The following is a 56960-nucleotide window of genomic DNA, read 5'->3' on the forward strand; positions in this document are numbered from 1 at the left end:
GCGACATCACGGCCCGGCGATCCGGCGGCGGGCGTCCCGGCGTACGAAAACCGCCAGCATAGCGCTCGAGCACCGCATCTAGCCCCTTGGCGGTGAACAGTTGCCGGGCGGGAATCGGCGTTGCAGGTACTTGATGAGGCAATAACAGGCGCTCGCCAAAATCGGCGAGCGGACCCTGAAATAGCGAGGTGAGGGTCGGTAGCATGGCATGGTCTGGTTGCCGAAGAGCCCTCGCATGCTAAATGGCATCGATTCTCATTACAACAGAAGATGCCGACTTCCTGCACTGCTTAGCCTACCAAGCCAGGCGGAACCGTCATCGCAATCTAGCGGATGAACTGGTCGATGAAACCACCACCGAGTCCATTTTCTTCGTAGTGCGCGCGGCATTTGGCGATACGCGTGAACACATCGTCGTAACCGACGTTTTTGCCGTCGGGGTCGACATAGATCATCGCGCCATTGACCTGGAACAGCGTAATCATCTCATCGACGTGCGGATCGACGATCAAGGTATGGGTTTCGCCTGGTGCTTCATAGACATAACCACCCTCGTTTGCGACCCAATCATGCTCGAGATAGCGCCACTCGCCTTTCAGGACGAAGCCATGCACGGCCTGGGGATGGCGATGGCGCGACAGTACGCCGGATTTGCGTACGCGTAGTAGATTTACCCAGTAACCGGTCGAGGCCGACAGGCACAATGGACGAAACCAGACGTTTTCTTCCACCGGCACCCAGACCCGTTCATCATCGGGAATAGCGTCGGGGATGACCAGCTCCATCGCCGCCTCGGCAGGCTGTGGATGACGATAGGGCTGCCACTTGTCGTTTGCCGGAGCCGCCGGCGTTTGCTGTGAATGGCTCATAATAGGCTCCTCTGTTTGTCTATGTTGAGGTTTATACGCTGGAATAACCGCCATCGACGGGCAGGATCGCCCCGGTGACGAAGCGGGCTTGTTCCGATAAGAGAAACAGCACGACATCGCCGATCTCGTCGGGTTCGCCCCAACGCCCCATCGGGGTGCGTGCGAGAATCATCCCGGAGCGCTCGTCGCTCTCTATCAGAGGACGCGTGAGTTCAGTGGCAATCCAACCCGGCGCCACGGCATTGACGCGAATGCCTTCCATCGCCCAGGCCGCCGCCAGGCTCCTGGTCAATTGCGCCACGCCACCCTTGGAGGCGGCATAGCCGGGCGCCGAAGCCGAACCGAAGTAGGAAAGCATCGAGGCGGTGTTGACGATACTTCCACCGCCGTCGGCCAGCTTGGCCTTAGCCGCCTGACAGATGCGCAGGGTGCCGGTGAGGTTCACCTCGAGTGTTCGAGCAAACTTGTCAGGTTCGAATTCACTCCCGCCACGCTGGATAATACCGGCACAGTTGACGACGGCATCGAGCCGTTCGAACGAGGCGATTAAGGCGTCCACCTGTTGCTGCGAGGTCACGTCCAGTTGCTGGGCGGTGATTCCCTCGGATGCTGCGAAATCGCCAACCTCTTCTTCGCTCACGCCGGTAGCGACGACGCGATAGCCGCCCCGCGCGAGCGATCTCGCGACGCCCGCGCCGATGCCACGGGTGCCACCAGTGACCAGTGCATATTTCATTGCGCTATGTCTCTCCGTTCTCTATATCGTCCGCACGTGTGCATAAGGCCATGCTCGAATCGTTTCACCGGGCGCTTTGTCGTTCACTGGTCATTGGCCAGAGCATCGCGCACCGCCAGCGAGAACGGGCCGAGCGCCGGGCCGCTGCCAGCCACCGTGGTGCGGCGAAACGCACGCCGGTACCTGGCCATGTCGTAGCGTGTCGCACGATGAAGAAGTACGCGGTTGTCCCACATCACCAGATCGTTCTCGCGCCAACGATGGCTGTAGGTAAACTCGGGCCGGGAGGCATACTCGTCGAGCCATTTGAGCAGCGCCTGGCCCTCCTCCAACGCCATGCCACTGACCTCGTTACCGGCATTGACGGTAAAAAACAGCGAGCGCCGATAGTCGCGATCAGGATGAACGCGAACCAGTGGGTGCGAGACCGGCGGCACGGCATTGCGTTCGAAGGCAGTAATCGGCGGCAAGGCAGGAAACAGCCGGCGACCGAATTCGTAGTGATGCACCATATGCAGCGGCTCGAAGCGCCGCTTATCCGCATCGGACAGAGCGTCGTATGCGGCCAGCATGTTCGAGAACTCGGTCTCGCCGCCTTTCGCCTCGTCAGGCAGCACTTCGGTGCTGTACATCAATGAGGCGAACGACGGGATGTAGCGGTAGGAGCTATCCGTATGCCAGCGGGCATTGACCTTCTGGAACAGTACTTTGGGGTCGTCTTCGGGAAGGTGCTCACCCTCGACGGAGGTGTTAGCGACGTTGTAGAACGTCTTCGCCGACTTGGTCTTGTCTTCCTCGGGGAAAATCTCCAATTCGCCCCAATGCCGAGTGAAAGCCAGGTGGGCTTCTTCATCCAATACCTGATCGCGAAAGCAGATGACATGATATTGATGAAAAGCCCGTTCCAACGCCGTGAACGTGGCATCGGAAAGCGGCTGAGTGAGATCGAGACCGATGATTTCGGCACCGAGCGCCTCGGTCAGCGGATTGATGGTGAATGGCTGAGCGGCCTGTGGGTCTTGAGTTGCCATGACGACTCTCCTTAAGAGAACTCTCTAAGAACGCTATGATGGTTTAAGGGCCACGTTCGGGTAGCCCGGTGTTGTTGGAATAAAGCTTTGTCCATATCGTGGTCTTTTCGTCATAATATGGATAGCGGTCACGCTAGCCATCTCACCTGATAAGCAAGTTGACATGGTTCCATCCGTTATTCGCTCCCCGGTATGAGTTGTCCGCTCGTTACCAGCTTGGCCCACCCATCTGTTCGGGTAACCACAACACCAATTCGGGGAACAAAACGACCAGAAGCAAGGTGATCAGTTGCAAGCCGATGAACGGCAGCACGCCGCGATACATGTGTCTCAATGTGATTTCAGGCGGGGCTATCGCGCGTAGATAGAAAATCGACGGCGCCATCGGCGGCGTGAGATAGCTAGTCTGCAGCACTATCAAGAAGGCTACCGAGAACCAGATAGGATCCACTCCATAGCTGGTGACGATTGGCATTGCCAATGGAATCAGGATCAGTACCACCGAGATCAAGTCGAGCAGAAAACCGGCGATAAAGGCCAGAATAAAGATCGCCGTCACCGCGCCGGCGCCTTCGAGCCCCAGGAACGAGAGCAGCGACTGCACGCCGACCATGCCGCCGGAAGCGAAGAATACGCCAGCGAACATGTTGCCACCCAGTACGATCAGCAGAATCATCGCGGTAATCGAGGCCGTGCGCTGCAAGGAATTCCATAGAATCCGCAGCGAAAATCGGCGATAAGCCAGCGAGAGCACGATCGTACCCACGGCGCCACAGGCGGCCGCCTCGGTTGGCGTTGCGATACCCAGCAGGATCGTTCCCAGCACGGTGAAGATCAGCGCCATGGTGGGCACCAGGGCGACAAAGGTTATGCGCAGTTTCTCGGCGAGACTCAGCCCGGAGCTTTCTTCTTCACGCGGAGCGATACTGGGTCTGAACATGGCGATTCCGACCACATAGATCATGAACAGACCGGCCATGATAAGCCCCGGAAACAGTAGCCCGGCAAATAGATCGCCGACCGAAACGTTAGCCACCGGGCCCAGTATGATTACAGTGATCGAGGGGGGAATCACCGTACCGAGCGAGCCACTGGCGCAGATCGTCCCGGAGATCAGACTCTTGTCATAGGCATGTTTCATCATGATCGGCACCGCGAGCATACCGATCACGGTTTCCGTTGCCCCCACCACACCACTCGCGGCGGCAAAAATAGTGCCTAACAGCACGGCGCTGAGCGCCAACCCGCCAGGTACGCGGCGTGTCCACACATGCACGGCATCGAAAAGGCGCTCGGCGATGCCGGAACGTTCGAGCATCGCGCCGATGAAGATGAATAGTGGCACGGCGGCAAGCACCGAGTTGGTCGCTACGTCATCAAGCTTGGACAGCAACTGGAAGATGATACCGTCGCCGAACTGGAAGAAGCCGGCAACCAGGGCTACCGAGATCATTGAAAAGGCAATCGGGAAACCGGCGAGGATGAATACCATTAACGCCGGGAACATGGCGAAGCCAAGATAAGTGCTCATAGGCCAACTCCCGGTTCTTTTTCTTCTGTTTCACTCGTCTTTCCCGTGAACAGGGTCACCGTCGATTTGACGAGCTCGGCGAGAACCTGGATTCCAAGGGTCAGGAAGCCGACGAACCAAGCGGTATAAACGGGCCACACCACCGGGTTCCAAGCCGACTTCCCGGTGACTTCGCCATTTTGAAAGGCAAGAGTCGCGCTGGCGTATAGCTCGACGGTCATCCACCATACGGCGGTCCCGAACAGGCAGTAGCCGAGCACGTCGACCACGGCCTTGCCGCGTGGCGAAAACCTGCCATAGAGAAGATCGACGCTGACATGCTGGCGGATCTTCAGCGCATAGCCCATGGCTAGCACGAAGATCGAGCCCATCAACATGTAACTGATTTCGTAAGCCCAGAAGGTGGGGTTGTCCAGCACATAACGGCTGAAAACCTCGTATACCAGCGCCGCAATCAAAGGTATCGTCAGCAATGCGGCGAGCATGTCGGTGAACGCTGTTATGCGTCCCGCAACTCTTATGATCATCATGGTTATCTTCCCGCACAGTGGGTGCGTGATCATGAACATGTTCGTTCAGCAATAGTGGAGCCGCGCCGGTCGCCTATCGGACCGGCACGTCTTTGCGCTTACTCCGCCAGACTGCCAATCGGCAGACGGTATTCGTCCCACGACTTGAGCTTGTTCTTGAAGTCGCGCTGCGATTGCAGAACCTTCTCGAACCACGGATTCTGGGCCGCCTGTTCGTCGGCCCACTGGCGAGTCACTTCCTGGGCCTTGTCGATGAATGCCGGGTCCAGCTCGACGATCTCGTTGGGCCCTTCCTGCAGTTCGCGGAAGGCATCCAGGTCAGCGGCGGAACTGTTCAGCCAGCTTTCGAAGACGTTGAGCTTGCCGGCCAACTGAAGCATTTCTTGATCGCGTTCGGAGAGCTGGTTCCAGGCCTCCATATTCACCTGGCACTCGAGCAGTCCGCCCGGATTCTGGATGCCGGGCACGATGACGTACTGGGCGATATCCTGCAGGCCGGTAGGCAGGTTGATTTCCGGCGTGCCCAGCTCGGCGGCCTGGATCACGCCGCGTTCCAGCGAACTGTAGACCTCGCCACCCGGCATCACCACGGTAGAGGCACCGAGGCGTGAGGCGATCTCGGCCCAGGCACCGGCGGTGCGCAGCTTCAGGCCCTGGAAATCCTCGAGGTTCTCAACCTTCTTGGTGGAGTGCAGGAAGATGTCGGTGCCCAGCACGGCACAAGGATAAGAGATTACGCCGAACTCCTCCTTACGCCACTCCTGCCATAGCTCAAGACCGCCGCCCTCGTAGAGCCACAGCATATAACCCTCGGGGGTCAGACCACCGGCGTAGCCGGCGAAGAGCACGCCGGTCTTATCCAGGCCCCAGTCATAGCCCATCCAGTTGTTGCTGATTTCCGCGACGCCCTTCTGTACACCCTCGGTCACCTTGAGCGGGCTGTAGAGCGTGCCGCCAGGGTAGACGGTAATGTCGACCCGACCTTCGGTGAGTTCGCCGACCAGCTCGGCATAGCCCTCGACATCGCGCTCCAGCCAGGGACCACCGCTCCATGGCGTAGCCATCTTCCACTGAACTTCAGCAGCGCCGGCACTGGCCGAACCAGCCATGAGGCCTGCAGCGAGACCAGCGACGACGAACGTTTTCTTGAGTTCATTACGCATTCTGTTTTCCTCTACTCTTCGCTGACATTTGGCTTTGTTGTTGAGAAGATCGGCGGTATAAGCAATCGCTTTGCTGCCGTTGCGATCGATTCCTCGCGAGAATCGTTGGCGGATGTTTTGTCCATATTGTGGCTATAAATCCATTATATGGTCAAATTAGCATCCGCCTCGTAAGCTGTCAATACGACTCCCAACGTTCAATCGACGAACCGCTGATGCATGGTCTCGAGCTGAAGCATCGCCTCGACGAGATCGTCTTCGCTCAAGGCGCGTTCGAAATTGCGGGTATGTGGCGCCTTATGGGTGAGGGTCGCGATGCTGCGCAGGTCATCGGTGCTCGGCTCGGACAAGCCCAGTTCGGCGAGGCTGGCTGGTAGCCCGACCGCCGCAAGGAAGGCGAATTGCTCGGCCATGAAAGCCGCCGAACGGTTCTCCAGAATGAACTGGACCATCAGTGCATAGGCTACCTGATAGCCGTGCAGCGCCCCGACCGTGGCCGGCAAAGCGCTCAGCCCGCGCGTCATGGCATGCGCAATCGACAGACCGCTGCCCTCGAAACCCAATCCGGCAAGCAAAATGCAAGCTTCGATGACCTTCTCGAAGGCCTCGTCGGGTTTGCCGCTGCCGGCCACGGACAAGGCATCGATAGCATGCTCACGCAGCACCTGTTCGCAGACATTGGCCAAGCTGACCGCAGCGATGGTGGCACGCCCATCGAACATGTTCGGCCCATCGGCACCAATGCACTGTGCCGCCTCGTAGCGCTTGACCAGGGCGTCACCGATTCCCGATACCAGCAATTGGCGCGGCGCACCGGCGAGTATCTGGGTATCGACGATCACCGCATCGGGATTGCGCGGCACCCGCTCGGCACGCAGTAGCTTGTGATGATCGTCGTAGTAGATGAATATCCGACTGGTGGGGCCATCGTTCGATGCCGCCGTGGGCAGCGTCACCAAGCGCGCGCCCAGTGCACGACTGACCGCCTTACCGGCATCGACGCCCTTGCCGCCCCCCGCTGCAATAACCACATCGGCCTTATGCTCACTGGCCAGCCGCTCGATATTATCGGGTGTGACCTCTCCGGTCAGCGGTGCCGAGGCGAACGATACATCCACCTTGGCCAGCAACTCGGCGAGCCGTGGCGCGAGCATCCGTTCGACGATGGGGTCTGCGATCAGCAAAGCTCGCGCGCCCAATTTCGCTACGATGTCGCCGACACGCCCGATGGCGCCGGGCCCCTGCACATACAGGCTGGGCGCGCCGAGTATTCTCAGAGTTTCAAACACAGCTCTCTCCACTTCTCGCTGCCTGCGCCTTGGCCAGTTCCACGGAATTGGCGGTATCCGAAACGGTGGCCCGCTTCAGATTGCGCTTCCAGCGCAAGTCGTCGAATTCCCTGCCACGGTGCATGGTGCAGCGGTTATCCCACATCACTAGATCGTGCTGGCGCCAGCGGTGGGTGTAGACGAACTGCCGCTGTGTGGCGTGCTCGATCAATTCCTCCAATAACGCCTGACCCTCGGCATCGGGCATATCGAGAATGCGCGCCGCATGCGCGGCCAGATACAACGACTTGCGGCCGCTCTCGGGAATCGTACGCACCAGTACCTGAAGCGCCGGTGGCAAGGCTTGGCGCTCCGCCTCGGGAAACTCGGTGTAGCCGATCCTGGCTCGTGAATGGAATATCGAATGTTCGACCTTGCAGCTTTCGAGACGCCGCCGAGTCGACTCTGGCAAGGCATCGTAGGCGGCACGTTCATCGGCGAACTCGGTGTGGCCGCCGATCGGGGCGATTTCACGGGCATACAGCAACGAGGCGCGCGCCGGTACATGATGGAAAGAACTGTCGGTGTGCCATAACTGATTGCCGAGGTGGAACATCCGCGCACGGCTACCACTACTCCAGACCTCATTCTTCTGGTCGAGGTTGGAGACATCGGCGAGCTCGGAGTGCCCGGGCTTTTCTCCCGCATCGCCTTTACGATACGAAGCGATCGTCGGGTTTTCGCCTTCCAACGGCCCAAACTCACGGGCAAAAGCGACATGCTGATCGGCACTCAGATGCTGATCGGGAAAAACCAGCACCGCATACTTCCAGAACGCTTCCTTGATCGCTGACGCATCCTCGGTCGTCAAAGGCTGCGACAGGTCCACGTCGCCCACTTCGGCAGCGAAGTTTTCGGTTATCGGATAAATACTTATAGCCATCGATCTCTCCCTCGGTACAGCCGCTTTTATGATTGAATTTGAAAGGCTTGGCGCAGGCCATAACAATATGAGTCGCTTTTGTGGGATAGATTTAGTGCGCGCTTTTATGTTTGACCATATTATGGATTAAATGCCACAATGTGGCATGCACAGAATAAAGCATCACATCCGGCATGAGTCAACTCATGATTATTCGACTTTAGGCATAATTGAATGGTTCGGCGGGCAGCATCTCGAGGCCGTAGCAGGCTTTTTCGACCAAGGTGCCGATTGTAGTAAACGCTGGCTTTCGCGATGGTTACTTGGGCGGGTTGCTCATTATCGTACAACCCCGGTAAGGGGCGTTTATAATCGCTGGGTCTCACAAGCGAAGGACGGCTAACGTAGGAGAGGAAATGACAGAAGCAACCACGCGAGCCAAGCCTCCGGTTCAGGGCACCGCATCGTTTTCCAAATTCATGAATGTATTGCAGGCGATCGCCGACTCGTCCGATGTCGATATCGCGCAGTTGTGCAAAATAGTGCCCTACCCGCGCCCGACGATCTATCGCCTGGTATCCGCGCTGATCGCCGAAGGGCTGGTCGTGGAGAACAAGGATCGCGGCACGTTCAAGCTGGGTACACGGCTAATCAGCCTTGCCGTGCGAGCCAGGGAAGAACACGATTTGCGCAACACCGCGCATCGTCACATCGCCGAGCTACGTGACATGACGGGCGAAACCGTACACCTCGCCGTTCCCAGCGGGCTGGAAATGGTCTATGTCGACAAGCTCGAAAGCCCGCAGACCGTGCGCATGGTTTCGCGCATCGGCACACGAGTCAGGCTGCACTCGACCTCGGTTGGCAAAGCTTACCTGGCAACTCTCGACCCCGCGATCCGCGACGATATCCTCGGCCGGATTCAATTGACCCGGCAGACAGAGTATTCGATCACCGATCTTGATCGTCTGAAAACCGAGTTGGAAGAAACCCGACAGCGAGGTTATTCGATCGATTGGGAGGAGAACGAGCTGGATATCCGCTGCTTCGGCGCGGCGATTCTCGATCGTGATGGCCAACCGGTGGGCTGCGTCAGTGTCAGCGTTCCCAAGTATCGCTATGTCGCGATCGATACCGGGCTATTCCAGAAGGCAATTTGCGCGACCGTCAAAACTATCTCCGAAAACCTGTAATCGCGTCGCCTCAGGCGCCGACCCTGGCCGGCAACTGCCGATAGTGCTGCCGCCACATCAGCACCGATCCCGCCACCGCGCCGGGCAGCAGGATAAGATTGGCCAGCGGCAGCCAGGTGGCCAGCAGTACCCAGCCTCCGAAGGTCAGCGTCGGCCACCAGCGCGCGCGCAGCCGGCGGCGCATGTCGGCAAAGGCGACCCGGTTGTTGTCCATCGGGTAGTCGAGATAGGTAATCGCCATCATCCAGGCGGAAAACGCCGCCCACAGGAAGGGCATGAACAGGTTGACCCCGGGCACGAAACCCAGCACGAACAACAACGCCATGCGCGGCAGGATATAGCCCAGCTTGACCAGTTCGCGGCCCAGCGCATCGACGGCACTGCGCGTGAAGCCGCGGTCGTCGGCGGGCGGGCTTCCCGTCACGCGCAACTCGACCTTCTCGGCGAGAAAACCGTAGAACGGCGCGGCGATCAGGCTCGACACCAGCGTGAAGGTGAAGAACACCACCACCACCAGACTGATCACCAGCAGCGGCCAGATCAGCCACTCCAGCCAGTTGAGCCAGCCGGGCACCTTGAGCATCCAGTAATCGATCCAGCCACCGAAGTTATCCAGCAGGTAGGCGATGGTACCGGCATACAGCGCCAGGTTGACCAGCACCGGCAGCACGACATAACGCCGCAGGCCCTTCGACAATACCAGCCGGGTTCCCTGCGTCAGAGCGCCGAAGGCGTTGAGCATAAAGACGTTTTCCCCGCGAAATCAGCGGCTAGCTTTTACCCTGAATGGCCTCGTCGTCAAGCTGGTCGGGGTCGGTATGGCGAATATCCAGCCCCTTGACCAGATAGATCACGTACTCGGCGAGATTGTCGGCATGATCGCCGATGCGCTCCAGCGCGCGCAGAATCCACATCACGCTGAGAATCGAGCTGATCGAGCGCGGGTCCTCCATCATGAAGGTCATCAGCGAGCGCATCGCGGTGGTGTACTCGCTGTCCACCGATTCGTCCTCGCGCACCACGCTCAGCGCCAGTTGCGTATCGAAGCGGGCGAAGGCGGTCAGCGCATCGCGCACCATCTTGCGCACGTGCTCGCTGATATGGCGTACCTCGACGAAGCCACGCGGGCTGCGCCCCGCCTCGACCAGTGACAGTGCGTTACGCGCGATCTTACTGGCCTCGTCGCCGATGCGCTCGAGATCCGAGGTGGCGCGGATCACCGCCAGCACCAGGCGCAGGTCGGAGGCCGCCGGCTGACGCCGCGCCAGCACCCGCGTGCACTCCTCGTCGATCTTGATCTGCATGTCGTTGACGACCTTGTCATTGTCACGCACGCGCTCGGCCAGCCGACTGTCGCCCTCGAGCAGCGCCTCGATGGCGTCCTGAACCTGCTTCTCGACCAGCCCGCCCATCGCCATCAAATGGGTCTTGAGCTCCTCGAGTTCGTGATTGAACTGCTTGGAAATATGCTGGCTGTGGGTATCGCTGGTGATTTCCATGAGACTCTCCTGGGCCGCGAGGGTTTTCGAAAAAGCCCTAGCTCATGCGACCGGTGATGTAGTTTTCGGTGCGCTGCAAGCGCGGGTTCGTGAACAACGTATCGGTGGCCGCGTACTCGACCAGTTCGCCGGCCTGCAGGAAGGCGGTGTAATCCGAAACCCGCGCCGCCTGCTGCATGTTGTGGGTGACCAGCACCAGGGTCAGCCGCGATTTGAGGGTGCGAATCAGCTCCTCGATCTTGAGCGTCGAGATCGGGTCCAGCGCCGAGGCCGGCTCGTCGAGCAGCAATACCTCGGGCTGCACCGCCAGGGTCCGGGCGATCACCAGGCGCTGCTGCTGGCCGCCCGAAAGCGCCCAGGCCGAACTGTGCAGGTGGTCCTTGACCTCATTCCACAGCGCCGCCGAATCGAGCGCCCATTCGACGATCTCGTCGAGTTGTCGCTTGCGCTTGACGCCCTGCAAGCGCAAACCAAAGGCGACGTTGTCATAAACCGACATCGGGAATGGATTGGGCGTCTGGAAGACCATGCCCACCCGTCGGCGCAGGTCGGCCACATCGACCTCGGGGGCGTGGATATCCTGGCCTTCGAGGGCAATATGTCCCTGGCGGCTGACCTCGTCGTTGAGGTCGTGCAGCCGGTTGAGCGCGCGCAGCAAGGTCGACTTGCCGCATCCCGAAGGGCCGATGAACGCGGTGACCCGCTGGCGCGGAATACGCAGCGTCAGCTCGCGCAGCGCCGGCTTGCCGTCATAGGCCAACGACAGCCCCGAGAGGTCGAAGCAACTGGCCTCGGCGGCAAAATCGGCCAACGCCGGCGGCGTGGCGGGTGGCGCATGACGATTGGACAAGGTAGCGGACAACGGCGACGGACCTCCTAGCGATACGGGCCACGATGGCGTGCGCGCAGATGATGACGCAAGAATATTGCAGTTAGGTTAAGCACCGCGATGACCAGTACCAGCAGCAACGCGATGGCATAAACCAGCGGCATGGCGCGCTCGACATCGCCGCCCAGAAAGCCCACGTTGTAAAGGTGGTAACCCAGGTGCATGAACTTGCTGTCAAGATGCAGGAAGGGGAATTCGCCGTCCACCGGAACCTGCGGCGCCAGCTTGGCCGCGCCGACCAGCATCAGCGGCGCCACCTCGCCGGCGGCGCGCGCCACCGCCAGGATCACCCCGGTGAGCATCGCCGGCATGGCCATCGGCAACACCACATGGCGCAACGTTTCATAGCGGGTCGCGCCCAATGCCAACGCGCCTTCGCGCTGATGAACGGGGATTCGCGCCAGGCCCTCTTCGGTAGCGACGATCACCACCGGCAGGGTCAGCAGCGCCAGCGTCAACGACGCCCATAGCAGCCCACCGGTGCCGAAGGTCGGCGACGGCAGGGCCTCGCTGAACAACCACTGGTCGAGACTGCCGCCGATGCCATAGACGAGTACCCCCAGGCCGAACACGCCGTAGACGATCGATGGCACCCCCGCCAGATTGCGCACCGCGATACGCACCAGACTGATCAACGGCCCCTGGCGAGCCACTTCATTGAGATAGACCGCCGCCAGCACACCGAACGGCGTGACGATCAGCGACATCAGCAGCACCATCAGCACGGTGCCGAAGATCGCCGGCCATACGCCGCCGGCGCCATTCGCCGCGCGCGGCCCTTCGCTGAGAAAGGCCCATAACCGCTGGCCCCAGCTCGCGAGCTTGGCGAAGGGCGACATGGCATTGGGTCGCCAGGCCGCGAGTACCTCGCCAAGCGGCTGCGCGAGGCGCCGCCCGTCAACGCTTTCAAGCACCAGGCTGTCGCGTGCCAGCGCCCGTTGCACATCGGCGATTCGCGCCCGCGCCGCCTTCAATTGCGCAGTCAGTTCGGCATGCTGCGATTGCGAATCGGCTTCGCCGCCAGCGGCCAGCCGCCGCGCCAGTGGCGCGACCCGGTTCTCACGCAACCATTCCCGGCGCTCACGCAACGCCTCGACGCGTGCCAGGCGCGCTTGCAGCGCCTGCCATAGCGCGTCATCGCCCGCATCGCGAGTCAACTGCGTGGCACCGTCTTCACGCAACGCCACCAGGCGACCGATGAACTCGCCCCAGCGCTGGCGCTCGAGCACGATCAATCCGGCGGGGGTCTCGCGCTTTGTGATGCGCTCGGCATCGACCCAGCGCCAATACTGGCCGTCGAGATCGCGATTGCCGGTCAAGTAGAGCACCTGCGTGCGCGCGCCGCCGCCCGCCTTGGCTTGTGTTTCGGCCCTGGTTTCGACATGACGAACCCGCTGGCCGGCGAAGCGGCTACCGTCACTCAGCGTGACCAGTTCCACGTCGGCCGGCCAGAAATGCGCCAGGCCACGCGCACCGAGCAGCGCCACAAGCGCCGCGACCATCAGCAGCGACACGGCCACGCTGCCCGCCGCCAGCCACGGCCAACCGCCCTCGCCGCGCCGCCAGCGCTTCATGCGCCCGCCTCCAGGCGCCGATAACGCCGCTTGAGGCGCATGCGCACCAGCTCGGCCAGGGTATTGATGCAGAAGGTGAACACGAACAGCAACAGCGCGCTCAACAACAGCAGCCGGTAGTGGGTGCCGCCGAGGGCCGCCTCGGGCAGCTCGATGGCGATATTGGCCGCGATCGAGCGCAATCCTTCGAAGGGGCTCCATGACATCACGGCGGTATTGCCAGTGGCCATCAGCACGATCATGGTTTCACCTATCGCGCGCCCGGCGCCGATCATCACCGCCGAAAAAATGCCCGGGCTGGCGGCCGGCAGCAACACCCGCCACAGCGCTTGCCAACGGGTCGCGCCCAGCGCCTGGGCACCCTCGCCAAGACTTCCCGGTAACCCGGACAGCGCATCCTCGGCCAACGAATAAATCGTCGGTATGACCGCGAAACCCATCGCCAGGCCGACGATCATCGCGTTGCGGGCGGCGTAATCGAGGCCCAGGCGAGCCTGCAGCCAGGCACGCAGGTCGCCAGCGAACAGCCCGGTTTCAAGCGTCGGCGAGAGCGTTAGCGCCAGCCACACCAGCAGCGCCAGCCACGGCACCAGCCACACCCCGGCCCAGCCCAGTGGCAACCGCTCGCGCAGGCGATGCGGCGAGCGCGACCACAGCGCTCCGCCCAGCAGCAGGCCCAGCGGCAGCACCACGGCCAGTGCCAGCGCGCCAGCAAGATGGCGTTCGATATAGGGCGCCAGCACCAGCCCGGCGATAAAGCCGATCACCACACCGGGTAGCGCCTCCATCAACTCGATGGTCGGCTTGATCCGCGCGCGCAGCCGCGTCGACATATAACTGGCGCTGTGAATCGCTGCGCCCAATGCCAGCGGCACGGCGAATACCAACGCCCAGGCCGCCGCCTTGAGCGTACCCCAGGCCAGCGGCGCCAGGCCGAAGCGCGGCTCGCTCTCGACGCCACTGACATCGCCCTGCCAGCGCTGTTGCGGTTCGTCGTGACCCTCGTAGAGTATTGGCGTCCATAACGTTTGCCAGCTCACCTCGGCGTGCTCGGCATCGATGGCGAACTGCGTTAGACCCGCCTCGCCGAGCCACCACAGCCGTTCGCCATCCGGCGTGAAAGACAATGCCAGTGGCTCCCCATCGGGGGCCTGCCCTTGCCAGCGGCGCCCCGCCACGGCCTGATACAGCGCCATGCCACCGGCGGCGTCGAGCACCAGCGCCAGGCGCCGATCGGGCAACGGCGCGATTCGCGTGATGGCTGCTTGGCTTGGCGTGGAGTAGGGCTCGGCGCCGATCAGCGGTGCTCGATCGCCGCGCGCATTGAGCCAGCGACGCACGCCACCGCCGCTGTCGCCAACCAATAGCGTTTCGCCACCCACCAGATAGGCCAGCGCGGTGATGCGCTGGCTATCGAGCGCCCTCACCCCGCCCAGGTGACGCGGTGTCTCGCCATTCAGCGCCCACACCTCAAGCCGCTGACCGTCGCCGACGACCAGGCGGCCAGCGTTATTGAGCGCCAGCTGCGAAGCCGATACCGGCAGCGTGAAACGCTGCGGTGGATCGCCCAGGTTGCCGTCATCGGTGGCGCGCGCTCCCCGCAGGACCGCGACCCGTCCATTGCGATCATGCCCCGCCAGCCACCAGTGTCGATCATCGCTGCCGAACGTCAGTCCGGCGACCGGCGTACCTGCGAACAGGCTGTGACGCCGGGCATGCGACCATTGCGGCTCGCCGCTCGCAGCGCGTGGCACCAGTAGTACCTCGCTGCCATCGAGACCCAGCGCCAGCAGCGGCGCCGAGGCGTCGGCGGCTACCGCGCTGATCGATTGCCCGCCCAGTAGCGCCGCCGGCAGGCGATCGAGCTGGTCGGCCATGCCTGTCTCGCCCGTCTCACCGACATGGCCTTGCCAGAGGCGCCCGTCATCGGCCAGTAATGTCAGGCCACCCCGGGCATCGGCCCGCAACCAGGCGACGCTTTCCGCCAACGGCGGAGCCGGTCGTGCGGGCGATTCGGCCGTCACCCGCGATGGGGCCAACAATGGCAGTACCTCGAGCGTCAGAAAAACGCCGATCGCCAGCACCGCCGCAATCACGCCGATCCCCCCGGCGCTGATCAGCAGCGTGGCGAGGCGGTCGCGCGAGTGACGCAGGCGTCGGCGCAAGCGGGTGGCGGACGGGGAAAAATCGATCATGGATCAACGGAATCGGGGTGCGGGCCAAGTGTGTCGGCGTCGAGTTTCAGGGTGGCCCTTGCCGCTTGCAATGCCGCCTCGGGCAGCGGGATGAAGCCCGCTTCGCGCACCCGCGCCTGCCCCGCCGGCGACAGCACCAGATCGAAGAAGGCCCGCTCCAGCGGTGGCAGCTCGCCATCCGGCGGCAGGTTGATATACAGGTACAACGAGCGGGTCAGCGGGTAGGCGCCGCGGATCGCGGTGACGGCATTCGCTTCGCGGCGTTGTCCTTGCGCGTCGATCAACGCCAGCGGCTTGACCGCAGCGGTCACGTAGCCCATGCCGGCGTAGCCGATACCATCGACACTCTCGGCCACCGCCGCGACCACCGCCGCGGAGCCGGGATAGCGGTTGACGTCGCGGCGAAAATCGCCGTGGCACAATACCTCACGCTTGAACACGCCAAAGGTGCCCGAGGCGCTATTGCGGCTGTGCCGGTCGATGGGCCGATCCTGCCAGACGCCATCGAGACCCACCTCGCCCCAGCGGTCGATCGCCTCGTCGGCGCCACAGCGCCGGGTGTCGGAGAAGATCGCATCGAGCTGGCTCAGGCTCAGCGCCTCGAGCGGATTGTTGCGATGCACGAAGACCACCAGCGCGTCGATGGCCACCGGCACGCGAGTCGGTGGATAGCCATGGCGCGCCACGAACGCCGCCAGCTCGGCATCGGTCATGCGCCGTGACATGGCGCCGATACGGCTGGTGCCTTGCGTCAGCGCCGGCGGTGCGGTCGCCGAGCCGCTGGCCTGCAATTGCAGCCGCACCCCGGGGTAGCGGCGCTCGAACTGCTCGCCCCAGCGCATCATCAGCCCGGCCAGTGTGTCCGATCCGGTGACGTCGAGGCTACCGACCACCACGGGGTCGTGCGCCGCTCGCGACGCGGATAACCACACCAGCACCAGGCTCGCCACGACCAGCGAGCACAGCATGCGGCTGACGCGCATTGCCTTCCCCCGTCAGTTTGTATTCGCCGGTTTATGCTCGACGGTTTAGCATCGGTAGTGGCCGACAGGCCACGCTGACGTTTAAGATGGCCGCCACTGTCACCCGAACCGACCCGATAACAACAAACCTTGAAAGTGAACCGATCATGACCGACCTTGACGACGTTCCCGCCCCGCAGGGCGATCTGACGCTAAAAGTGCTGTCTTCCCGCCAGCAAACCAATGCCTATGGCGATATCGCCGGTGGCTGGCTGGTCAACCAGATGGACCAGGCCGCCGAACTGTGTGCCGGGCGCCTGGCCCATGGCCGTACCGCCACGGTCGCCATCGAGGCCATGGATTTTCTATGCCCGGTGCGGGTCGGCTCGGTGGTCAATATTTTCACCGTGGCCCGCGAGATCGGTCACAGCTCGATCAAGATCGATGTCGAGGTGTGGATTCATCCCCCTCACGAGCGCAACCCCGATGAGCTCTACAAGGTCACCGAGGCGCGCTTCGTGATGGTCGCGCTGGATGACAATGGACGCATCCGCGCCGTGCCATCCGAGTAAGTGTGTCCGAAAACTGCCTGCGCTCGGCATTACTGCGTTGGAAACTGGCTCAGAGTACTCATTTACGCGTGTAAACTCCGTATCTTCGCCAGTTTCCGCCTTGTACTACCATCGCTCGCCGCGTTTTCGCACGACACTTATGCCGTCAATTAGCTCACCAGTTCGCGGGTCTTCAGATAGGCGAAATCGCCGACATCGGTATAGCGCTTCACCAGCTTCTGGAAATCGCGGTAGGACGTGTAGATCTTCGCCGAATCGGGGTCGCTGTCGGCCTCTTCCTTGAGTACCTCGTCGGATGCCTTGGCGAGCGCCTTGAGCACGTCATCGGGCAGCGAACGTAACTGCACGCCATGATCCTCGACCAGCGTTTTCAGCGCCTGGGCGTTGCGATAGGTGAACTCGCCGATCATCGCCAGATTGGCCGAACGCGCCGCCTCCTCGACCACCGCCTTGAGATCGTCGGGCAGTTCCTTCCAGGCATCCAGGTTGACGGTACCTTCGAGCACCGCGCTGGGTTCGTTCCATGCCGAGGTGTAGTAGTACTTGGCCACCTGATGCAGGCCGAAGGCCAGATCGTTATACGGGCCGACCCAATCGGCGGCGTCCAGCACGCCGGTCTGCATCGAGGTGAAGATTTCCGCACCGGGCAGGTTGAGCGCGGTGGCGCCGATACGGTCCATCACCTCGCCGGCCAGACCCGGCAAGCGGATCTTCAGGCCCTGCATGTCCTCGAGCGAGTTGATTTCCTTCTTGAACCAGCCGGCCATCTGGGTGCCGGTATTACCTACCGCGAAGGGCTTCAGGTTGTGCTTGGCGTAGAGTTCGTCCCACAACTTCATGCCATCGCCCTGGTACAACCAAGCGTTGGTTTCGGTAGTGTTCATGCCGAACGGCACGGCGGTGAAGAACTGCGCCGCCGGCGCCTTGCCGCGCCAATAATAGGACGCCGAGTGGCCCATTTGCGCGGTACCCGAGGATACCGCGCCGAATACCTCCAGCGCCGGCACCATCTCGCCGGCACCCAGCACTTCGATCTCCATGCGACCGCCGGAGAGCTCATTGATGCGCTTGGCAAGGTCGTTGGCACCAGTGCCCAGCCCGGGGAAATTGGTCGGCCAGGAAGTGACCATCTTCCAGCGAATGGTCTCCTGGGCGCGCGCCGTGGAGATGAAGGGCGCGGCGACGGCACCGGCGGCACCCGCGCCGAGCGCGGTGAGAAACTTGCGGCGTTGCATGCGGCGTGACTCCTGTTGGCTGTTGTTATGCTCGTCCATCAGTATGCGCGATTGCCGAATCGACCGGCAAGACGCTAGGCGTTGGGGAAATCGATGTAACGCCGGCTAACGTCCGGGCTCGCGTTACAGCGGCGTCAGCTTGGCGAAGCCCAGCACCAGCCACTTGTCGCCCTCGTCCTCGAAGCTGACCTGCACGCGGGCGCGTTCGCCCTCGCCCTCGGCGTTGAGAATCACCCCCTCGCCGAACAGCGGATGGCTGACCCGCTGACCCAGCGCGAGTGACGGCGCATCATTGCCGGGCGACACCGAGGTTTGCATCGAAAGCCCACGCGTGGGGCGCGCGGCGGTCATCGGGCGCGATATCTGGCCGCGCAGGCGCACTTCTTCGAGCAATTCCTCGGGTAGCTCGCGCAAGAAGCGCGATGGCCGCTGAAAGGTCTCCTTGCCATGCAAGCGACGTAGCTCGGCGTAGCTCAGGTAGAGCTTGCGCATCGCCCGCGTCACGCCGACGTAGCACAGCCGACGCTCCTCCTCGAGGCGCCCCGGCTCTTCCATCGACATCTTGTGCGGGAAGAGCCCTTCCTCGACGCCGGCGATGAATACCACCGGGAACTCCAGGCCCTTGGCCGAGTGCAGCGTCATCAGTTGCACGCAATCCTCGAATTCGTCGGCTTCGTGATCGCCGGCATTGAGCGCCGCCTCGGAGAGAAACAGCCCCAGCGCCGCGACGCCCTCGCCGGCCTCCTGATCGTCGAAGGCCGAACCCTGGGTGAAGGCCCGCGCCGCGTTGACCAGTTCCTCGAGGTTCTCGACGCGCGCCTGGCCTTTTTCGCCCTTCTCACTGCGGTGGTGCTCGATCAGCCCCGAGGCCTCGTTAACGTGGGCGATGATCTCGTGCAGCGCCATGCCGGCGGTGTCGTTGTCGAGACGCTCGATCAGGTTGGCGAAGGCCTGCACGGCGTTGGCGGCGCGGCCCTTGAGGCTGCCGTCGCTGAGGCTGTCGTGCAGCGCCTGCCACAGCGAGACATTCGACAGGCGCGCGCGGTCGCGCAGGATCTCGACGGTGCGCGTACCGATGCCGCGTGCCGGCACGTTGATCACCCGCTCGAGCGAGGCGTCGTCTTCGCGATTGAGCAGCAGGCGCGAATAGGCCAGCGCGTTCTTGATCTCGAGGCGCTCGTAGAAGCGCTGGCCGCCGTAGATACGATACGGCACGCCCTGACGGATCAGCGTTTCCTCGAGTACCCGCGACTGGGCGTTGGAGCGATAGAGAATCGCGATTTCGCGCCGCGTGTGGCCCTCGCTGACTCGCTCGCCGATGGTATCGACGATGAAACGCGCTTCGTCCAGGTCGTTGAAGCCGGCATACACCGAGATCGGCTCGCCCTTGGCGCCGGCGGTCCACAACTCCTTGCCCATGCGCCCGGCGTTATGGTCGATCAACGCATTGGCGGCATCGAGAATCGCGCTGGTGGAGCGGTAATTCTGCTCCAGGCGCACGGTGCGCGTACCGGCGAACTCCTGCTCGAAGCGGCGGATGTTCTCGACCCGCGCGCCGCGCCAGCCATAGATCGACTGGTCGTCGTCGCCGACCACGGTCATTCCGGCCCGATCTCCGGCGAGCAGCTTGAGCCAGGCGTACTGCAGGGTGTTGGTATCCTGAAACTCGTCGACCAGCAGGTGGGCGAAACGCTCGCGGTAGTGCGCCAGCAAACGCGGATTGTCACGCAGCAGCTCCAGGCTGCGCAGCAGCAACTCGCCGAAATCGACCAACCCGCCGCGCTCACAGGTCAGCTGGTAGTGCTCGTAGAGTTCGACCATCTGGCCCAGGTAGACGTCGCCATGGGTCTGTACCTGCTGCGGACGCAGGCCCTCTTCCTTGCAGCCGGAGATGAAGTACTGCACCTGGCGCGGTGGGTAGCGCTCGTCGTCGATGTGGTGATCCTTCAACAGCCGCTTGACCAGGCGCAACTGGTCGTCGCTGTCGATGATCTGAAAGTGCTGCGGCAGCCGCGCGTCCTGCCAGTGGGTGCGCAACAGGCGATGGGCGATAGAGTGGAAGGTACCCACCCACATGTTGCGCAACGACAAGCCCAGCAGCGCCTCGAGGCGAGTACGCATCTCGCGCGCCGCCTTGTTGGTGAAAGTCACGGCGAGAATCGCGTAGGGCGAGAGTTGCTCGACCTGCAATAGCCAGGCGATGCGATGCACCAGCACCCGGGTCTTGCCCGAGCCGGCGCCGGCCAGCACCAGCATGTTGCCCAGCGGCGCGCTGACGGCCTCGCGCTGGGCCGGGTTGAGATCGTCGAGAAGAGGAGAAACGTCATCCATGAAAGCGGGCTATCGGCGTGTCGAAATGGACGCCCAGCTTAGCATATCCGCCGCCTGCGGCGGCGAGCTAGAAGCTAGAAGCTAGAAGCTAGAAGCTAGAAGCTAGAAGCTAGAAGCTAGAAGCTAGAAGCTAGAAGCTAGAAGCTAGAAGCTAGAAGCCAAGAATAATCCTTAATCCCTGTTTTCTCTTCAAGCCGCGTAGCGGCGCTCTTCCAGCTTACGGCTTCTATTCCGGCTCCGGGAAGCGCAGCGGATTCAGACTCCGCTTCACCGCCTTCAACTGCTCGGCCAGCTTGGGCCCGCGGGTCTTGGCCACGCCCACCGCCAGCACGTCGATCAGCACCAGATGCGCAATACGCGACGTCATCGGGGTGTAGATCTCGGTGTCTTCGGGGACATCGATATACAACGGCAGCGTCACCTCTTCGGCCAGCGGCGAGCCGTTGGGGCACAGGCCGATCACCGTGGCGCCGGCCTCGCGCGCCATGCGCACGCTGGCAACCAGCGCGCGGGTGCGGCCGGTCTGCGAGATCGCCACCACCACGTCGCCTTCCTTGAGGGTCGCCGCCGACATGTTCTGCATGTGCAGGTCGGCGTAGGCGGAAGTCGATATCTGCAAGCGGAAAAACTTGTGCTGGGCATCGAAGGCTACCGCACCGGAGGCGCCGAAACCGTAGAACTCGACACGGTTGGCCATGGCCAGTGCATCGATCGCCTCGCCCAGCGCCTGGTTGTCGAGGCGGTCACGCACCGACAGCAGCGTACCGACGGTGGAATCGAAAATGCTGTGCGAGAATTCCGCGACGCTGTCGCTGTCACTCATCGAGAACTGCGCGAACTGGCTGCCGCTGGCCAGCATCTGCGCCAGGCGCAGCTTGAAATCCTGAAAACCGTTGCAACCCAGCGCGCGACAGAAGCGCACCACCGTCGGCTCGCTGACCTTGGCTTCGGTCGCCAGGTCGACGATGCGCATGTGGATGACTTCTTCGGGGTTGCGCAGCACGAAGCGCGCCACTTTCTGCTCGGAGCGACGGAAAAGCTCCATGCGACGTCGCATCTCATCGAATAGAGCACGGCTCACGGCGGCTTCCTCTGACGGTTCGTGGAATAGAGGTCATGGACCAGCGGCTAGTATGCCAAAGACCGGCAATGAACGGCAGCCGGGCGTCGACGAGCCGTCAACGTCATGATTCTGTCAACTGGTTTATAGTATGTAGTGATGCAACGATACCGCTCGTCATGCAAGGAGAGTCGCTCATGCGCAAAGCCGAACAGCTTACCGTTGTGAAACGCCAACTCCTGGATATCTTCCTGGGTCTTGAAGTCGCCGAGCATGAAACGCGCAAGAAAATCGCCGCCGTGCGCTATCTCAGAGCCCGGCGTGGCATCGAGATGCACGGCGAGATTAAACGACTGGAGCGCAATATCGCCGACTTCGACGACAATGCGCTCCAGTAGCGATCAGCCTACAGGCTGACGATAAACACCGCGACGACCCCCAGCGGGGCGATGAAGCGCGCGGCGAAGCGCCATAGATTGAACGCCATCTCGCCCATATTGAGGTTCTCGCGCACCTCCTCGCGGCTCATGCGCCAGCCGACGAAGATCACCGTTGCCAGGCCGGTCAGCGGCAGAATCAGCTTACTGGTGAAGTAGTCGAGCAGGGCGAAGATGGTCATGCCCTCGAACTTGGCGAATATCCCCAGCGGGGCCACGTCGGCCCAGACATTGAACGACAGCACGGTGGCGATACCCAACGCCCAGGTCGCGCCGCCGGCAACCAGCGTGGCACCGACCCGCGACAACGGTGTCTTTTCCTCGAACCATTCGACGATCGGTTCCAGCAGCGAGATCGCCGAGGTCCAGGCGGCGAACACCAGCAATACGAAGAACAGCAGGCCGAAGAACCAGCCGCCCGGCATATGGCCAAATGCCAACGGCAGCGTCTGGAAGATCAGCCCCGGACCGGAACTCGGGCTCAAGTCGTTGGCGAATACCACCGGGAAGATCGCCAGCCCCGCCATCAATGCGATCGCCGTGTCCATCAGCACCACGATGATCGCGCTGCGCCCGATGTTGACGTGCTTGGGCAGATAGGAACCGTAGGCGATCATGATCCCCATGCCCAGGCTCAGGGTAAAGAAGGCATGCCCCATCGCCGCCAGCACGCCATCGCTGGAGAGCTTGGAGAAATCGGGCGTGAACAGATAGGAAACGCCTTCGGCGAAGGCGCCGGATGTCGCGGCGTAACCCACCAGCACGATCAACAGCACCACCAGGGTCGGCATCAGCGTCTTGGTCGCCCGTTCCAGGCCGCCGGTGACGCCACCCAGCACCACGCCGATGGTCAGGATCATGAACAGACTGTGCCACAGCAGCAGTTGTAGAGGGCTTGCCAGCATGTCACTGAACAACGCACCGATCGCTTCGCTTTCGAGGCCGGTGAAGGTATTGACCGCGCCCAACTGGATATAGGCCAGCGCCCAGCCACCGATCACGCTGTAGAACGACAGGATCAGGTAGGCGCCGAGAATGCCGAACACGCCGATCAACACCCAGGCCGGGCTGCGCTTGAGGCGGGTGGTAAGCGATGACATCGTCGAAATCGGATTGCGCTGCCCGATGCGTCCGAGCAGCCACTCGGACATCAGGATCGGGATGCCCACCAGCAAGATACACAACAGGTAGATGAGTACGAAGGCGCCGCCCCCGCTCTCCCCGGTCATGTAGGGGAACTTCCAGATATTGCCCAGGCCGACGGAGGAACCCACCGCGGCCAGAATGAAGGTCAGTCTCGACGACCATTGCGCATGATGTTGTTTAGTCATGATTCACCTGTGTATCCGTGTCGTCACCGATCGATCGGATGCGATGACGCCTTGTCCTTGTTATGCCACCTTCGCGGGTCGCGGATCACACGACACACCAAGGGTATCGGTACCCAGGCAACCGGGAAACAGTAAGGGTGGCCGCTTTGCAGAAAAAAACGCCGCCATGGCATAAATTGGCGATAAAACTATCCGATGAAAGCGTCAAAGGCCAGCCTTGACGCCATGTTTTCCAACAGGCCTAAAACAGCGAGGCTTGGCACTCACCCGGAAAGGCGTCGAGTGATGGAAAATCATCGCCCGTCGCCAAGCGTTCATAGAGCCGCCTGGCGAGTTGGGGAGCCTGGCGATTGTCCGGGGTATGCACAAATAGAAAAGGGGTTTTCCCCTGTTTTATCCACAGCTTGAGACGCTCTATCCAAGGTTCGAAATAGCGGGCGTTGAGCTCGCCATCGAGATGGCCGATGAAACGCACGATGGGATGATTTGCCGTGGAAATCACGTGTAACGGGCGTTTCGGCTTTTCGCCCTGCGCCTTGATCAAGCGTCGATCGTCGCCCGCCGATGTCGAAAACAGCGGCCTGACATCGAGCATTACGCGATCCACGCCATGAGTTATCAACAAGCGGTTGAGTTGTTGCTCGGCGAGCCCTTTTTGGAAGAATTCACTGTCTCGCACCTCGACCGCGCAGGGGATGTTGCGTGGCCAGCGTTCGAGTAGTTGCGCCAATCGAGGCAACTCGGCAGAGCCGAAATCACGTGGTAACTGAATCATCATCGGTCCCAGACGATCGTGCAGCGGTGCCAAGCGGGAAATGAAGTCGTCGAATTCGTCGGCAATATCAACCAGCCGTTTGTCGTGGGTCAGTCGTGCCGGCAATTTGAAGCAGAAGCGAAAGTGCGCGGGCGCCTGGCGTGCCCAGGCAGCGACGGTCTCCGCCTTGGGCGCGCCACTGTAGAAGGTGGTATTGCCTTCGACACTGGAGAAGACCCGCGCATACTCTTCGAGAAAAGCCTCCGCAGGCGTGTGGCGGGCATACAGCCCGCCACGCCAGTCGCCATTGGCCCACATCGCCAGGCCCAGGTGGAGTGGCGCCAAGTGCTTATTCGACGGTGACCGACTTGGCCAGGTTGCGTGGTTGGTCGACATCGGTGCCCTTGAGCACGGCGACGTGATAGGACAGCAACTGCAACGGCAAGGTATACAGGATCGGCGCCAGTGCCTCGTCGATATGCGGCAGGCGCAGCACGCGCACCCCTTCGGCCTCCTCCAGGCGTACCTGCTCGTCGGCGAACACATAAAGCTCGCCGCCACGCGCGCGGACTTCCTGAAGGTTGGATTTGAGCTTCTCGAGCAACTCGTCGTTGGGGGCGACGGAAATCACCGGCATTTCGCTGTCGACCAGCGCCAGCGGCCCGTGCTTGAGCTCGCCGGCGGGATAGGCCTCGGCGTGAATGTAGGAAATTTCCTTGAGCTTCAGCGCGCCCTCCAGCGCGATCGGGAAATGCGCGCCACGTCCCAGAAACAGCGCATGATGCTTCTCGGCGAAGGCCATCGACAACGCCTCGATCTCGCTATCGAGCGCCAGCACCTGGCCGATCATGCCGGGCAGGGTACGCAGCGCCTGGACGATGCGTGCCTGGCACGTTTCGTCCATGCCACGCATGCGGCCAAGGCTCAGCGTCAGCAGCATCAATGCCACCAGCTGGGTGGTGAAGGCCTTGGTCGAGGCCACGCCGATCTCGGGCCCGGCCTGGGTCATCAACGTCAGATCGGATTCGCGAACCAGCGAACTGCCAGGCACGTTACAGATCGCCAGGCTGCCGATATAGCCGCGTTCCCTTGCAAAGCGCAGCGCCGCCAAGGTATCGGCGGTCTCGCCAGACTGCGACAGGGTGACGAATAAGGTGCCTTCGGGAACCACCACCTGGCGATAACGATACTCCGAGGCGACTTCGACCTGGGTCGGCACGCCGGCGTACTTCTCCAGCCAGTAACGCGCCACCATGCCGGCATGGTAGCTGGTGCCGCAGGCAATGATATGAATCTGGCTGGCCTGCTTGAAGAGTGCTTCGGCCTCGATGCCGAAGCTCTTGACCAGTACATGGCGGTCGGTCAGGCGCCCTTCCAGGGTCGCTGCGATCACCTGCGGCTGCTCATAGATCTCCTTGAGCATGAAGTGGCGGTAGCCATCCTTGGAAGCCGCGCCGTCGCCGTGCTCGAAGACCTGCACCGGGCGCTCCTGCAACTCGCCGGCGGCATCGTAAATGGCGATCGTGCCGCCCTTGGTCAGGCGCGCCACGTCGCCTTCGTGCAGATAGATGAAGCGGTCGGTGACCTGCAAAAGCGCCAGCGGATCGGAGGCCAGGAAGGCTTCCTCGACCCCCACGCCGACCACCAGCGGGCTGCCCTTGCGCGCGCCGACGATGATGTCCGGCTGGGCCTTGTGCATCACCGCCAGGGCATAGGCGCCGTCGAGCGTCGCCACCGCGGTCTGCAGCGCCGTGAGCAGGTCCTGACTACGATTGAACTCGCGAGCCAGCAGATGCGCGACGACCTCGGTATCGGTATCCGAGGTGAACACGTAACCCTGGCCTTCCAGTTCGGCCTTGAGCGCCTCATGGTTCTCGATGATGCCATTGTGCACCACCGCCAGGCTCTCGCCGGACTGATGAGGATGGGCGTTCTGCTCATTGGGCCGACCATGCGTCGCCCAGCGGGTATGCGCGATGCCCAGCTGGCCGACCAGCGGCGCCGCGTCGAGCTTGTCCTGCAGGGCGGCGACCTTACCCGCCGCGCGCTGACGATTGAGGCGTGCATCCTCGGACAACACCACCATGCCGGCCGAATCGTAGCCGCGGTACTCGAGGCGCTTGAGCCCTTCGAGCAGGATTCCCTGGACGTTACGTTCGGCGACTGCCCCGACGATTCCACACATCTTGCGTCTCCTCAGTGATCCTGCTTGGGCAATTTTTGCGGACGCGGCCAATCGGCCTTGCTGACCTGGCGCCCACGCGCCACGGCCAAGGCGCCGGCCTCGACATCCTTGCTGATGGTGGAGCCGGCGCCGATGGTGGCACCCTCGCCTACCTGCACCGGCGCTACCAGCGCGGTATTGGAACCGATGAAAGCCGCGTCGCCGATCACGGTGCGGTGCTTGTTGGCGCCATCGTAATTGCAGGTGATGGTGCCGGCACCGACATTGACCTCGCGACCCAGACGCGCGTCGCCGACGTAGCTGAGATGGTTGATCTTGGCACCTTCGCCGACCTCGGCGTTCTTGGTCTCGACGAAGTTGCCGACCTTGGCACGCCGCGCCAGATGCGTACCCGGGCGCAGCCGGGCAAAGGGCCCGACCTGGCTGTCGCCGTCGAGCACCGCGCCATCGAGTACGCTGTGCGCCTCGATCACGCTGCCCGGCCCGATGCGGCTGCCGCGAATCACGCAGTAAGGCCCCACCCGCACGCCGTCGCCGAGCTCGACCTCGCCCTCGAAGACACAGCCGACATCGATCTCGACATCGCAACCGCAGCGCAGGCTGCCACGCACATCGAAGCGCGCCGGATCGGCCAGCGCCACGCCCTCACCCATCAGACGCTCGGCTTCGCCATGCTGATAGGCACGCTCGAGCCGGGCCAGTTGCAGGCGATTGTTGATGCCCTCGACCTCCACTGGCGCAGCCGGCTGGGCGGTGGCAATGGCGGTGCCCTCGGCGGCGGCCATGGCGATCACATCGGTGAGATAATATTCACCCTGGGCGTTGTCGGCGGATAGCCGGGGTAGCCAGCGTCGCAGTTGCGCGGCGGTCATCGCCATGATGCCGGTATTGCATTCGTCGATGGCACGCTCGGCATCATTGGCGTCCTTGTGCTCGACGATCGCCATGGCGCGCCCTTCGGCGTCGCGCTTGATGCGACCATAGCCATTGGGATCGGCCAGGGTCACGGTCAGCAGGCCCATGCGCGCCTCGTCGACCTCGTCGAGCAGGCTCGCCAGGGTCTCGCGGCGAATCAGCGGCACATCGCCATACAGTACCAGTACCTTGCCATCACCGAGCCCGTCCAGCGCCTGGGCCACGGCATGCCCGGTACCCTTCTGCTCGGCCTGCACCACGAAGCGCAGCCCATCGTTCGCCGGACTCGTCAGGCTATCGCGCACCTGGTCGGCGCCATAGCCGATCACCACATGCAGGCGCTCGGCGCCAAGGCCGGCGGCCGTGTCGATCACATGGCGAATCATCGGCTTGCCAGCCAGCGTATGTAGCACCTTCGGCCGGGCCGAACGCATCCTCGTTCCCTGGCCCGCCGCCAGAATCACTACATCGAGCGTCATCGTCACTCCTCGTCCTTGTATCGATCGCCCATTCTAAAGCGCACCGGGCGCTGGCACCAATGCTCGCTCGACAGCTCGGCGCTTTGCACCAGCCACCACTCAGCCAGCGAAGCGGCCAGACATGACTATCATCACAATCGGTGTCATGAAAAATGCCCCGTGGATTTATGTCCACGGGGCATGCTACCTACTAGCACCTGAGCGTGACCGGTTCAGCGCCTGCCGCTCATCCGCCGCAACTGATCCAGCGTACGCAATTTGGCCACCGCCTCGGCGAGTTCCGCCGTGGCCCGAGTATAGTCCAGATCGGACTGCTGCTCATTGAGCGACTTCAGGGCTTCCTTGCGCGCTTCTTCCGCCTGTGCCTCGTCGAGATCGTGAGCGCGCACGGCGGTATCGGCGAGTACCGACACCAGATCCGGCTGCACTTCGAGGAAACCACCGGTAACGTAGTAGATTTCCTCTTCCGCGCCATCGTTACGGATAATCCGCAACGGACCCGGCGCAAGCTCGGTCATCAGCGGCGTGTGACCGGGCAGAATGCCCAGGTCGCCCTCGACCCCGGCGGCGACGATCTGCTCGATCTCACCGGAGAAGATCGACTGCTCGGCGCTTACGATCTCGCATTGGAAACTGTTCGCCATAGCTCTAGTCCTCTGACGGCCTTACTTCATGTTGTTGGCTTTTTCGACCGCCTCGTCGATGGTGCCAACCATGTAGAAGGCCTGTTCCGGCAGCTCGTCGTAATCGCCGTCCAAGATGCCCTGGAAACCGCGAATGGTGTCCTTGAGCGACACGTACTTGCCCGGCGAACCGGTGAAGACCTCGGCGACGAAGAACGGCTGCGACAGGAAGCGCTGGATCTTACGCGCCCGGTTGACCGACAGCTTGTCTTCGTCCGACAGCTCGTCCATGCCCAGGATCGCGATGATGTCCTTGAGCTCCTTGTAACGCTGCAACACGTTCTGTACGCCACGCGCGGTCGCGTAGTGCTCATCGCCGACCACCAGCGGATCGAGCTGACGCGAGGTGGAGTCGAGCGGATCGATGGCCGGGTAGATGCCCAGTTCGGCGATCGAACGCGCCAATACCACGGTGGCGTCGAGGTGGGCGAAGGTGGTCGCCGGCGATGGGTCGGTCAAGTCGTCAGCGGGCACATAGACCGCCTGCACGGAGGTGATCGAGCCGGTCTTGGTCGAGGTGATGCGTTCCTGCAGTACGCCCATCTCCTCGGCCAGCGTCGGCTGATAACCCACCGCCGACGGCATGCGACCCAGCAACGCCGAGACTTCGGTACCGGCCAGGGTGTAGCGGTAGATGTTGTCGACGAACAACAGCACGTCGCGGCCTTCGTCGCGGAACTTCTCGGCGACGGTCAAACCGGTCAGCGCCACGCGCAAACGGTTGCCGGGCGGCTCGTTCATCTGCCCGTAGACCAGCGACACCTTGTCGAGAACGTTGGACTCCTGCATTTCATAGTAGAAGTCGTTACCCTCGCGGGTCCGCTCGCCGACGCCGGCGAACACCGAATAACCGCTGTGCTCGGTGGCGATGTTACGGATCAGCTCCATCATGTTGACGGTCTTGCCGACCCCGGCGCCGCCGAACAGGCCAACCTTGCCGCCCTTGGCGAACGGACACACCAGGTCGATGACCTTGATGCCGGTTTCCAGCAATTCGTTGGAAGCCGCCTGCTCGGCATAGCTCGGTGCCTTGCGGTGGATCGGCATACGTTCCTGCTCGCCGATTTCGCCCGCTTCGTCGATCGGCTCGCCGAGTACGTTCATGATCCGACCTAGCGTCTCCTTGCCCACCGGCACGGAAATCGCGGCACCGCTGTTCTCGACCGCCAGGCTACGCTTCAAGCCTTCGGTGGAGCCCATGGCGATGGTTCTCACCACGCCGTCGCCCAGCTGCTGCTGGACTTCCAGAACGGTTCCGGAGTCCGAAACGTTCAGCGCGTCGTAGACCTTGGGCACTTCGTCCCGCGGAAACTCTACGTCAATCACCGCGCCGATGATTTGTACGATACGTCCGCTCATCTTGGTTCCTCTTAACCTGCAAATGAAACCTGCTTAGCCTCACCGGCGCTTACACCGCGGCGGCACCACTTACGATCTCGGAAATTTCCTGGGTAATCGACGCCTGACGCGCCTTGTTGTACACCAGTTGCAAATCGTCGATCAGGTCGCCGGCGTTGTCGGTCGCACTCTTCATCGCGATCATGCGCGCCGCCTGCTCGCAGGCCGCATTTTCGACGACCGCCTGGTACACCTGCGATTCGACATAGCGCACCAGCAGCTTGTCGAGCAGGGCCTTGGCGTCCGGCTCATACAGGTAGTCCCAGCTTGCGGGACGGGCTTGTTCGTCGTCGTCATCCTTGGGGGGAGCGACCAGGGGTATCAGCTGACGCACGGTCGGCTTCTGGGTCATGGTGTTGACGAACTCGTTGTTCACCACGTACAGCCGATCCAAATCGCCTTCATCGAAGGCGTCCAGCATCACCTTGACGCTACCGATCAGATCCTTGGCCTCGGGCGCTTCGCCGAGGCCGCTCTTGGCCGCCAGCAGGTTGCCGCCGTAGTTGCGGAAGAAGGCCCCGGCCTTGCTCCCGATAGCCACGAAATCGACCTCGACGCCCTTGTCGCGCCACTGCTTGGCGTCCTTGACCACCGCCTTGAACAGGTTGACGTTCAAGCCGCCGGCCAGGCCCCGGTCGCTGGAAACGACGATATAACCGACACGCTCGACCTCACGCTCGATCATATAGTCGTGGCGATACTCGGGGTTGGCCTTGGCGATATGCCCCACGACCTTGCGGATCTGCCGGGCATAGGGCTGGCTGGCCGTCATCCGGTCCTGTGCCTTACGCATCTTCGATGCAGCGACCATTTCCATGGCGCTGGTGATCTTCTGCGTATTCTTGATGCTCCCGATCTGGGTGCGAATCTCTTTTGCAGCTGCCATCGCGATCTACCTTATTCGTGGCCCTCGGGGAAATTCACGGGCCCGACTCGGCGGGCCCATGGGATTTACCAGGTCTGAGTGGCCTTGAATTTCTCGACGCCCGACTTGAGACCGTCTTTGATCTCGTCGTCGTAGTCGCCTTTCTGGTTGATCTTGTCGAGCAGCTCGCCATGCTCGGCGCGCATGTAATCATGCAGGGCCGTCTCGAAGTCGAGTACCTTGTTGACGTCGATATCGTCCAGAAAGCCTTCGTTGGCGGCGAACAGCGAAATCGCCATCTCGGCCACGGACATCGGCGAGTACTGCTTCTGCTTCATCAGCTCGGTAACGCGTTGTCCGTGCTCGAGCTGCTTGCGAGTCGCTTCGTCCAGATCGGAAGCGAACTGCGAGAACGCCGCCAGTTCGCGGTACTGGGCCAGCGCCAGACGCACGCCGCCACCCAGTTTCTTGATGACCTTGGTCTGCGCCGAACCACCCACCCGCGACACCGACAAGCCGGCGTTGATCGCCGGGCGAATGCCGGAGTTGAACAGGCTGGTCTCGAGGAAGATCTGACCGTCGGTGATCGAGATCACGTTGGTCGGCACGAACGCCGAGACGTCGCCGCCCTGAGTCTCGATCAATGGCAGCGCGGTCAGCGAGCCGGTCTTGCCGGTGACCTTGCCATCGGTGAACTTCTCGACGTAGTCGACATTGACGCGCGCGGCGCGCTCGAGCAGACGCGAGTGCAGATAGAAGACGTCGCCCGGATAGGCTTCACGGCCCGGCGGACGCTTGAGCAGCAGCGAGATCTGACGATAGGCCCAGGCCTGCTTGGTCAGATCGTCGTAGACGATCAGCGCGTCTTCGCCGCGGTCGCGGAAGTATTCGCCCATCGAACAACCGGCGTACGGCGCCAGGAACTGCATGGCGGCGGGGTCGGAGGCACCGGCGGCAACCACGATGGTATGTTCCATGGCGCCGTGTTCTTCGAGCTTGCGCACCACGTTGGCGATGGTCGATTGCTTCTGGCCCACCGCGACGTAGATACAGGTGACGCCCTTGCCTTTCTGGTTGATGATCGTGTCGATCGCGATCGCCGATTTGCCGATCTGGCGGTCGCCGATGATCAACTCGCGCTGGCCGCGACCGATCGGCACCATGGCGTCGATCGATTTGAGGCCGGTCTGGATCGGTTGGTCGACGGACTGGCGCGTGATGACGCCCGGCGCGACCTTCTCGACCGGATCGGTCATCTTGGCGTCGATCTCGCCCTTGCCGTCGATGGGCATGCCGAGGGCGTCGACCACGCGGCCAATCAGCTCGGGACCCACCGGCACTTCGAGGATGCGCCCGGTACACTGGGCGGTCATGCCCTCCTCGAGTTCCTGATAGTCGCCGAGTACCACGGTACCGACGCTGTCGCGCTCGAGGTTGAGCACCATGCCGAAGATGCTGCCCGGAAATTCGATCATCTCACCGAACATCGCATCGGCCAGGCCGTGGATCTGCACGATGCCGTCGGAGACGCTGACGATGGTGCCCTGATTGCGGGCCTCGGATGCGACATCCAGCTTCTCGATACGCTGCTTGATGATGTCGCTGATCTCGGAAGGATTCAGTTGCTGCATGCCATGTCCCTCAGACTCGGACGGAGAGCGCGTCGTGTAGGCGGGCCAATCGACCGCGTACCGAACCGTCGATGACGGTGTCGCCGGCACGCAGGATGACGCCACCCAACAGGGCGCTGTCCACCTGAGTGGTAATGGAGATTTCGCGGTTCAGGCGCTTGGCCAGGGCACTCGCGAGCGTGTCTTCCTGCTTGGCGTCCAGCGGATAGGCGGAGACGATGGTCACGTCCATGCGCTTTTCCTGCTGGGCCTTGAGCAGCTCGAATTGCTCGGCGATGGCCGGCAGCGCCGCTAGGCGGTTTTTCTGACCAAGGGCATAAAGGAAGTTGCGGCCTTCTTCGCCCAATGCCTCACCGCAGACATCGATGAACAGGTCGGTTTTCGCGGCGCTGGACAACCGGGGGTTGCCCAGCACATCGGCACGCATGGCCTCGTCATCGGCGACCTGCGCCGCCGACGCCAACATGCCGGACCAGGCCTCTAGCGCTCCCTGGGCGTGCGCGAACTCGAACGCCGCCTTGGCGTAGGGTCGGGCGACGGTAGACGTTTCAGCCATGGGTCACCTCCTCAAAGCTCGGCCGCGAGTTTGTCGACGAGTTCGCGATGCTTGGCCTCGTCGATGGAGGATTCCAGGATCCGCTCCGCACCCTCGATGGCGAGTCGCGATACCTGGGCACGCAGCTCTTCCTTCGCGCGGTTGACTTCCTGCTCGATCTCGGTTCGGGCGTTGGCAATCATGCGTTCGCCTTCCTGGCGGGCATTGTCGCGCGCCTCCTCGATCATCTGGTTCGACCGCTTATGGGCTTGCTCAAGGATTTCCGCTGCCTGTTCCTTGCTCTCGCGCAACGTCTCGTTGGCCTGCTCCTGGGCCACTTCGAGGTCGCGGTTGGCACGGCTGGCAGCGTCCAGGCCATCGGCGATCTTCTTCTGGCGTTCCTGCAGAGCCTGCATGACCGGAGGCCATACGTACTTCATACAAAACCAGACGAAGACCGCGAAGGCGATGGCCTGACCGATTAGGGTTAGGTTCAGATTCACGCCAGCACCTCTCGCTTCACAGGTTTGGGGTTACATTCACGGTGGGTCATGACGACCGACCGCGAGTTAACCGACAAACGGATTGGCGAAGGTGAAGAACAGCGCAATACCGACACCGATCATGGTCACGGCGTCGAGCAGACCGGCGACGATGAACATTTTCACCTGCAGCTGCGGAATCATTTCCGGCTGACGCGCGGCGCCTTCCAGGAACTTGCCGCCCAGGATACCGAAGCCGATGGCGGTGCCCAGTGCGCCCAGACCGATCAGCAGAGACACGGCGATGGCGGTCATGCCCAGAACTTGTGCTTCCATGATTTACTCCAGTTTCAGTCGAGTGGTTTAGCGGGTTAAGGGTTAATGGATTACCAGGATCAATGCTCTTCGATCGCCAGACTCATGTAGACGATGGTGAGCATCATGAAAATGAAGGCCTGCAATACGACGATCAGGATATGGAACACCGCCCAGGGGAAGTGCAGCGGTAGCTGCCACAGCCCGAGCAGAGCAATCAGGATGAAGATCAACTCGCCGGCATACATGTTGCCGAACAGTCGCAAGGCCAGCGAAATCGGGCGGGCGAGCAGCGTCACCACCTCGAGCAGGAAGTTGACGGGGATCAGCAGCGCCTGCACCAGCTTGTTGTTGGGGGTATTGAACGGATGCAGGGTCAACTCGCCGATGAAGCCCGAGAGCCCTTTGGAGCGAATCGCATAGAAGATCATCAACGCGAACACCGATAGCGACATGCCCAGGGTGGCGTTGACATCGGTGGTCGGCACCACCTTGAAATAGACGTGCGCCGGATCGGCGCCGAACAATACGGCGATCTTCTGGGCCAGCATCGGCAAGACATCCACCGGCACCAGATCCATCAGGTTCATCAGGAAGATCCAGCAGAAGATCGTCAACGACAGCGGCGCGATCAATTTGCTCTTGCCGTGGAAGGTTTCCTTCACCGAGTTGTCGACGAATTCGACCATCAACTCGACGAAGTTCTGCAAACCGCCTGGGACGCCGGTGCTGGCGGCCTTGGCCGCCTTGCGGAACACGAACAGGAACAGCACACCGAGAGCGATCGACCAGCCCATGGTGTCGAGGTGAATGGCCCAGAAGCCCATCTCGGCGGCTTGCTCGGCGGAGTGCGCCATCGACCAGCCATGCTCCGGGTGCAGTCCGAAGGTCAGATTTTGCAGGTGGTGCTGGATATACTCCGTCGGAGTCGGATTACTGACTGCCATTGCACTGCCTCGATATCAGGTGTGCGACGGTCCGCGCAGCAGCCAGGGCCCCAGCCACTGCGTGAACAACGTCGCCACGTAAGCGCCAAAGAAGAAAGCGGGGTTTGAAGGCGGCACTGTCACGAACACCAGGGTGAACAATGCCGCCGTCAAACCGAACTTGCCCGCTTCGGCACGATAGAAACTCTTGACGATGTCGCTGGCCAGCCGCGCTCCCTGATAACGGAAGGCGCGCCAGGCGAAATAAGCATTGGGCAGCCAACACACCAGACCACCCAACAATGCCGATAGGGCAGCCCCCCTACCGCCGAGTACGCCGGCCAGTACCACTATCACGAGTACGCTGGTCGCCTGGGCCAATAACAGGCGCGAAAACCGAGGGCGCTTGAGCTGGGCCGGTAGTGAATTCTGGATCATGCCTCCCGGTCCTCAACAAGCGCGTCTGCATAAGGGCGCCCTTGCCAGAATATCCTGTCGTATTGCCGTTGGCGTTGTCCCATTCGACGTTACACCCAAACGAACCTCGGCGGATTATAGGGAAGCACCGCTGCGCGTTCAACCGGACCCGCACCGATTTAGCGCGAACTATTGTCATCTTACGACCAAAGCGCAACGATCTGCGTGCAACAAACATTAACGTGCTAAACAAAGAGATAGATATCAGCCGGCTAACCACGTGCGGGCTCACATCCTTGCTGGCGCGGGAATCAGCGGATATGCGTGAGGATTCCGTCGAGCTCGTCGAGGCTGGAATAGCCGATGGTCACACGGCCCTTGCCGCTACGCCCGTGTACGATGCGCACCGGCGCGCCAAGCAGTTCGCCCAGCTGGCTTTCCAGACGCGCGACATCGGCCGAGGGTTTGGCCGGGGTCTTGTCGGCCGGCTTGCCGGCTTGCAGTTGCTTCACCAGCGCCTCGGTCTGGCGCACGGTGAGATCCTTGTTGACCACCTCGTGCGCAGCCTGGCGCTGGCGGGCACCGGACAACGCCAGCAGCGCCCGAGCATGTCCCATGTCGAGATCGCCACGCTCGAGCAGCGTTTGCACCTCGGGGTCGAGCGATAGCAGGCGCAGCAGATTGGCGACCTGGGCACGCGACTTGCCCACCGCGTCGGCGACTTGCTGTTGGGTCAGTTCGAACTCGTCGAGCAGGCGCTTGAGGGCCATGGCTTCTTCGACCGGGTTGAGATTCTCGCGCTGGATATTCTCGATCAGCGCCAGGGCCAGCGCGGTCTGGTCGTCGACATCGCGCACCACCGCCGGGATGACGTCGAGTTCGGCCAGTTGCGCCGCGCGCCAGCGCCGCTCGCCGGCGATGATCTCGTAGCGATCCTCGCCCACCGGACGCACCACGATGGGCTGCATGATGCCGTGGGTACGAATCGAGTCGGTCAGTTCCTCGAGCGCTTCGGGTTGGATATCGCGGCGCGGCTGAAACTTGCCACGTGCCAACTGGCCGAGCGACAACCGCACGAGACGCTCGCTGGCCTGCCGGTCGACGCCCTCGTCTTCCGCAGACAGGGTGACGTCGACCTGGCCATCGACATCGAGCATTTCGCGGCGGCGAGCTCCGGCGCCGATCAGGGCATCCAGGCCGCGGCCCAGGGCACGTTTGTTACGGGTCATGGATATTCCCTCAGGCATTTCCCGGAATCATAGCGACAAGCGACGGATCAGTTCCTTGGCCAGCACCCGGTGGGCCTGGCTACCTCGCGAGAAGCGTGCGTATTTGGTCACCGGCAAGCCGTGGCTGGGTGCCTCGGCGACCCGCACGTTACGCGGGATGGCGGTCTTGAGCAGGGTATCGCCGAAATAATCGCGCAGTTGCTTGCTGACATCGCGAGTCAGGCTGTTGCGATTGTCGAACATCGTGCGCACGATGCCGAAGACCTGCAGCGAGGGGTTCACGCTGGCCTGAATCTGTTCGACGGTGTCGAGCAGCGCGGATAGCCCTTCGAGGGCATAAAACTCGCATTGCAGCGGAATCAGTACGCCATCGGCGGCGGTCAAGCCGTTGACGGTCAGCATGTTGAGCGACGGCGGGCAATCGATCAGCACTACGTCGTACTCGCTGGCGACGCCGCTGATGGCAGCATGCAGGCAACGTTCGCGACCGTCACGGTCGAGCAGATCGACCTCGGCGGCAGTCAGGTCGGCGTTACCCGGCAGCAAGGCATAACCGGCGTCGGGGCAGTCGAGAATCACCTCGGCGGCGCGTTTCTCGCCGAGCAGCACCTCGAGCACGCTGCCGTCGAGCTCGTGCTTGTCGATGCCACTGCCCATGGTGGCGTGGCCCTGGGGGTCGAGGTCGACCAGCAGCACGCGGCGGTCCAGCGCCGCCATGCAGGCCGCCAGATTGACCGCGGTGGTGGTCTTGCCGACGCCCCCCTTCTGGTTGGTCAAGGCGATGATCTTGGTCACGAGCGACTCCCTTCTCGACAATGATCCCGGCGGTTGATCTAACCCACGCGCTGTAGCCGCAGCAAGTGGCGGCTTGCCTCGTCGCCGGGCACCTCGAGTGCGCGGCGCTCCACTAACATCACCGTTGGCGGCAACCCGGCCAGTTCATCCTCGCAGGCTGGGCCCTTCATCGCCAGCCATTCACCGCCTTCGGCCAGCAAATGCTCGGTCAGCATAACGAAATCGCCCAAGCTGGCGAAGGCGCGCGATATCACCTGATCGAATGCCGGCGCGGCGAAGCGCTCCACGCGCTGCTGTAGCGGGGTGACGTTGGCCAGCCCCAGTTCGAGTATCGCCTGGCGTTGAAAACGCACTTTCTTGCCATTGCTGTCGAGCAACGACACCGCCAGCTCGGGCTTCATGATAGCCAGCACCAGACCGGGAAAACCCGGGCCGGCGCCGACATCCAGCAATCGCGGCCCACGTATGGCGGATAGCACCGAGGCGCTGTCGAGCAGGTGCCTGGTCACCATCTCGTCGGGCGAACGTATCGCGGTGAGGTTATAGGCGCGATTCCACTTGTGCAACAACGTGAGCAACGCCAACAACCGTTCGCGCTGGCGTGCGTCGACATCGATGCCCAGCTCGGCGAGCCCACTGTCGAGGCGCCGCTCGTGGCTTGACGTCATGCATTCACCGCGCGCTGGTCATCGAGCAGGCGACGCTTCTTGAGGTGAATCAACAGGATCGACACTGCCGCCGGCGTGACACCGGAAATCCGCCCGGCCTGGGCCAGCGTCTCGGGACGCGCGGCACTTAGCTTCTGGCGGATCTCGTTGGACAGCCCCTCGACCCGCTGATAATCGAGATCGGCCGGCAGTGGCGTGGCTTCGTGACGCTTGAGCTTGTCGATTTCACCCTGCTGACGCTCGATGTAGCCCTGATACTTGGCGCGAATCTGGACCTGTTCGGCCACCGCTTCGTCATCGACCGGCTCGCCCTTCAGGTCGGCCAGATCGGCGTAACCGAGCTCGGGGCGCCTGAGCAGTTCGAGCAGGTTGTATTCACGACTCAGCGGCTTGGGCAGCTTGGCCGCGAGTCGTTGGGCCTCGGCGGATTGCGGTTGTATCCAGGTATCGCTCAGCCGAGCGCTCTCGCGCTCGATCGCCTCGCGCTTGGTCTCGAAAGCGGCCCAGCGGGCGTCATCGACCAGCCCCAGACGGCGCCCGCTCTGGGTCAGGCGCAAATCGGCGTTGTCCTCGCGCAGCAGCAGCCGGTACTCGGCACGCGAGGTGAACATGCGATACGGCTCCTGGGTACCGAGGGTGATCAAATCGTCGACCAGCACGCCGAGGTAGGCCTCGTCGCGGCGCGGGCACCAGCTTTGTTCGCCGCGTGCGCGCCGCGCGGCATTGAGGCCGGCAAGCAAGCCCTGGGCGCCGGCTTCCTCGTAGCCGGTAGTGCCGTTGATCTGTCCGGCAAAGAACAGGTTGTGGATAAATTTGGTTTCCAACGAGTGCTTGAGATCGCGCGGATCGAAGAAATCGTACTCGATGGCATAACCCGGCCGGGTAATGTGCGCGTTCTCCAGGCCAGCGATCGAACGCACCACGCGTAGCTGGATATCGAACGGCAGCGAGGTCGAAATGCCGTTGGGATACAGCTCGAAGGTATCGAGGCCTTCCGGTTCGATGAATATCTGGTGGCTGGTCTTGTCGGCGAAACGGTGGACCTTGTCCTCGATCGATGGGCAATAGCGCGGCCCCACGCCTTCGATCACGCCGGAATACATCGGCGAACGATCGAGATTGGCGAGAATGATCTCGTGAGTGCGCTCATTGGTATGCGCGATATGACAACTCACCTGACGCGGATGGTCGTTGCGCGAGCCGAGATAGGACATCACCGGCGTGGGGGAATCGCCGGGCTGTTCCTCGAGGTTCGCAAAATCGATGCTCTTGGCATCGAGGCGCGGCGGCGTGCCGGTCTTCAGTCGATCGACCCGGAACGGCAATGCACGCAGGCGTTGCGCCAGGGCGTTGGCCGGTGGATCGCCGGCCCGCCCGCCGGCGTGATTATCGAGCCCGATATGCATCACGCCACCGAGGAAGGTGCCGGTACACAGCACCACCGTTTCGCCATGAAAGCGGATACCGGTCTGGGTGATCGCGCCACGCACGGTGTCGCCATCGACGATCAGATCGTCGACGCCCTGTTGGAACAGCGTCAGATTGGGCTGGCTTTCCAGCATGGCGCGAATGGCTGCCTTGTAGCGCACGCGATCGGCCTGGGCACGCGTCGCGCGTACCGCCGGGCCCTTGCGGGCATTGAGCACGCGAAACTGGATGCCGCCCTGGTCGGTGGCCAGCGCCATGGCGCCGCCCAGCGCATCGATCTCCTTGACCAGATGGCTCTTGCCGATCCCGCCGATCGCGGGATTACAGGACATCTGGCCGAGGGTCTCGATGTTATGCGTCAGCAACAGCGTTTGGCAGCCCATGCGAGCGGCGGCCAGTGCGGCTTCCGTTCCCGCATGGCCCCCGCCTATGACGATAACGTCAAAGCGGTTGGGGTAATCCACGATGTACCTCGACTTGCGCCCGTGGCGCGCGGTTATTTCGGTGAGCTGAAATCAAGCCGCCCAGTATAACGTCCCTGTGGGTAACCGTCAGGGGTTTTCCACATGCGGGTTTCACCGTCCAAGGGAGTCGTCCCTTAGTTATTAAAATAAGTATAAAAAGAAAGAAGTTCTGTTGTGGTTGTAACTACTAGTGTGGACACTTTCAGTGGGTAAGCGGTTTATTTTTATATTTTTCATGGAGTTGAAATGTTGATAAAACATTGTAAAAGCGGTCGGGTTGCTGCGTACATCCGCTGGGCTTGCTGTGGACCGAATGACTCGTTGTGCACATGCCGAATCATGCCAAGCTTATCCACCGCTGGCTACCGACTCTGTGAGCAGGTTAGTCAACAGCTCGCCCGATATTGCTGAAAAGTCCAGCCCCGGCGGGTTGGCGATGAGATATCGGTGTCTAGCGAGAAATTTTATCCACAGACCCAAAAGACCCACGTGAAGGGTCATTCCGCGCTCATGCAAAGCCGTGCGGCGAAGAATCGGCGCCTAACAACGCAAGAATCCGCCTCGATGGGCGGATCCTTGCGTTGCGATAGACGGAGAACTCGTAGCGGAATCTAGTGCTTGAGCACGCGTGACAGGAAGGATTGCGTGCGCTCGTTTTGCGGGTTGTCGAGAACCTCATGGGGTGGGCCCTGCTCGACGATCTGGCCGCCATGGATGTAGATCACCCGGTCGGCGACCTCGCGAGCGAAGCCCATTTCGTGAGTGACGATCATCATCGTCATGCCGTCATTGGCGAGCGTGCGCATGGCATCCAGCACCTCGCCGATCATCTCGGGATCCAGCGCCGAGGTCGGCTCGTCGAATAGCATCAGCCGCGGCTCCATGGCCAGAGCGCGTGCCAGCGCCACGCGTTGCTGCTGACCGCCCGAGAGCTGGCCGGGATGCTTGGCCGCCTGATCCTGTATGCCGACCCGCTCAAGCAGCTTGTGGGCCGTTTGCAGCGCCTTGTCGCGTGGCCAGCCGCGTACCTTGATGGGTGCCAGGGTGACGTTGTCGAGCACCGATAAGTGGGGAAACAGGTTGAACTGCTGAAACACCATGCCGACTTCGGTGCGAATGGTCTGCAGCGATTTGCCGCTCTTGCCGTAGGGCAATAGCTCGTTGCCGTCGACTTCGATATTACCGCTCTGGAACTCCTCGAGGCCGTTGACGCAGCGAATCAGCGTCGATTTGCCCGAGCCGCTGGCGCCGACGATCACGACGACCTCGCCGGGCACCACTTCGAGATCGATATCCTGCAGCACATGCAGATTGCCGAAGTGCTTATTGACCTTCGCCAAGCGTACGATGGGTGGCTGCTGAGCGGTTTCTTGCGCGGCTTCGCGCGTTTCGTCGTTCATTGCTTGGATCCTTTACTGACCGACCAAACCCCTGCTTTCGAGCAGGCGCAGGGCGTAGGAGAGACTCAGCGTAATCACCAGGTACAGCATTGCCACCATGAAATAGACCTCCAGTGCGGTGAAGGTGGTGGCGATATAGATCTGACCCTGGCGGACCAGTTCGCCGACCCCGATCACCGAGAACAGCGAGGTATCCTTGATGCTGACGATGCCCTGGTTGCCGAGCGCCGGAATCATGCGGCGCAGTGCCTGAGGCCAGATGATGTAGCGAAAGGCCTGGGGGCGCGACAGGCCAAGCGAGAGCCCGGCTTCGCGCTGACCCTTTTCGATCGACTGTACCCCACCACGCACGATCTCGGAGATATACGCGCCGGCATTGAGCGCGATGGCGGCGATCCCCGCGGTTAGCGCGTTGATCGGGCCGCCGAGAATCTGTGGCAGGCCATAGAAGATGAACAGCACCTGCACCAGCACCGGCGTGCCGCGGAAGATTTCGATATAGGCGATGGCCGGCCAGCGCAGCAGGCGTACCGGGTTGATGCGTAGCAGGCCGAAGACGATGCCGATCACGAAGCCGATGGCCAGGCCACCGAAGGAGATAAGCAGGGTCCAGGGGATCCCTTCGAGCAGGAAGGGAATGGAGTCGATGGCGGCCTGCCAGTCGAACTGGAAAGTGACGTCCACGTCGGATTCTCCAGGCAGGAGCACCCAAGGATGCAGCCTGCGTTGGGTAAAAACGAAAAAGGGCCGGGCGCTTTGGCCACCCGGCCCCGTTCATAACGGTTATGGCTTATTCAGCGGAAGCGTCTTCGCTGGGCGCCTCGCCAAACCACTTGGTGTAAATTTCGTCGTAGGTGCCGTCTTCCTTCATCGAAGCCAATGCCTTGTTGGTTGGCTCGAGCCACTCGCTGCCGGAGGTGAAGACGATACCGTACTGCTGGCCCTCGTAGAGCGGACCGACCACCTTGGCACGGCCTTCGCCCTTGGTCTTGGCGAAATAGCCGACGTTGGGCGCATCGTAGAAGACCGCGTCGACGCTACCGCCCATCAATGCCAGGTACATGTCGGCGCTGCCCGGGTACGGCTTGATCTCGGAACTGTCGCCGAGATGCTTTTGCAGGTAATCGTAGCTGGTCGAGCCGATCTTGGTGCCGATGCTCATACCTTCCAGGTCGCTCAACTCGTCGACGCTATCGTTGCTGGCGGGCACCAGGATGCGCAAGCCGGAATCGTAATAGGGATCGCTGAAATCGACGACCTTGTCGCGCTCTTCGGTGATGGTGATCCCGGCGATGGCGATTTCGGCATTGCCGGTCTGGACGGCGGGGATGATACCGTTGAAGTCCATGGTGCGCAGATTCATCTCGAACCCGGCGCGATCGGCGACCTCACGGATGATATCCATATCGAAACCGACCATCTTGCCGGTTTCCTTGTCGAGCATCTCGAAGGGCACGAAACTGGGGTCGGTAACCACGCTAACGGTGTTCTCGTCCTGGGCGAGTGCCGAGGCCGAAACGCCCAGGCCGAGAGCCATGGCGCCTATCAGTGTAGCCTGCTTAAGAAGATTGCTTTTCATGGGGTTCCCCAATTAGAAATGTTATTCATGGAACGCGTCTTTTACCTTGGCGAGTTCGCGGGAAACCGTCAAGCGGCAGGCGGGAGATGCCGCTTGTGAGTGGCTAATACGAAATGCTGATGCGGGTTTACACCATGAACGAGGAGCCGCAGCCGCAGGTGGAGGTGGCATTGGGGTTCTTGATCACGAAACGTGCGCCGGCCAGGCCCTCCTCGAAGTCCACGGTGGAGCCGACCAGGTACTGGTAGGACAACGGGTCGACGACCATGCCGACATCGTCGATTTCGATGACGGTATCGTCGTCCGCGGTCTGCTCGGCGAAGTCGAAGCCGTACTGAAAGCCTGAACAGCCGCCACCGGTGACGAACACCCGCAGCTTGAGCGCCGGGTTATTCTCCTCGGCGGCCAGCGCGCGCAGGCGTCGTGCGGCGGAATCGGTAAGCAATAGCGGCGTGGGGGCAAAGGATGCGGCACCGCTCATAGGGGGCCTCCCGTGTTGATAATGAGGTAATGCGATAAGGCATTATCCGCAATCCCGAGCAAAAGGGTCAACTTTTACTCGGTAACGTCTTGATCCTGATACACCGGGTCGCCTTCCCTGCCAACTCAGGGCAATAGCGCCGGGGCCTGCATGCCGGTCATTTCAGGGAAGCCGAACATCAGGTTGAGGTTCTGCAAGGCCTGGCCGGAGGCGCCCTTGACCAGGTTGTCGATCACCGACAGCACCACCACGGTGTCGCCGTCAGCGGGGCGGTGCACCGCCAGGCGGCAGAGATTGGAGCCCTTGACGCTGCGGGTCTCGGGATGGCTGCCTGGCGGCATGACGTCCACCGCCGGCTCATCGGCGTAGCGTTCCTCGAAAAGCGCCTGCAAATCGTCGGCGTTGCCGGTCAAGCGGCCATATAGCGTGGCATGAATGCCACGAATCATCGGCGTGAGGTGGGGCACGAAGGTGAGTCCCACCGGGGCGCCGGCGGCATGCACCAGGCCCTGGCGAATTTCCGGCAGGTGGCGATGGCCGCTGGTGGCGTAGGCCTTCATCGATTCACCGGCCTCGGCCAGTAGCGAGCCGACCTTGGCACCGCGCCCGGCGCCGGTAACCCCGGTTTTGCAGTCGGCGATGATGCGATCGATATCGATCAGCCCTTGCTCGAGCAGCGGCAACAGGCCGAGCTGCACGGCAGTCGGGTAGCAACCCGGTACGGCAATCAGTCGGGCGCCGCGAATACGCTGGCGATTGACTTCGGGCAGCCCGTAGACGGCCTGGTCGAGCAGTTGCGGTGCGCCATGCGGTTGGCCGTACCAACGCGACCATTCATCGGCATCGGCGATGCGAAAATCGGCGGACAGATCGATCACCCGGGTACCGCGCTCGAGCAACTCGCCGGCCAGCGCGTGGGCGACGCCATGCGGCGTGGCGAAGAACACCGCATCGCACTCACCGAGGCGCGCGGGATCGGGTTCGCTGAAGGTCAGTCGGTCATAGTGGCCACGCAGGTTGGGATAGAGATTGCATACGCTCAGCCCGGCCTCCGAGCGCGAGGTGATGACATCCACATCGACCTCGGGATGCTGTGCCAGCAGGCGCAGGAGTTCGACCCCGGTGTATCCAGTGCCACCAACGATACCGACCTTGATCACGGTGTACTCCTTGAAGGGAATGGAAAGATGCCGTTCGTTCGAAAACGTCGCTCTGAGGGTATGATACACAAGGTCATGGGCCTGCATTCAATGTCATCTGGCGATAGTGTAGGTAACTTTCGCTATAAGGATTTTTTCGCGTGTCTCATCCGCGTTTGCCCAAGCCGAGTCTCGAACGCTTTCGTCGGCAACTCGCCAGTGTCGATGCGCTGCCGCAGCTTTGCCTGCTCGGCCTGGTATCGGGGCTGATAACCGGTGCGCTGATGGTGGCCTTTCGGTCGCTGCTGACGCTGGGTGCCTGGGTTTTCATGCCGCATGGTGATATCGAGGCGTTCGAGGCCTTGCCTGCGGGCGTGCGTTCATTGATGCCGCTGATCGCTGTTGTGTTGATCGGTGCCTGGTTATGGCGTCAGCCGGCCGGTGCGCGCAAGGTGGGCATCGCCCATGTCATCGAACGCCTGACCCATCATCAGGGTCGCCTGCCGCTACGCAACTGGATCAATCAGTGGTGGGTCGGCGTGGTTTCGGTACTGGGCGGGCTCTCCGCCGGGCGCGAAGGCCCGGCTATCCATCTTGGCGCGGCGGCCGCCAGCGGGCTCGGCCAACGCCTGAGCCTGCCGCACAACAGCCTGCGCGTGCTGGTGGGCTGTGGCACGGCGGCGGGCATCGCCGCTTCGTTCAACACGCCTATCGCCGGGGTCATCTTCGCCATGGAGGTGGTGGTGATGGAGTACACCATCGCCGGCTTCATGCCGGTGATCCTGGCATCAAGCATGGGTGCTGTGGTCGCGCAACTGGTCTATGGCCCGGAGCCGGCCTTCCCCATCCCCGGCTTGCACCTGCGCTCGCTGCTCGACCTGCCGTGGATCGTGGTCAGCGCACTGGCGATCGGCCTGCTCGCCGGGCTGTTCGTCAGGGTGGCGCAGGGCCACGAGCAGTTGCAGCGCTTGCCGGTGTGGTGGCGCTTTTCGCTGGTCGGCGCGCTGGTGGGTGGCGTCGCCTGGTGGTATCCGCAGGTTCAGGGCATGGGTTACGACACCCTCGGCCTGACGCTGACGACATCGCTGCCCATCGACGTGCTGGTAGCGGTGGCCATCGGCAAACTGCTGCTGACTGCCCTGGCCGTGGCCTGCGGCATTCCGGTGAGTATCATCGGCCCGATCCTGGTGATGGGGGCCGCCGCCGGCGCATTGTGTGGCATGCTGGGCGGGTTTTTGATGCCGCTGTCGGCCTCGGGGCCCGAAGTCTACGCGATGCTTGGCATGGCGGCGATGATGGGCGCGGTGCTGCAGGCGCCATTGGCGGCCTTGATGGCGCTCGTCGAGCTGACTCACAATCCCAGTATGATTCTGCCGGGGATGCTGGCGGTGGTGGTTGCGGGCCTCGCGGCACGCCAGTTGTGCGATTGCCGGGGATTTTTCATTACCCAGACGCAGCATGGCCTGCATCCGTTGCAGCAGCCACTGATGCAGGCGTTGTCGCGGGTTTCGGTACCGGCGGTGATGGATCGCAAGCTGACCATTAGCCCGCGTCGGGTCGATCGCGAGGCCGCCGAGGAGCTGCTTGGCGGCAAGCCGACCTGGGTGATCATCGTACGCTCCAGCGACGACAAGCCGGCCCTGGCCTTGAAGGCCGCCGATCTGGCTCGGGCGCTGCTCGACGAGCAGCTCGCCGAGACCGCGGCGTTCGATCTCCTGGAGATTCCCGGTCAGCGGCTCGAGCTGGCGTCGATCCACCCACAGGCGACGCTCGGCGAAGCCTTCGACCGCCTGGACGAACACGCCGTGGATGCGCTCTACGTGGAGGCGTCGAGCGCGCCGCTGAGCGGCAGGATTTCCGGTATCATTACTCGCGACGCCATCGAGAGCTACTATCGGTATAGGCGATGAATGAGTGCTGCACGCGATAAACGGACGCCTAGGTCCTTGAAGGAGCCGGAATGTACTTGTGGGTGAAAGCGTTTCATCTGATCGCCGTGGTGACCTGGTTCGCCGCGCTGTTCTACCTGCCACGGCTGTTCGTCTATCACGCCATGGCGCGCGACAAGGGCGATAGCCAGGCCATCGAGTATTTCCAGGTGATGGAGCGCAAGCTGTATCGCGGGATCATGACGCCGTCGATGATCGCGGTGCTGGTGCTGGGAGGCTGGCTGTTGCTACTGGTGCCCGGCCACCTGAGCAATGGCTGGATGCACGTCAAGCTGCTGTTGGTAGCCTTGCTTATCGGCTATCACCATGTGTGCCTGGCTTACATGAAGAAACTGGCGGCGGGAGCCTGTCTGAAATCGCCGAAATTCTTCCGGCTGTTCAATGAGGCACCGGTGATCGCGCTGGTTCTCATCGTCATCCTGGCCATGGTGAAGCCGTTTTGATGAATGCTGCCAAGCTTCCCGTGGTGCTGGTCATGGCCGGGCACGATCCCACCGGCGGCGCCGGGCTGATCGCCGATGCCGAAGCGGTTGCCGCCTGTGGTGGCTGGCCACTGAGCATACCCACCAGCCTCACCGTACAGAGCACCCGCGATGTATTGCGCGTGATGCCTTGCCCCGCCGACGGTATCCGCGATATGGCCTGGGCGCTGCTCGACGAGTTCGAGGTTTCGGCGATCAAGGTCGGGTTGATCGCCGACGAGGCGACGCTCGATGCCATCGAGGACGTAGTGCGCGCCTGCCCGGGAATCCCGCTGGTGGTGGATCCGGTGCTCAGGGCCGGCGGCGGAAAGAACTTATCCACAACCGCGCTGATCGACGATTTCCGCCGGCGTCTGCTACCGCTTGTGGATATTCTCACGCCCAACCGCGCTGAGCTGGCATGGCTTGCCGGCGAACACGGCAACGACGATGTCGAGCGCGTGGTGGCGTTGATGTCGCTGGGTTGCCAGGCACTGCTGGTCACCGGCACCGATAGCCCGGTACCCGGCGTACCCGAGGACACGGTAATGAACACCCTGCACACGCCGGACACCAGCCGCCAATGGCACTGGCCGCGACTGGCGGCGAGCTATCACGGTTCGGGTTGCACGCTGGCCGCCGCGCTGGCTGCTCGGCTGGCCGTCGGCGAGCGCCTGGTCATGGCCTGCGAACAGGCCCAGCGCTTTACCTGGGAGAGCCTCAGGCATGGTTGGCGTCCGGGTAATGCCCAGGCGCTGCCGCGCCGCTTCTGGCAATCCCCGGTGCTGCCCAGGGAGCCGCGGCCATGAGCGCCAACGATTGGACGCGAGGCATCTATGCGATCACCGATGCCGTGCTGCTGCCCGATGACGCGCAATTGCTGGGCGCCTGCGAAGCCGCCCTGCGCGGCGGTCTTGCGCTGTTGCAGTACCGCGACAAGTCGACCGATGACGTTCGGCGCTGGCGACAGGCGCGAGCCTTGGCGGCGCTATGCACCGAGCATGGCGTGCCGCTGATCGTCAATGACGACCTGGCTCTGGTCCGTCGTCTGCGCGTGGAAGGGTTCAACGATGTCGGATTGCATCTGGGTCAGCGCGATGGCTCGTTGCGCGAAGCCCGCGAGCGCTTGGGTCCTGATGCGATCATCGGCGCCACGTGCCACGCGCGGCTCGATTTCGCCGCGCGCGCCGCCGCCGATGGCGCCAGTTATCTGGCCTTCGGGCGGTTCTTCGTCTCGCGCACCAAGCCCGAGGCACCGCCGGCTTCGCTCGAACTGTTGGCCCGGGCAGGACGTTTCGGCTTGCCACGGGTAGCCATCGGCGGTATCGATAGCGACAATGCTAGCACTGCGCATGCCGCCGGTGCCGAGCTGCTGGCGATGGTTCATGCGGTATTCGGTGGCAAAGACCCCGAGGCTTGCGTCCGCGAACTGAACCTCTGCCTGAAGCGTCACGCGGCGAAATTTATCCACAGGATATGAACGCAGAGTTATTCGACCTGTCCAGAGAGTTATCCACAATTTTGGCGAAAACCGTGATGAGGCAACCATGATCACTTCCGCACAGCTCTTCGAACTGGCCTGCCGACACATTCCCGGTGGGGTGAATTCGCCGGTGCGTGCCTTCAAGGGCATGCAGCGGCCTCCGGTATTCATCGAGCGCGCGCAGGGCGCCTATCTGTTCGATGTCGAAGGCCAGCGCTATGTCGACTACGTCGGTTCATGGGGCCCGATGATTACCGGCCATGCCGACCCCGAGGTGCTCAGCGCGGTGCGCAGCCGCCTCGATGCCGGCTTGTCGTTCGGTACGCCGACCGCTATCGAAACCAGCATGGCCGAGCTGATCTGCGAGATCATTCCTTCGATCGAACTGGTGCGCATGGTCAACTCCGGCACCGAGGCGACCATGTCGGCGATCCGCCTGGCGCGTGGCTATACCGGACGCGACAAGATCGTCAAGTTCGAGGGCAACTACCATGGCCACTCGGACTCGCTGCTGGTCAAGGCCGGCTCCGGGGCGCTGACCCACGGCGAGCCCAGTTCACCCGGCGTACCCGCGTCGCTGGCCGAACATACCGTGACGCTGCCCTATAACGACAGCGAGGCGGTGCGCGAGTGCTTCGCCGAGATCGGCGATCAGGTGGCCTGCATCATCGTCGAGCCGGTGGCCGGCAACATGAACTGCATCCCGCCGCTGCCGGGCTTTCTCGAGACCCTGCGCGCGGTATGCGACGAGTACACCAGCGTGCTGATCTTCGACGAGGTGATGACCGGCTTCCGCGTTGCGCTGGGCGGTGCCCAGGCGCATTACGGCGTGACCCCGGATTTGACCTGCCTGGGCAAGATCGTCGGTGGCGGCATGCCGGTGGGCGCCTTCGGTGGCCGGCGCGAGATCATGCAGCAGATATCGCCGCTGGGGCCGGTCTACCAGGCCGGTACCCTGGCCGGCAACCCGCTGGCGATGGCCGCGGGCATCGCGCTACTTGGCAAGATTCGTCAGCCGGGCTTCCACCAGGCACTGGCGCAACGCGTCGATACACTGTGCGACGGGCTGTCCGAGCGTGCCGCATCGGCCGGGGTGGAGATGCTCACCCAGCGCGCCGGCGGCATGTTCGGGGTTTTCTTCACCGGTCAATCGCGGGTGGATAACTTCGCCCAGGCCACGGCTTGCGACGGCGAGGCGTTTCGGCGCTTCTTCACCGGCATGCTCGAGCATGGCGTGTATCTGGCGCCCTCGGCGTATGAGGCCGGTTTCCTATCCAGCGCGCATACCCCGGAAGACATTCAGGTCACCCTGGATGCGGCGGAGAAAGTCTTCATGGCGATGGCCAGGCTGTGAGTTTTTGAATAACGCGGGGAGAACACGGTGAGCCAGGCCCTGATAAAAGCGCTGCACGACGCCGGCTGTTATGACCACCCGGTGGCTGACGTGGAAGTCTTCGAGACGCATATCTCGTGGATCGTGCTGACCGGCGATTTCGCCTACAAGGTCAAGAAACCGCTGGATTTCGGCAGCTTTCTGGATTTTTCCAGTCTGGAGAAACGCCGCCGGCTATGCGAACAGGAGGTACGGCTCAACCGTCGCCTGGCCCCTTCGCTGTATCTCGAGGCGGTACCGATCTCGGGCACGCCCGATGCGCCACGTATCAACGATGCATCGGCGCCCTTCGAGTACGCCGTAAAGATGCGCCAGTTCAGCAATCGCCTGCTGTTCAGCAACCTGCAAGCCAGCGGCGAGTTGTCGCTGGAGCTGCTCGACGATCTGATCGATCAACTGGTGGCCTTCCACGAACTGGCCGAGCGGGTGCCCGAGGGCAGCGATTTCGGCTCGCGGCAGGCCATGCAACGCATCGTCGAGCGCGAATTCGAACTGATCGGCGCGCGCCTCGATAGCGATGCCGACCGTCAGCGTCTGGTGCATCTGCGTACCTGGACCGAGGAGGCGTTCGCGCGCTTCGATGCCGAGTTCGAGCGCCGCCGTCGCGAGGGTTTCGTACGCGAGACCCATGGTGACGTGCATCTGGGCAATGCCGTGCAGCATGAAGGCCGTGCGCTGATGTTCGATGGCATCGAGTTCAACGAGGAACTGCGCTGGAACGACGTCGGCGGCGACCTGGCCTCTTTGCTGATGGATCTCGAGGCGCGAGGTGAAAACGCCTTTGCCCATCACGCGTTGAATCGCTATCTGGAACTCTCTGGCGATCACAGCCTGTTGCGGCTGTTGCCATTCTATAAGTTGTATTGGGCGCTGGTGAAAGCCAAGGTCGATATGCTGCGTTATCACCAGGCCGAACTGCATCCCGCCGACCGCCCGGCGGTCATCGCCGATTATCGCCGTCACATCGAACTGGCGCGACGCTATAGCGAGTTCACCTTTCCTTATCTGGTGATCGGTGTCGGCGTGTCGGGAAGCGGCAAGAGTCGATTCACCGGCGAGATGGTACGCCGCCTGGGGGTGGTAAGGCTGCGTTCGGATGTCGAGCGCAAGCGCCTGTTCGGATTCGAGCCGCGGGCCAGTAGCGCGCAGCAGGGTGTGGATATCTATCACAGCGAGGCTACCGAACGAACCTATGCGCATCTCGCCAAACTAACCGGCATCGTGCTCGAAGCCGGTCTGCCGGTATGTATCGATGCCACCTGTCTCAAGCGGGCCCAACGCGATCGGCTGCGTCACGAAGCCGAGGGGCGTGGTTTGCCGGTGCTGATGGTCAGCTTCGAGGCCGACGAAGCGACGCTGCGCGCGCGTATCGAGAAACGTGCGCGTCGCGGTGGTGATCCATCGGAAGCAGGGCTGTCGGTACTCGAGCGGCAGCTCGCCAATCTGCAGCCATTCTCCGACGATGAGCGCCTACACCTGGTGCACCTGGATACCACCGCTGAAAATGCCAACCTGACGCTGGTTGGATTGATTCAGGAGCATCTACGGCTGAACTGAATGCGGGTGAAACCCTTGGCCGGTTCACTGGTAACATGGCTTTCGTTATCGTACCTGAGCCGACTTACCGACATGCACCGGTGGCGCGCCGAGGTTCTGGCGTGCCCAGTTCATGGCCTGGATACGGTTGTGTACCTTGATCTTGCGGAAGATATTGTAAAGATGCGATTTCACCGTATGCTCGCTGACGAAGAGTTTTTCGGCGATTTCGGTATTCGAGGCGCCGGAGCCGAGCAGGCCGATGATTTCCAACTCCCGGTGGGTCAATCCACAAACCGGGCGATAGGCGTTGAGCTGCTGGCGACGATAGAATTCGATCAGGCGAGTCATCAGCGAGCGTGACATCCATAGGTCGCCTTCCAATAGCGCGCCGATGCCTTTACAGATCAGGGCAAGATTGTCACGACGATAGAAAACTCCCTGCAGGTGCAAGGAAGAAAGCACGTCGGCGGCATGGTCTTCATCCTTGAGGTTGAAGGCCGCCAATGCCATCGTCGGGCATTCAGCGGTCTTTCCGTGCCACTGTTGCATGCAACTCTCGTCGACATGGTCGGCATCGAGCAGCACCAGCATCTTCTCGCAATCGATATGCGCGGCCGAATCATGCGGTCCCAGCGCGGTGATCTGACAATCGAGCTGCTCGCCGATGTAGTCGATGAATAGCTGGGATTGAGGGTTACAATCAGTTACAAGAAGTATCATCACATTCTCTTGGCTCATGGCTCTTACTCCGGAAGTATGGCCTGTTTTTTTGGGTTAGCTGTCCCTGCGCTCTCATGAAGAGGACTGATTCAGCGTTGTCGGTTTTTTCATTTTTGTAAAGTTAAGTTACCAAAATGTTTTTATAGCTTTTTTATCTATGAAATTATTTTTTTAACTAGAATTAGGAAATAACCCTTGGAAATAGCCACTTGATGGTCAACCTGGATACAGGAAAGACAGATGGGACGATATTCGAAGCAGAAAAATCAGGTGGCCGGTGTATAGGGTCTAGGTGATTTCTCGCGGATTGTCATCGCTTGACTGATGCCCGGGAGGCGTTTTTTCCAGTGCGCCGGTGATTGAAAGCTAAGCCGCGCCACGAGCACTCTTCATGGCTTTTCTAACCCCGTAGAATGACTTCGCCTGTTTTCTGGAGATATTTTCATGACGACCGCTCATTCCCTGGTGCTGGCCAGTGGCAATCCCGGCAAGCTGAGAGAATTCCGGGAATTGCTCGAGCCGCTGGCTTTCGATGTCAGGCCGCAGTCTGATTTTGCTGTTCCCGAGGTCGAGGAAAGTGGCCTGACGTTCGTCGAGAATGCGCTGCTCAAGGCTCGTGCGGCTTCTCGTATCAGTGGCTTGGCGGCGCTTGCCGACGACTCGGGGCTGGCCGTCGACGCCCTCGACGGAGCACCGGGTATCCATTCGGCGCGTTATGCCGGAACGCCGAAGAACGATGAAGCCAACAATCGCAAGCTGCTCGAGGCACTCGACCAGGTTCCCGAAGGCCAGCGTACGGCGCGTTACTGGTGCGTTCTGGTGCTGTTGCGGCATGCCGAGGACCCGGTACCGCGAATCGTGCAGATCTGTTGGGACGGCGAGATCCTGGCCCACCCGCGTGGCGAGGGAGGCTTCGGCTACGATCCGCTGTTCTGGGTGCCGGAGAAGGGCATGAGTGCCGCCGAACTCAGCGCGCTGGAAAAGAATCGCTTGAGCCATCGCGGCAGGGCGCTTCACGCCTTGGTGGAGCAGTTGCGCTGATGGCGGGCTTACCCCCACTCTCGCTTTACGTGCATGTGCCATGGTGCGTGCGCAAGTGCCCCTACTGCGATTTCAATTCACACGGCGTCGGGCGGGGGACCGAATTGCCCGAGGATGCCTACCTCGCGGCGCTGCTGGCCGATCTCGATGGCGAACTGGCACTGGCCGGGGAGCGTGAGCTAGACAGCGTGTTCATCGGTGGCGGTACGCCGAGCCTGATGTCGCCGTCGTTTTATCGGCGCCTGTTCATCGAGCTCGAACGGCGGCTGGCCTTGGCGGCGCAATGCGAGATCACCCTCGAGGCCAATCCCGGCACCGTCGAACAGCAGCGCTTCAGCGGTTACCGCGAAGCGGGCATCAACCGCTTGTCGATCGGCGTGCAGAGCTTCCAGCCGGCGCAACTCGCGGCGCTGGGGCGAATCCACAGTGGCGAGGAGGCCCGGCATGCGGTCGAGAACGCCCGGCATGCCGGCTTCGACAATCTCAATCTGGATCTGATGCATGGCCTGCCGGGCCAGGACGTGGCGTTGGCGCTGGATGATCTCGACCAGGCGTTGGCGCTGGCCCCCGAACACCTCTCCTGGTATCAGCTGACGCTGGAACCGAATACCGAATTCCACGTTCATCCGCCGCGTCTTCCCCAGGACGAAACGCTCTGGGACATTCAGGACGCCGGCCATGCGCGGCTCGAGGCCGCCGGACTGGCGCGCTACGAGATATCCGCCTACGCCCGCGAGGGGCGACGCTCGCGTCACAACCTCAATTACTGGAGCTTCGGCGACTACCTGGGTATCGGCGCCGGCGCGCATGGCAAGTCGAGCCACTGGTCGCCGGACGGCGAGCTGATCATCGAGCGGCGCTGGAAGAGTCGCCAGCCCGAGGCCTATCTGCGCCGCCACAACGATCCGCGCGGCTTTCTCGCCGGCAGTCAACGCATCCGCGAGGATGAGCTGCCGCTGGAGTTCGCCATGAATGCCCTGCGCCTGGTCGAGGGCGTGCCGCTGGACACCTGGCGAGCCCGCACGGGTCGCCCGCTCGAACGCTTGCAAGCGCGGCTGGCAATGGCGCGCAAAAAAGGACTCTTGGTGGAAGACCCGCGCGCGCTACGGGCCACGCCGCAGGGTCTGTTATTCTTGAACGAGCTTCTCGCCTCGGTCAGCGACGACTGAGCGGGAAGATGTACTGTGTGAAACTCAGAGGAGCCTTCAACGGATGATGAGCAAGAAACTCTGGCTGGCCGTGCCGCTGGCCGCCGCCGTCGCGATGACCGGTTGCACCACCACCAACCCCCGCACCGGCGAACCCCAGCGTGCCAACGCTACCCTAGGGGCCGGTATCGGCGCCGCCGTGGGTGCGGTGGCCGGGGCATTGAGTGGCGACGGTAGCAGCAGCCGGCGCGATCGCGCGCTGATCGGTGCCGCGGCGGGCGCGGCGGTCGGTGGCGGGATTGGCTACTACATGGATCGCCAGGAGGCTCAACTGCGCGATCGCTTGCAGGGCACCGGCATCGGTGTCGAGCGCCAAGGTGACAATATCGTGCTTAACATGCCGAGCAGCGTGACCTTCGGCTTCGATTCCAGTGAGCTGACCGGCGCGGCGCGCGCGGCATTGAACGATGTCACGGCGATAATGCGTGAATATCCCGAAACGCGCATTACCGTGGCCGGCTATACCGACAGTACCGGCGCGGAGGATTACAATCAGCGGCTATCCGAGCAACGCGCCGCGACGGTCGGCAATTATCTGGCGCAAGGCGGTGTCGAGCGTCAGCGCCTGAACATGGTCGGCTACGGCGAGAGCCAGCCGGTCGCCAGCAATGACACCGAGCAAGGCCGGGCACAAAACCGCCGTGTCGAGATCACCCTGACGCCCATCGGGCAATAATCGGCGCGGCTTTTGCCGTTAGCGTACGGGCCCGTCGTTGTCGGCGGGCCCTTTTCATGTCGAGGCACGACCATGCTTGCCTACCAGCACGCCTACCATGCCGGCAATTTCGCCGACGTTCACAAGCATCTGACGCTGTTCTGTGTTCTGCAACACATTTTACGTAAAGAAACTCCGGTTACGTATGTCGACACGCATGCCGGTCGAGGTCGCTATCCGCTGACAGCTGCCGAGACGCAGAAACTCAAGGAGTACCAGCAGGGGGTCGTACCGCTGTGGCAGGCACGGGCCGCGCTGAGCAGAAGCGATCCGCTGCTCGATGGCTGGTTCGATGCCCTGCAGCGGGCACAGGCGGGCGATGGGCGTCAATTGACCCATTACCCCGGCTCGCCCTGGTGGCTGGCCGACAGCCTGCGCAGTCACGATCGCCTGAGCCTGTTCGAGCTGCATCCCGGCGAGCACCAGCATCTCGAGGCACAGGCGCTACCCAGTAACGCGCGGCGTGTTCACGACGATGGTCTGGCGGGTCTGCGTAGCATGCTACCGGTGGCCACGCCACGCTTGTGCGTGCTGATTGACCCCAGTTACGAGCGCAAGTCCGAGTACAGCGAAGTTGCCGAGACGCTGGCCTTCGTCGCGCGCAAGGCGCGCCATGCCACGGTGCTGGTGTGGTATCCGCTATTGCCGGCGGGACGCCATCAGGTTCTGCTCGACGAGGTCCGGCGTGCCGGCGTTCGCAAATTGTGGCGCAGCGAATTGCAGCGCCACGCTCGCGGCATCGACGAGCATGGCATGTACGGTAGCGGTATGTTGCTGCTCAACCCACCCTGGGGGCTGGGCCAGCGTCTCGAGGATGCCTGGCAGGCATTGCTGCCGTACCTTGGCAAGCAGGCCGCGCATCGCGGTGAGTGGTGGGTCGAGGAGTGATCGTGGCAACAATAAAATGTTGGGGTCTACTTCCCGATACAGAACTCGCCGAAGATCTTGCCGAGCAAATCGTCGGCGCTGAATTCACCGGTGATCTCGCCCAGCGCGCGTTGCGCCTCGCGCAGATCCTCGGCAAGCAATTCGCCGGCGCCATAGCCATGTAGCTGGGCTTCGCCGTTGGTGAGTGCGTGCTCACTTCGATCCAGGGCTTCCAGGTGACGGCGACGAGCCGAGAAACGCCCCTCGGTGGTCGTGGTATAGCCCATCACGGCTTTCAGGTGTTCCTTCAGGTTATCCACACCCTCGCCGCTCTTCGCCGACAGGCGCAGCGTCGGCGGCGCTGTGGATAAGTCGAGCCCGGGCGCCTCGTGGCTGCTATCGATCTTGTTGCGCACCAGTGTCAATCGAGCCGGGTCGGGCAGGCGCGCGACGAACTCCGGCCAGATGGCCATGGGATCGGTGGCGGCGGTGGTGGTGGCATCGACCAGCAGCAATACCCGGTCGGCCTTCTCGATCTCGGCCCAGGCGCGCGCCACACCGATTTTCTCCACGGCGTCGGGCGTGTCGCGCAGCCCGGCAGTATCGATGATATGTAACGGCATGCCGTCGAGGTGAATGTGTTCACGCAACACATCGCGGGTGGTGCCCTCGATGGCGGTGACGATGGCGGTATCCTGTTCGGTGAGGGCATTGAGCAGGCTCGACTTGCCGGCATTGGGACGCCCGGCGATGACCACGCTCATGCCTTCGCGCATCAGTGCGCCTTGCCCGGCGGCGGCGCGCACCTCGCCCAATTCATGCTGTATCGAGCCGAGCATCGCCGCTACCTTGCCGTCGGCGAGAAAGTCGATCTCCTCCTCGGGGAAATCGATCGCCGCCTCGACGTACATGCGCAACTCGATCAGGCGTTCGACCAGCGCGGCGACCCGGTTGGAGAATTCGCCTTGCAACGAGCGCAGGGCGTTTTCGGCGGCGGCGCGGGAGCTGGCATCGATCAAATCGGCGATCGCTTCGGCCTGGGCCAGGTCGAGCTTGTCGTTGAGGAAGGCGCGCTCGGAGAACTCGCCGGGGCGTGCCAGGCGCGCACCGAGCCGCACGCAGCGCTCGAGTAACAGGTCCATGATCACCGGCCCGCCGTGACCGTGTAGCTCGAGTACGTCCTCGCCGGTGAAGGAGTGCGGTCCCGGAAAATACAGCGCGATGCCTTCGTCGAGTGCCTGCGCAGCGTCCCCGGCGAAGGGGCCATAGTCGGCGTGGCGGGGCGCGGGGCAGCGGCCCAGCACCGCCTCGGCGATCGCCACGCAGGCCGGCCCGGAAACGCGAATGATGCCCACGCCACCGCGACCGGGCGGGGTGGCCAGGGCGGCGATGGTGTCCTGAGTATACAGCGGGCTATCGAGCATGGCGGATCGCTGGGCTCCAGTGAAAGGGATATTGTCCGAAACGTTGACCCACAACGCCAGACCC

At 62.3% G+C, this 56960-nt stretch carries 55 protein-coding genes (1 of these 55 cut by a window edge); 13 read left to right on the forward strand and 42 right to left on the reverse strand.

From position 1 onward, the window contains the following. From fhuF to BLR92_RS09385, 9 genes are all read right to left on the reverse strand, one after another. Window positions 1–205, reverse strand: the 5' portion of a protein-coding gene (gene fhuF / locus BLR92_RS09345; protein ID WP_089727816.1) for a siderophore-iron reductase FhuF. 551 nt of this gene lie to the left of the window's left edge; only the first 205 of its 756 coding nucleotides appear in the window; it begins with the start codon at window positions 203–205; the stop codon falls past the left edge of the window. A 121-nt stretch (window positions 206–326) separates the two neighbouring features. After that, window positions 327–869, reverse strand: coding sequence for a 2,4'-dihydroxyacetophenone dioxygenase family protein (locus BLR92_RS09350; RefSeq protein ID WP_089727818.1), 543 nt, complete (start codon window positions 867–869; stop codon window positions 327–329). A gap of 31 nt (window positions 870–900) precedes the next feature. After that, window positions 901–1605: an SDR family NAD(P)-dependent oxidoreductase gene (locus BLR92_RS09355; protein WP_089727820.1), complete on the reverse strand. Its 705-nt coding sequence runs from the start codon at window positions 1603–1605 to the stop codon at window positions 901–903. A gap of 83 nt (window positions 1606–1688) precedes the next feature. Continuing rightward, entirely contained in the window at window positions 1689–2636 is a 948-nt protein-coding gene (locus tag BLR92_RS09360) for a TauD/TfdA dioxygenase family protein (RefSeq protein WP_089727822.1), read from the reverse strand. A gap of 208 nt (window positions 2637–2844) precedes the next feature. Beyond that, complete coding sequence (locus BLR92_RS09365) at window positions 2845–4167, reverse strand: TRAP transporter large permease (protein ID WP_089727824.1); 1323 nt, start codon at window positions 4165–4167, stop codon at window positions 2845–2847. Further along, window positions 4164–4730, reverse strand: coding sequence for a TRAP transporter small permease subunit (locus tag BLR92_RS09370; RefSeq protein WP_245704161.1), 567 nt, complete (start codon window positions 4728–4730; stop codon window positions 4164–4166). The genes BLR92_RS09365 and BLR92_RS09370 overlap by 4 nt, the downstream gene beginning before the upstream one ends. 65 nt (window positions 4731–4795) lie before the next feature. Then, the gene (locus tag BLR92_RS09375) at window positions 4796–5860 is read right to left on the reverse strand and encodes a type 2 periplasmic-binding domain-containing protein (RefSeq protein WP_089727826.1); all 1065 of its coding nucleotides are present in this window, start codon (window positions 5858–5860) and stop codon (window positions 4796–4798) included. 197 nt (window positions 5861–6057) lie between these two features. Next, on the reverse strand, window positions 6058–7149 hold the full coding sequence (locus BLR92_RS09380; protein ID WP_217636560.1) for a glycerol dehydrogenase: 1092 nt from the start codon (window positions 7147–7149) through the stop codon (window positions 6058–6060). After that, complete coding sequence (locus BLR92_RS09385) at window positions 7142–8071, reverse strand: TauD/TfdA dioxygenase family protein (protein WP_089727828.1); 930 nt, start codon at window positions 8069–8071, stop codon at window positions 7142–7144. The genes BLR92_RS09380 and BLR92_RS09385 overlap by 8 nt, the downstream gene beginning before the upstream one ends. 395 nt (window positions 8072–8466) lie before the next feature. On the opposite strand from BLR92_RS09385, the gene BLR92_RS09390 reads away from it, so the two are divergent. Next, entirely contained in the window at window positions 8467–9243 is a 777-nt protein-coding gene (locus BLR92_RS09390) for an IclR family transcriptional regulator (protein WP_089727833.1), read from the forward strand. A gap of 10 nt (window positions 9244–9253) precedes the next feature. On the opposite strand, the gene cysZ is transcribed toward BLR92_RS09390, so the two are convergent. The 6 genes from cysZ to BLR92_RS09420 form a co-directional block, all read right to left on the reverse strand. Beyond that, entirely contained in the window at window positions 9254–9985 is a 732-nt protein-coding gene (gene cysZ, locus BLR92_RS09395) for a sulfate transporter CysZ (RefSeq protein ID WP_089727835.1), read from the reverse strand. A gap of 28 nt (window positions 9986–10013) precedes the next feature. Then, complete coding sequence (gene phoU / locus BLR92_RS09400) at window positions 10014–10742, reverse strand: phosphate signaling complex protein PhoU (RefSeq protein WP_089727836.1); 729 nt, start codon at window positions 10740–10742, stop codon at window positions 10014–10016. A 37-nt stretch (window positions 10743–10779) separates the two neighbouring features. Next, a complete protein-coding gene (pstB, locus tag BLR92_RS09405; RefSeq protein ID WP_175488773.1) occupies window positions 10780–11553 on the reverse strand; it encodes a phosphate ABC transporter ATP-binding protein PstB in 774 nt (257 codons plus the stop codon). A gap of 65 nt (window positions 11554–11618) precedes the next feature. Then, complete coding sequence (pstA, locus tag BLR92_RS09410) at window positions 11619–13205, reverse strand: phosphate ABC transporter permease PstA (RefSeq protein ID WP_089727840.1); 1587 nt, start codon at window positions 13203–13205, stop codon at window positions 11619–11621. After that, window positions 13202–15400, reverse strand: coding sequence for an ABC transporter permease subunit (locus tag BLR92_RS09415; protein WP_089727842.1), 2199 nt, complete (start codon window positions 15398–15400; stop codon window positions 13202–13204). Before BLR92_RS09415 ends, pstA begins: the two co-directional genes overlap by 4 nt. Then, complete coding sequence (locus tag BLR92_RS09420; RefSeq protein ID WP_245704162.1) at window positions 15397–16383, reverse strand: PstS family phosphate ABC transporter substrate-binding protein; 987 nt, start codon at window positions 16381–16383, stop codon at window positions 15397–15399. Before BLR92_RS09420 ends, BLR92_RS09415 begins: the two co-directional genes overlap by 4 nt. Before the next feature lie 146 nt (window positions 16384–16529). Here BLR92_RS09420 and BLR92_RS09425 point away from each other — a divergent pair, with 146 nt between their 5' ends. Next, entirely contained in the window at window positions 16530–16934 is a 405-nt protein-coding gene (locus BLR92_RS09425) for an acyl-CoA thioesterase (RefSeq protein ID WP_089727844.1), read from the forward strand. A gap of 149 nt (window positions 16935–17083) precedes the next feature. On the opposite strand, the gene BLR92_RS09430 is transcribed toward BLR92_RS09425, so the two are convergent. The 3 genes from BLR92_RS09430 to hexR form a co-directional block, all read right to left on the reverse strand. After that, the gene (locus BLR92_RS09430; RefSeq protein WP_089727846.1) at window positions 17084–18169 is read right to left on the reverse strand and encodes a TRAP transporter substrate-binding protein; all 1086 of its coding nucleotides are present in this window, start codon (window positions 18167–18169) and stop codon (window positions 17084–17086) included. Between the two features lie 123 nt (window positions 18170–18292). Further along, the gene (gene uvrD, locus BLR92_RS09435) at window positions 18293–20500 is read right to left on the reverse strand and encodes a DNA helicase II (protein WP_089727848.1); all 2208 of its coding nucleotides are present in this window, start codon (window positions 20498–20500) and stop codon (window positions 18293–18295) included. Between the two features lie 226 nt (window positions 20501–20726). After that, the gene (hexR, locus tag BLR92_RS09440) at window positions 20727–21581 is read right to left on the reverse strand and encodes a transcriptional regulator HexR (RefSeq protein ID WP_089727850.1); all 855 of its coding nucleotides are present in this window, start codon (window positions 21579–21581) and stop codon (window positions 20727–20729) included. A gap of 176 nt (window positions 21582–21757) precedes the next feature. Here hexR and BLR92_RS09445 point away from each other — a divergent pair, with 176 nt between their 5' ends. Further along, a complete protein-coding gene (locus BLR92_RS09445) occupies window positions 21758–21958 on the forward strand; it encodes a PA3496 family putative envelope integrity protein (protein WP_089727852.1) in 201 nt (66 codons plus the stop codon). An 8-nt stretch (window positions 21959–21966) separates the two neighbouring features. Here the strand turns inward: BLR92_RS09445 and BLR92_RS09450 are convergent, their stop codons facing one another. The 22 genes from BLR92_RS09450 to argC form a co-directional block, all read right to left on the reverse strand. Beyond that, window positions 21967–23328: a sodium-dependent transporter gene (locus tag BLR92_RS09450; RefSeq protein WP_089727855.1), complete on the reverse strand. Its 1362-nt coding sequence runs from the start codon at window positions 23326–23328 to the stop codon at window positions 21967–21969. A gap of 241 nt (window positions 23329–23569) precedes the next feature. After that, on the reverse strand, window positions 23570–24400 hold the full coding sequence (locus BLR92_RS09455) for a DUF72 domain-containing protein (protein WP_245704166.1): 831 nt from the start codon (window positions 24398–24400) through the stop codon (window positions 23570–23572). Between the two features lie 31 nt (window positions 24401–24431). After that, complete coding sequence (gene glmS, locus BLR92_RS09460; protein ID WP_089727859.1) at window positions 24432–26267, reverse strand: glutamine--fructose-6-phosphate transaminase (isomerizing); 1836 nt, start codon at window positions 26265–26267, stop codon at window positions 24432–24434. Window positions 26268–26278: 11 nt separating this feature from the next. Beyond that, a complete protein-coding gene (gene glmU / locus BLR92_RS09465) occupies window positions 26279–27661 on the reverse strand; it encodes a bifunctional UDP-N-acetylglucosamine diphosphorylase/glucosamine-1-phosphate N-acetyltransferase GlmU (protein WP_089727861.1) in 1383 nt (460 codons plus the stop codon). Between the two features lie 212 nt (window positions 27662–27873). Continuing rightward, window positions 27874–28305, reverse strand: a complete 432-nt coding sequence (locus tag BLR92_RS09470) for a F0F1 ATP synthase subunit epsilon (RefSeq protein ID WP_089727863.1) — start codon at window positions 28303–28305, stop codon at window positions 27874–27876. 21 nt (window positions 28306–28326) lie between these two features. Then, window positions 28327–29703, reverse strand: coding sequence for a F0F1 ATP synthase subunit beta (atpD, locus tag BLR92_RS09475; RefSeq protein WP_089727865.1), 1377 nt, complete (start codon window positions 29701–29703; stop codon window positions 28327–28329). Window positions 29704–29752: 49 nt separating this feature from the next. Beyond that, window positions 29753–30628, reverse strand: a complete 876-nt coding sequence (gene atpG, locus BLR92_RS09480) for a F0F1 ATP synthase subunit gamma (protein WP_089727867.1) — start codon at window positions 30626–30628, stop codon at window positions 29753–29755. 65 nt (window positions 30629–30693) lie between these two features. Next, a complete protein-coding gene (gene atpA / locus BLR92_RS09485) occupies window positions 30694–32238 on the reverse strand; it encodes a F0F1 ATP synthase subunit alpha (protein ID WP_089727869.1) in 1545 nt (514 codons plus the stop codon). Between the two features lie 10 nt (window positions 32239–32248). Then, window positions 32249–32794: a F0F1 ATP synthase subunit delta gene (locus BLR92_RS09490; RefSeq protein WP_089727871.1), complete on the reverse strand. Its 546-nt coding sequence runs from the start codon at window positions 32792–32794 to the stop codon at window positions 32249–32251. 11 nt (window positions 32795–32805) lie between these two features. Next, window positions 32806–33276: a F0F1 ATP synthase subunit B gene (locus BLR92_RS09495; protein ID WP_089727873.1), complete on the reverse strand. Its 471-nt coding sequence runs from the start codon at window positions 33274–33276 to the stop codon at window positions 32806–32808. Between the two features lie 66 nt (window positions 33277–33342). After that, window positions 33343–33591, reverse strand: a complete 249-nt coding sequence (gene atpE, locus BLR92_RS09500; RefSeq protein ID WP_011508579.1) for a F0F1 ATP synthase subunit C — start codon at window positions 33589–33591, stop codon at window positions 33343–33345. Window positions 33592–33650: 59 nt separating this feature from the next. After that, window positions 33651–34517, reverse strand: coding sequence for a F0F1 ATP synthase subunit A (gene atpB / locus BLR92_RS09505; protein WP_089727875.1), 867 nt, complete (start codon window positions 34515–34517; stop codon window positions 33651–33653). A gap of 15 nt (window positions 34518–34532) precedes the next feature. Beyond that, window positions 34533–34934, reverse strand: a complete 402-nt coding sequence (locus BLR92_RS09510; protein ID WP_089727877.1) for a F0F1 ATP synthase subunit I — start codon at window positions 34932–34934, stop codon at window positions 34533–34535. A 290-nt stretch (window positions 34935–35224) separates the two neighbouring features. Beyond that, window positions 35225–36142: a ParB/RepB/Spo0J family partition protein gene (locus BLR92_RS09515; protein WP_089727879.1), complete on the reverse strand. Its 918-nt coding sequence runs from the start codon at window positions 36140–36142 to the stop codon at window positions 35225–35227. A 27-nt stretch (window positions 36143–36169) separates the two neighbouring features. Continuing rightward, on the reverse strand, window positions 36170–36937 hold the full coding sequence (locus tag BLR92_RS09520; protein WP_089727881.1) for a ParA family protein: 768 nt from the start codon (window positions 36935–36937) through the stop codon (window positions 36170–36172). Between the two features lie 38 nt (window positions 36938–36975). Beyond that, window positions 36976–37605: a 16S rRNA (guanine(527)-N(7))-methyltransferase RsmG gene (gene rsmG / locus BLR92_RS09525; RefSeq protein ID WP_089727882.1), complete on the reverse strand. Its 630-nt coding sequence runs from the start codon at window positions 37603–37605 to the stop codon at window positions 36976–36978. Continuing rightward, entirely contained in the window at window positions 37602–39497 is a 1896-nt protein-coding gene (gene mnmG / locus BLR92_RS09530) for a tRNA uridine-5-carboxymethylaminomethyl(34) synthesis enzyme MnmG (protein WP_089727884.1), read from the reverse strand. Before mnmG ends, rsmG begins: the two co-directional genes overlap by 4 nt. Window positions 39498–40108: 611 nt before the next feature. Next, the gene (locus BLR92_RS09535; protein WP_089727886.1) at window positions 40109–40897 is read right to left on the reverse strand and encodes an amino acid ABC transporter ATP-binding protein; all 789 of its coding nucleotides are present in this window, start codon (window positions 40895–40897) and stop codon (window positions 40109–40111) included. Window positions 40898–40909: 12 nt separating this feature from the next. Then, a complete protein-coding gene (locus BLR92_RS09540; protein WP_089727888.1) occupies window positions 40910–41581 on the reverse strand; it encodes an amino acid ABC transporter permease in 672 nt (223 codons plus the stop codon). Window positions 41582–41687: 106 nt separating this feature from the next. After that, entirely contained in the window at window positions 41688–42476 is a 789-nt protein-coding gene (locus tag BLR92_RS09545; RefSeq protein ID WP_089727890.1) for a transporter substrate-binding domain-containing protein, read from the reverse strand. A 127-nt stretch (window positions 42477–42603) separates the two neighbouring features. After that, window positions 42604–42957, reverse strand: a complete 354-nt coding sequence (erpA, locus tag BLR92_RS09550) for an iron-sulfur cluster insertion protein ErpA (protein ID WP_089727891.1) — start codon at window positions 42955–42957, stop codon at window positions 42604–42606. Between the two features lie 125 nt (window positions 42958–43082). After that, window positions 43083–44117 (reverse strand): N-acetyl-gamma-glutamyl-phosphate reductase, encoded by a 1035-nt coding sequence (gene argC, locus BLR92_RS09555; protein WP_089727892.1) that lies wholly within the window; start codon window positions 44115–44117, stop codon window positions 43083–43085. Between the two features lie 140 nt (window positions 44118–44257). Here argC and BLR92_RS09560 point away from each other — a divergent pair, with 140 nt between their 5' ends. From BLR92_RS09560 to BLR92_RS09585, 6 genes are all read left to right on the forward strand, one after another. Beyond that, entirely contained in the window at window positions 44258–46006 is a 1749-nt protein-coding gene (locus tag BLR92_RS09560) for a chloride channel protein (protein WP_089727894.1), read from the forward strand. 50 nt (window positions 46007–46056) lie between these two features. Then, a complete protein-coding gene (gene hemJ / locus BLR92_RS09565; protein WP_089727896.1) occupies window positions 46057–46488 on the forward strand; it encodes a protoporphyrinogen oxidase HemJ in 432 nt (143 codons plus the stop codon). Then, complete coding sequence (thiD, locus tag BLR92_RS09570; protein ID WP_089727898.1) at window positions 46488–47315, forward strand: bifunctional hydroxymethylpyrimidine kinase/phosphomethylpyrimidine kinase; 828 nt, start codon at window positions 46488–46490, stop codon at window positions 47313–47315. Before hemJ ends, thiD begins: the two co-directional genes overlap by 1 nt. Then, entirely contained in the window at window positions 47312–47986 is a 675-nt protein-coding gene (gene thiE / locus BLR92_RS09575; RefSeq protein ID WP_089727900.1) for a thiamine phosphate synthase, read from the forward strand. The genes thiD and thiE overlap by 4 nt, the downstream gene beginning before the upstream one ends. Before the next feature lie 67 nt (window positions 47987–48053). Next, window positions 48054–49343, forward strand: coding sequence for a glutamate-1-semialdehyde 2,1-aminomutase (gene hemL / locus BLR92_RS09580; RefSeq protein ID WP_089727902.1), 1290 nt, complete (start codon window positions 48054–48056; stop codon window positions 49341–49343). A gap of 27 nt (window positions 49344–49370) precedes the next feature. Beyond that, window positions 49371–50939 carry a bifunctional aminoglycoside phosphotransferase/ATP-binding protein gene (locus BLR92_RS09585; RefSeq protein WP_089727904.1) on the forward strand — a complete coding sequence of 523 codons (1569 nt, stop codon included), beginning with the start codon at window positions 49371–49373 and terminating at the stop codon, window positions 50937–50939. 45 nt (window positions 50940–50984) lie between these two features. Here the strand turns inward: BLR92_RS09585 and BLR92_RS09590 are convergent, their stop codons facing one another. Continuing rightward, entirely contained in the window at window positions 50985–51659 is a 675-nt protein-coding gene (locus BLR92_RS09590) for a LuxR C-terminal-related transcriptional regulator (protein ID WP_089727906.1), read from the reverse strand. A gap of 426 nt (window positions 51660–52085) precedes the next feature. Between BLR92_RS09590 and rdgB the strand changes: the two genes are divergently transcribed. From rdgB to BLR92_RS09610, 4 genes are all read left to right on the forward strand, one after another. Continuing rightward, entirely contained in the window at window positions 52086–52682 is a 597-nt protein-coding gene (gene rdgB / locus BLR92_RS09595; RefSeq protein ID WP_089727908.1) for an RdgB/HAM1 family non-canonical purine NTP pyrophosphatase, read from the forward strand. Next, on the forward strand, window positions 52682–53851 hold the full coding sequence (gene hemW, locus BLR92_RS09600; protein ID WP_089727910.1) for a radical SAM family heme chaperone HemW: 1170 nt from the start codon (window positions 52682–52684) through the stop codon (window positions 53849–53851). Before rdgB ends, hemW begins: the two co-directional genes overlap by 1 nt. Window positions 53852–53897: 46 nt before the next feature. Continuing rightward, a complete protein-coding gene (locus BLR92_RS09605; RefSeq protein ID WP_089728076.1) occupies window positions 53898–54566 on the forward strand; it encodes a YiaD family glycine zipper/OmpA-like lipoprotein in 669 nt (222 codons plus the stop codon). A gap of 72 nt (window positions 54567–54638) precedes the next feature. Further along, a complete protein-coding gene (locus BLR92_RS09610; protein ID WP_089727912.1) occupies window positions 54639–55493 on the forward strand; it encodes a 23S rRNA (adenine(2030)-N(6))-methyltransferase RlmJ in 855 nt (284 codons plus the stop codon). A 26-nt stretch (window positions 55494–55519) separates the two neighbouring features. Here BLR92_RS09610 and mnmE read toward each other — a convergent pair whose 3' ends face one another. Then, window positions 55520–56896 carry a tRNA uridine-5-carboxymethylaminomethyl(34) synthesis GTPase MnmE gene (gene mnmE, locus BLR92_RS09615; protein ID WP_089727914.1) on the reverse strand — a complete coding sequence of 459 codons (1377 nt, stop codon included), beginning with the start codon at window positions 56894–56896 and terminating at the stop codon, window positions 55520–55522. Between the last annotated feature and the right edge of the window lie 64 nt (window positions 56897–56960).

Source organism: Modicisalibacter muralis (assembly GCF_900102945.1).
Classification (GTDB): domain Bacteria; phylum Pseudomonadota; class Gammaproteobacteria; order Pseudomonadales; family Halomonadaceae; genus Modicisalibacter; species Modicisalibacter muralis.

Bases quoted from the DNA above. Each gene is read 5' to 3' on its own strand.
- BLR92_RS09350 (WP_089727818.1), bottom strand. From the start codon at position 869: ATGAGCCATTCACAGCAAACGCCGGCGGCTCCGGCAAACGACAAGTGG.
- BLR92_RS09355 (WP_089727820.1), bottom strand. From the start codon at position 1,605: ATGAAATATGCACTGGTCACTGGTGGCACCCGTGGCATCGGCGCGGGC.
- BLR92_RS09360 (WP_089727822.1), bottom strand. From the start codon at position 2,636: ATGGCAACTCAAGACCCACAGGCCGCTCAGCCATTCACCATCAATCCG.
- BLR92_RS09365 (WP_089727824.1), bottom strand. From the start codon at position 4,167: ATGAGCACTTATCTTGGCTTCGCCATGTTCCCGGCGTTAATGGTATTC.
- BLR92_RS09370 (WP_245704161.1), bottom strand. From the start codon at position 4,730: ATGATCACGCACCCACTGTGCGGGAAGATAACCATGATGATCATAAGA.
- BLR92_RS09375 (WP_089727826.1), bottom strand. From the start codon at position 5,860: ATGCGTAATGAACTCAAGAAAACGTTCGTCGTCGCTGGTCTCGCTGCA.
- BLR92_RS09385 (WP_089727828.1), bottom strand. From the start codon at position 8,071: ATGGCTATAAGTATTTATCCGATAACCGAAAACTTCGCTGCCGAAGTG.
- BLR92_RS09390 (WP_089727833.1), top strand. From the start codon at position 8,467: ATGACAGAAGCAACCACGCGAGCCAAGCCTCCGGTTCAGGGCACCGCA.
- cysZ (WP_089727835.1), bottom strand. From the start codon at position 9,985: ATGCTCAACGCCTTCGGCGCTCTGACGCAGGGAACCCGGCTGGTATTG.
- phoU (WP_089727836.1), bottom strand. From the start codon at position 10,742: ATGGAAATCACCAGCGATACCCACAGCCAGCATATTTCCAAGCAGTTC.
- pstA (WP_089727840.1), bottom strand. From the start codon at position 13,205: ATGAAGCGCTGGCGGCGCGGCGAGGGCGGTTGGCCGTGGCTGGCGGCG.
- BLR92_RS09415 (WP_089727842.1), bottom strand. From the start codon at position 15,400: ATGATCGATTTTTCCCCGTCCGCCACCCGCTTGCGCCGACGCCTGCGT.
- BLR92_RS09420 (WP_245704162.1), bottom strand. From the start codon at position 16,383: ATGCGCGTCAGCCGCATGCTGTGCTCGCTGGTCGTGGCGAGCCTGGTG.
- BLR92_RS09425 (WP_089727844.1), top strand. From the start codon at position 16,530: ATGACCGACCTTGACGACGTTCCCGCCCCGCAGGGCGATCTGACGCTA.
- BLR92_RS09430 (WP_089727846.1), bottom strand. From the start codon at position 18,169: ATGCAACGCCGCAAGTTTCTCACCGCGCTCGGCGCGGGTGCCGCCGGT.
- uvrD (WP_089727848.1), bottom strand. From the start codon at position 20,500: ATGGATGACGTTTCTCCTCTTCTCGACGATCTCAACCCGGCCCAGCGC.
- BLR92_RS09445 (WP_089727852.1), top strand. From the start codon at position 21,758: ATGCGCAAAGCCGAACAGCTTACCGTTGTGAAACGCCAACTCCTGGAT.
- BLR92_RS09450 (WP_089727855.1), bottom strand. From the start codon at position 23,328: ATGACTAAACAACATCATGCGCAATGGTCGTCGAGACTGACCTTCATT.
- BLR92_RS09455 (WP_245704166.1), bottom strand. From the start codon at position 24,400: ATGTGGGCCAATGGCGACTGGCGTGGCGGGCTGTATGCCCGCCACACG.
- glmS (WP_089727859.1), bottom strand. From the start codon at position 26,267: ATGTGTGGAATCGTCGGGGCAGTCGCCGAACGTAACGTCCAGGGAATC.
- glmU (WP_089727861.1), bottom strand. From the start codon at position 27,661: ATGACGCTCGATGTAGTGATTCTGGCGGCGGGCCAGGGAACGAGGATG.
- BLR92_RS09470 (WP_089727863.1), bottom strand. From the start codon at position 28,305: ATGGCGAACAGTTTCCAATGCGAGATCGTAAGCGCCGAGCAGTCGATC.
- atpD (WP_089727865.1), bottom strand. From the start codon at position 29,703: ATGAGCGGACGTATCGTACAAATCATCGGCGCGGTGATTGACGTAGAG.
- atpG (WP_089727867.1), bottom strand. From the start codon at position 30,628: ATGGCAGCTGCAAAAGAGATTCGCACCCAGATCGGGAGCATCAAGAAT.
- atpA (WP_089727869.1), bottom strand. From the start codon at position 32,238: ATGCAGCAACTGAATCCTTCCGAGATCAGCGACATCATCAAGCAGCGT.
- BLR92_RS09490 (WP_089727871.1), bottom strand. From the start codon at position 32,794: ATGGCTGAAACGTCTACCGTCGCCCGACCCTACGCCAAGGCGGCGTTC.
- atpE (WP_011508579.1), bottom strand. From the start codon at position 33,591: ATGGAAGCACAAGTTCTGGGCATGACCGCCATCGCCGTGTCTCTGCTG.
- atpB (WP_089727875.1), bottom strand. From the start codon at position 34,517: ATGGCAGTCAGTAATCCGACTCCGACGGAGTATATCCAGCACCACCTG.
- BLR92_RS09510 (WP_089727877.1), bottom strand. From the start codon at position 34,934: ATGATCCAGAATTCACTACCGGCCCAGCTCAAGCGCCCTCGGTTTTCG.
- BLR92_RS09515 (WP_089727879.1), bottom strand. From the start codon at position 36,142: ATGACCCGTAACAAACGTGCCCTGGGCCGCGGCCTGGATGCCCTGATC.
- rsmG (WP_089727882.1), bottom strand. From the start codon at position 37,605: ATGACGTCAAGCCACGAGCGGCGCCTCGACAGTGGGCTCGCCGAGCTG.
- BLR92_RS09535 (WP_089727886.1), bottom strand. From the start codon at position 40,897: ATGAACGACGAAACGCGCGAAGCCGCGCAAGAAACCGCTCAGCAGCCA.
- BLR92_RS09545 (WP_089727890.1), bottom strand. From the start codon at position 42,476: ATGAAAAGCAATCTTCTTAAGCAGGCTACACTGATAGGCGCCATGGCT.
- erpA (WP_089727891.1), bottom strand. From the start codon at position 42,957: ATGAGCGGTGCCGCATCCTTTGCCCCCACGCCGCTATTGCTTACCGAT.
- hemJ (WP_089727896.1), top strand. From the start codon at position 46,057: ATGTACTTGTGGGTGAAAGCGTTTCATCTGATCGCCGTGGTGACCTGG.
- thiD (WP_089727898.1), top strand. From the start codon at position 46,488: ATGAATGCTGCCAAGCTTCCCGTGGTGCTGGTCATGGCCGGGCACGAT.
- thiE (WP_089727900.1), top strand. From the start codon at position 47,312: ATGAGCGCCAACGATTGGACGCGAGGCATCTATGCGATCACCGATGCC.
- hemL (WP_089727902.1), top strand. From the start codon at position 48,054: ATGATCACTTCCGCACAGCTCTTCGAACTGGCCTGCCGACACATTCCC.
- BLR92_RS09590 (WP_089727906.1), bottom strand. From the start codon at position 51,659: ATGAGCCAAGAGAATGTGATGATACTTCTTGTAACTGATTGTAACCCT.
- rdgB (WP_089727908.1), top strand. From the start codon at position 52,086: ATGACGACCGCTCATTCCCTGGTGCTGGCCAGTGGCAATCCCGGCAAG.
- hemW (WP_089727910.1), top strand. From the start codon at position 52,682: ATGGCGGGCTTACCCCCACTCTCGCTTTACGTGCATGTGCCATGGTGC.
- BLR92_RS09605 (WP_089728076.1), top strand. From the start codon at position 53,898: ATGAGCAAGAAACTCTGGCTGGCCGTGCCGCTGGCCGCCGCCGTCGCG.
- BLR92_RS09610 (WP_089727912.1), top strand. From the start codon at position 54,639: ATGCTTGCCTACCAGCACGCCTACCATGCCGGCAATTTCGCCGACGTT.
- mnmE (WP_089727914.1), bottom strand. From the start codon at position 56,896: ATGCTCGATAGCCCGCTGTATACTCAGGACACCATCGCCGCCCTGGCC.